Here is a 57,300-nt window from a genome sequence, read left to right on the forward strand (position 1 = left end):
CCTGCGCATCGCTCGTGATCGCTGGTTCGAGAAGAGCATGTTCAAGGACCTGGGGATTCCAACCCCGGCGTTCGCCGACATTCAGTCGCAAGCCGATCTGGACGCCGCCGTGGCTTCCATCGGCCTGCCGGCCGTGCTGAAAACCCGCACCCTGGGTTACGACGGCAAGGGCCAGAAAGTCCTGCGCACCGCTGAAGACGTGGTCGGCACCTTCGCCGAACTGGGCAGTGTTGCCTGCCTGCTGGAAGGCTTCGTGCCGTTCACCGGCGAAGTTTCGCTGATCGCCGTGCGTGCCCGCGATGGCGAAACCAGGTTCTATCCGCTGGTTCACAACACCCACGACAGCGGCATCCTCAAGCTGTCCGTGGTCAGCACCGACCACCCGTTGCAAGCCTTGGCTGAAGACTATTCCAGCCGTGTGCTCAAGCAGCTGAATTATGTCGGCGTGATGGCGTTCGAGTTCTTCGAAGTCGATGGCGGCCTCAAGGCCAACGAGATCGCCCCGCGCGTGCATAACTCCGGGCACTGGACCACCGAAGGTGCCGAGTGCAGCCAGTTCGAAAACCACCTGCGGGCCGTTGCCGGTCTGCCGCTGGGTTCGACGGCCAAGGTCGGTGAGAGCGCGATGCTCAATTTCATCGGTAAAGTGCCGGAGACCGACAAAGTCCTGGCCATCGCCGATTGCCACCTGCATCACTACGGCAAGGCGTTCAAGGTCGGCCGCAAGGTCGGTCACGCCAACCTGCGTTGTGCCGACCGCGAGACCCTGGCTGCACAGATTCTCAAGGTCGAAGCGCTCATCGCCGAATAGTTTCATGTGGCAGCGGCGGAACCATTCAGGGGCCGCCGTTCTCTCATGGCAGGATGCCAAAGTCTGACTAGGCTTTGGCGTATCCAAATCATTCAGAGGGAAATGCCATGGGAATTATTGGAACCATCTTTATCGGCTTGATCGTCGGCCTGCTGGCTCGGTTCCTGAAACCGGGCGATGACAGCATGGGCTGGATCATGACCATCCTGCTCGGTATCGGCGGTTCGCTGGCGGCCACTTACGGCGGTCAGGCCCTGGGCATTTACCAGGCCGGCCAAGGCGCAGGCTTCATCGGTGCGCTGGTCGGCGCAGTGGTGTTGCTGGTGATCTACGGCTTGATCAGAAAGAACTGATTTAAAGCGACAAAGCCCTCTGCGCTGCGCAGGCGCAGAGGGCTAGAATGCTCGGCGACTGTCCTTCCTTTACCGAGCACCTCCATGCGCCGTCTTCTGCTGACTCTTCTTTTACTGGGTACGGGCCTTGCCCACGCCGGCGAACTGCCGGAAACCGACTGGCTCGAACTGATGCCCAAGTCGGACCAGAAAGCCCTCGAGGCCATGCCCGAAATCGACCACAACTCCCCCGAAGCCAATGGCACCTTTACTGAAAAGGGTGGCATGAAGCAGAGCAAGGGTTTGCCGGCGGTGATGTACTCGACCAAAACCGTGCCGTCGATGAACGACAAGAACATCCGCATCGGTGGTTACCCGGTGCCGCTGGAATCTGACGCCAAGGGTCGCAGCACGCTGTTCTTCCTCGTGCCGTACCCGGGCGCCTGCATCCACGTGCCACCACCGCCGCCTAACCAGTTGGTGCTGGTGCGTTATCCGAAGGGGTTGAAGCTGGATGATATCTACACGCCGTTGTGGGTGACCGGCACGTTGAAGATCGAGAAGGTCAACAACGACCTGGCCGATGCGGCGTATGCGCTGGATGCGGCGAAAGTGCGGGTGGTGAAGGAATCGGATTTGTAACCCTTCAACAGCAAAAAAAGATCGCAGCCTTCGGCAGCTCCTTGTATCTCGACTATCGCTCCGTCAGGAGCGATAGTTCTCGACTGATCATCGAGGGAGGGATCTGGAAGACGCGCAGCTCCTTAGGCGTTATGCCTGCAATGTAGATGGTGCTCCAACCCTCCACACTCACTCGTATAGTTCGAACGGTATCTTGGGCCCGTCTTCGGCGAGAGCCCGCATTTGCAAGGTTGGACAGAGTGCAGTGATGATCGCAATTGATCTGATTGGAGGTATTCATGTCCAGTTTCGTTGGCGTCGATGTCGCAAAAAATACTTTTGATATCGCCACTCATCTGCCTAATGGCAAACACAAAACCAAGGCCAAACTCGCTAACGATGCCAAGGGCTTCAAGGAACTTGAGGCTTGGTTGCACAAGCAGGCCGAGCCTTCGGCCCTGATCGTGATGGAAGCCACCAGCGTCTACCACCTGGCGCTCGCCGAGTTTGTTTACAACAAGGGTTATCGGGTCTGTGTGGTCAACCCGGCTACGACCCATGCCTATGCCAACAGCGAACTGCGTCGAGTCAAAACCGATAAAAGCGACGCCAAGCTGATCGCTGACTTCGCCAGAGAAAAACATGAAAAACTGTCGCTCTGGGCCCCGGAACCGCTGAAGTTTCGCCAACTGAAGGCGATGGTTCGCCGCCTCGATGATCTTCAGGAAATGCAGCAAATGGAGCGTAATCGTCTGGACGTGTCCGACGAAAGCGTCAAAGACTCGATCCAGTCGGTACTGCGCCACGTCGAAAAAGAGATCGCTGAGACGCACAAGGTAATCAAGCAACACATCGATGACGACCCCGACATGCGTCAGATGCGCGACTTGATCGTGACCATCGATGGCATCGGCGAAAAAACACTTGAGAGACTACTGGCCGAACTGGGCGACCTGCGCAAATACGACGATCCGCGCAAACTGGTGGCTGCTGCGGGACTCAACCCGAAGCTGCATGACTCGGGCATGCTCAAGGGCCGCACCCCGATCTCGAAAATCGGCTCGGTACGACTGCGCGCCAGCCTCTACATGCCAGGAATCGTGGCGCTGAAACACAACGAAGCAATCATCGCTCTCAAAGACCGCCTGAAGGCCAACGGCAAGGCTCCCAAGCAAATCATCTGTGCCGCGATGCGCAAGCTGCTGCACTTCGTCTATGGCGTGCTCAAGTCGGGTCAACCCTTCGACCCGAAACTTGCGCTTGCTCGGTGAGAGTCAAGACGGTATCTACAGAGATCGGTGTAGGAGCTGCCGAAGGCTGCGATCTTTTGATCTTAAAGCGGTTTGCTGGCGATGCTCACGCCGAGGGTATGGCTGGCGCCCGCTGCCAACGTCACCACATCATCCATCACATTCGCCGTTTCGATGCACAGCATGCGCTGCCAGCCGTCGTCGGCCATGTCGCTGAACGCCGCCGCGCGCTCGATCCACGGATTCCAGATCACCGCCGAACGCGACCCGCTGCTGGTCAGTTCGATGCGCCGTTCCCAGGCCAGGTCGACAATGCTCAGCTTCGCCGGGGTGTTGAGATAGATGCGATCGGTCTCTCCGGTAAAATGCAGGTCGCCGGTCTGGGTTACGGTTTTCCAGTCGTCCAGCGTCTCGATGTAGCTCAAGCCATCCAGCCCTTCAACATGCACGTTGCGCACATCGCTGACCGCGAAATAGCTGTGCAGCGCTTGGCTGATGGTGACTTTTTCAGTGCCCTGGTTGTGGCTGGTCAGGCTGATGTGCAGTTGCTCATCCAGACGAATGCTCAGCTTCAAATCCACCTGATGTGGCCAGCCCGGAAAGCCGCCTTCGGGGTAGGGCAGGACGAATTCCACTTTCAGGCTTTCACCTTCGGTTTCGATGCCGCCCAGTTCCCAATCCGTTGCCCGTACAAAACCGTGGGCGGTCGCCGGTTCGTTGCTGACGCGCATCGCCTGAACGCTTTGCGGGTTGCGCGAAAAATTGCCGAACCACGGCCAGCACACCGGCACACCGGCGCGGATGCTCTTGCCGGTCTTGAACACGGCCTCGTCGTTGAGCCAGATCAGCGGCGGCTGGCCGGCCAGTTGATAACTGAGGATGTGCGCGCCTTGCTGGGCGACCAGCAATTCGGCCTGACCGTGGCGGATACGCCAGCAGTTCAGTTCATCCAGTTTCACGGCTTCAACGTTGGGCGTTGTCATGGAACAGCTCTCAATCAGGAACAGGACTGCAATGGACCGCGAAACGGTCGCCGTGTTTGACGTTCCCCCGGCTTAACGAGCCCTGGGCGGAACCGAACGGGTGCGACCGCTGCCGTCGATGGCGACGAACACGAATACAGCTTCGGTCACTTTACGCCATTCGCTGGACAGTGGATCGTCGCTCCAGACCTCGACCATCATCTGGATCGAGCTGCGGCCGATTTCCAGCGCCTGGGTGTAGAAGGAGAGCTGAGCGCCCACCGCCACCGGCACCAGGAACGCCATGCGATCGATCGCAACGGTGGCCACGCGACCGCCAGCGACCTTGCTGGCCATTGCGGTGCCGGCCAAATCCATCTGCGCGACCAGCCAGCCGCCGAAAATATCGCCGAAGCCGTTGGTTTCACGAGGTAGCGCGGTAATTTGCAGGGCCAGGTCGCCTTGCGGGATTGGATCTTCTTGTTCGAGCTCTATCATGCCGGGGGTGCCTCTGACCCGTGACTCATCGTAGGTGTAGCGGGTGAATAGCCGTCTTGGAAAAACGATTCAGCCCCGAACATACTACGTTCGTCACGTTTTTCGTAAGGCGCCTAAAGGGAAACTCTGCGAAATCGCCTATATAACCCCGGCAGGCGTTTTCGCACAGCAACCCTTTCAAACTGTCGCAAGATTGCGAGTATATCGGTCGGTAGACTCCGAGACGACCGTCCGGTTCTCATTTTGACCGTCAAATACGCACCTCTATGTGCTTTTTCGAACAATTTGCTATCGTGCCGGACCTGCCCAAGCCTCCGCCAGCGTTGTTGGGGTTGCAGATCCGACTATAAGAGAAGCCTTGCCATGACCACAGCGCCTTCGAGCATCGCGCAGCCTAGCCAATCCGCACGTCCGTTGACCCGCAGCGACTACAAGACTTTATCGCTGTCTGCCCTGGGCGGCGCGCTGGAGTTTTACGACTTCATCATTTTCGTGTTCTTCGCCACGGTGGTCGGCAAGCTGTTCTTTCCGGCCGACATGCCCGAGTGGCTGCGCCTGATGCAGACCTTTGGCATCTTCGCCGCCGGCTACCTGGCGCGGCCGCTGGGTGGCATCGTCATGGCGCACTTCGGTGACCTGCTGGGCCGCAAGAAGATGTTCACCCTGAGTATTTTCATGATGGCGGTGCCGACCCTGATCATGGGCCTGCTGCCGACTTATGCGCAGATCGGCATGTGGGCGCCGATCCTGTTGCTGCTGATGCGGGTAATCCAGGGCGCGGCGATTGGCGGTGAAGTGCCGGGGGCGTGGGTATTCGTTTCCGAACACGTACCGCAGCGCCATATCGGCTACGCCTGCGGCACCCTGACCAGCGGTCTGACCGCCGGCATCCTGCTGGGTTCGCTGGTCGCCACGGCGATCAACAGCATTTACACCCCGGTGGAAGTGTCGGATTACGCCTGGCGGATACCGTTCCTGCTGGGCGGTGTGTTTGGTCTGTTCTCGGTTTACCTGCGTCGCTGGTTGCACGAGACCCCGGTGTTCGCCGAACTGCAACTGCGCAAGGCCCTGGCTGAAGAAGTGCCGCTGCGCGCCGTGTTGCGTGACCATCGCGGGGCGATCCTGATTTCCATGCTGCTGACCTGGCTGCTGTCCGCCGCCATCGTGGTGTTGATTCTGATGACCCCGACGGTGTTGCAGACGGTCCACCACTTCTCGCCAACCACCGCCCTGCAGTCCAACAGTGTGGCAATCGTGTTCCTGAGCATTGGTTGCATCATTTCCGGCGCCCTCGCAGATCGCTTCGGCGCGGGCCGGGTGTTCGTGTTTGGCTGTGCCGCGTTGCTGGCCAGTTCCTGGACCTTCTACCACAGCCTGGCCGACCATCCTGACTGGCTGTTTCCGATGTACGCGTTGACTGGCCTGCTGGTGGGCACCATCGGCGCGGTTCCGTATGTCATGGTCAAGGCATTTCCGCCGGTGGTGCGCTTCAGCGGCCTGTCGTTCTCTTACAACGTGGCTTACGCCATTTTCGGTGGCTTGACGCCGATGATCGTCAGTCTGTTGCTCAAGGAAAGCCCGATGGGCCCTGCGTATTACGTCGCGGTTCTGTGCGGGGTCGGGATTCTGGTGGGGGCGTATCTCTGGAAGAAGGGGCGCTAGGCCGCCTTCCTCATCGACTGTACTGGCCTCATCGCGAGCAGGCTCGCTCCCACAGGGATTTGCGGTAAACACCGAACCACTGTGGGAGCGAGCCTGCTCGCGATGGGGGCGATACAAATCATCCTGCAAAAAGCCAAATGCTGGCCTTTCATCCAATTGTCATATTTCAGCCATAGAGTGTTCACACGGCCTGCTGATACTTGGCCCCGACTTAACACACCTAATCTGCTAGGAGTAAGGCATGAAACTGAAGCGTTTGATGGCGGCAATGACTTTTGTCGCTGCTGGCGTTGCGACTGCCAACGCGGTTGCCGCTGTTGACCCTGCTATCCCGAGCTACACCAAGACCACTGGTGTGTCGGGCAACCTGTCCAGCGTCGGCTCCGATACTCTGGCCAACCTCATGACCTTGTGGGCCGAGAACTACAAAAAAGAATACCCGAACGTCAACATCCAGATTCAGGCCGCTGGCTCCGCCACTGCACCACCTGCGCTGACTGAAGGCACCTCCAACCTGGGCCCGATGAGCCGCAAGATGAAGGACACCGAACTGGCGGCCTTCGAGCAGAAGTACGGCTACAAGCCAACCGCTATCCCGGTTGCGGTGGATGCCCTGGCTGTCTTCGTACACAAAGACAACCCGATCCAGCATCTGACCATGGAGCAAGTTGACGCGATCTTCTCGTCCACTCGTCTGTGCGGCGCCAAGGCCGACGTGAAAACCTGGGGCGACCTGGGTGTGACCGGCGACCTGGCCAACAAGCCGGTTCAACTGTTCGGTCGTAACTCGGTATCCGGCACCTACGGCTACTTCAAAGAAGAAGCCCTGTGCAAAGGCGACTACAAGCCAAACGTCAACGAACAACCAGGTTCGGCTTCGGTCGTGCAGTCGATCAGCTCCTCGCTGAACGGCATCGGTTACTCGGGCATCGGCTACAAGACCGCTAGCGTGAAGACCGTGGCCCTGGCCAAGAAAGGCAGCACTGACTTCATCGAAGACAGCGAAGAAAACGCCCTGAACGGCAAATACCCGCTGTCGCGCTTCCTCTACGTTTACGTCAACAAAGCCCCGAACAAGCCTCTGGCCCCGCTGGAAGCCGAGTTCGTGAAACTGGTTCTGTCCAAGCAGGGCCAGGAAGTTGTGGTGAAAGACGGCTACATCCCGTTGCCAGCCAAGGTTGCTGCAAAAGCACTGGCTGACCTGGGTCTGCAGGAAGGCGGCGCTGAAGTCGCAAAAAAGTAAAACCCTAGGTCCGGGGTAAACCCGGACCTGTGTAGGAGCTGTCGAGGGAACCGAGGCTGCGATCTTTTGATCTGGCTTCCAACTGCAAGATCAAAAGATCGCAGCCTCGGTTCCCTCGGCAGCTCCTACACACCCCCCAAATTTTTGGTCCGCTGCCAGTCCCTACAGGCGGCGGATTTGTTGCGTCACTGCATTGTCATCTTTCTGTCATACAGGATCGCTAGGGTGTGCGCATGAATGATCTGGCCAATTCCACCATGACTACAAATCCCCCCAAGCGAATTGACTTCAATACGCCTGAGCTGCAACGCAAGCGCCGCATCCGCGCGCTCAAAGATCGCCTGACCCGCTGGTACGTCCTCGTGGGCGGCCTCGCCGTCCTCGGCGCGATCACGTTGATCTTCTTTTTCCTCGCCTACGTCGTCCTGCCCCTGTTTCAGGGTGCCGACCTGACTGCCAAGGACGCCATCACGCCTGCCTGGATGCAAGACGCCGGCAAGCCGCTGATGATCTCCCTGGAAGAGCAGAACCAGGTCGCCATGCGGGTTTCCGACAAAGGCCAGGCGCTGTTCTTCGACATCGACAGTGGCGCCGAACTCAAGCGCGTCGATCTGCCGGTCCCGGCCGGCGCCAGCGTGACGTCCATCGGTGAAGACCAGCCCGGTCATCCGCTGGTCGCAGTGGGTTTCTCCAACGGCCAGGCGCTGGTGTTCCGTCACACCTATAAAGTCAGCTACCCGGATGGCAAGAAAACCATCTCGCCGGCCGTCGAATATCCGTACGGCGAAACCCCGATCGCACTGAACGAGGCGGGCGGTGCCCTGGAGCACGTCAGCCTCAACGCCACGGATTCGACCCTGATGCTGGTCGGTTCCACCGGTTCGCAACTCAATGTGCTTTCGCTGACCAGCGAAGAAAACATGATGACCGGCGAAATCACCAGCGAGCAGAAGCGCATCGATCTGCCGCAAATGACCGAGCCGGTGAAGAACATCTTCGTCGACCCGCGTCAGCAATGGCTGTACGTGATTAACGGTCGTGCTCAGGCCGATGTATTCAGCCTGCGCGACAAGAGCCTCAACGGTCGCTACAAGTTGCTCGAAAACGGCGACGCCGAGATTACCGCCAGCACCCAACTGGTGGGCGGTATCTCGCTGATCCTCGGCGATTCCAAAGGTGGTCTGGCCCAGTGGTTCATGGCCCGCGACCCGGATGGCGAATTGCGTCTGAAGCAGATCCGCACCTTCCAGATGGGCACCACGCCGATTGTTGAAATCACCGCCGAAGAACGTCGCAAAGGCTTCATCGCCCTCGACGCCTCCGGCAAGCTCGGCGTGTTCCACAGCACCGCCCACCGCACTTTGCTGGTGGATCAGGTGGTCGACGGCCAGGGCATCTTCGGTCTGTCGCCACGGGCCAACCGGGTGATCGTGGAAGCGGGCGGCAAGATTCAACCGCTGCTGCTCGACAACCCGCACCCGGAAGTGTCCTGGAGCGCGCTGTGGAGCAAGGTCTGGTACGAGAACTACGACGAGCCTAAATACGTCTGGCAATCGACCGCCGCCAACACCGACTTCGAACCCAAGCTGAGCTTGTCGCCGTTGACCTTCGGCACCCTGAAAGCCGCGTTCTACGCCATGTTGCTCGCCGCTCCCCTGGCTGTTGCTGCCGCGATCTACACCGCGTACTTCATGGCCCCGGGCATGCGCCGCAAGGTCAAACCGGTGATCGAGCTGATGGAGGCGATGCCGACGGTGATCCTCGGTTTCTTCGCCGGCCTGTTCCTCGCACCGTATGTAGAAGGGCATTTGCCGGGCATCTTCAGCCTGCTGATGCTGCTGCCGATCGGTATCCTCGTGGCAGGTTTCGTCTTCAGTCGCCTGCCTGAGTCGATCCGCCTGAAAGTGCCGGACGGCTGGGAAAGCGCGATTCTGATTCCGGTGATCCTGTTCGTGGGCTGGCTCTCGCTGTACATGAGCCCGTACATGGAAACCTGGTTCTTCGGTGGCGACATGCGCATGTGGATCTCCCACGACCTGGGCATCACCTACGACCAGCGCAACGCACTGGTGGTCGGCCTGGCCATGGGCTTCGCGGTGATCCCGAACATCTACTCCATCGCCGAAGACGCCGTGTTCAGTGTGCCTCGCGGCCTGACCCTCGGTTCCCTGGCCCTCGGCGCCACGCCGTGGCAGACCATGACTCGCGTGGTGATCCTCACCGCCAGCCCGGGCATCTTCTCGGCGCTGATGATCGGCATGGGCCGTGCGGTCGGTGAAACCATGATCGTGCTGATGGCCACCGGTAACACCCCGGTCATGGAAATGAACCTGTTCGAAGGCTTGCGCACCCTGGCCGCCAACGTCGCGGTGGAAATGCCCGAGTCGGAAGTCGGCGGCAGCCACTACCGCGTGCTGTTCCTCTCGGCGCTGGTGCTGCTGTTGTTCACCTTCGTCATGAACACCCTCGCGGAACTGATTCGTCAGCGTCTGCGCAAGAAATACTCGTCGCTTTAAGAAAGGTAGAAGTCTGTGAAACAGAACTCCCTGAATGGATGGTTCAAGAGCGGCGCCCCCGGCGTCTGGATCAGCGGTGGCGCGGTGTCCATCGCCGTCATCATGACCATTGGCCTGCTCGCGGTGATTGCCGTGCGCGGTCTGGGCCACTTCTGGCCGGCGGACTTGATTCACGCCAGCTACGACGTGCCGGGCCAGGCCAACCACCTCGTCATCGGCGAAGTGGTACAGAAAGAAGAAGTGCCGCGTGCGCGCCTGAAAAGCGCTGGCCTGCCGGTGCCGGATCAAGGCCCGGAGTTCATGACCCGCGAGCTGATCAAGGTCGGCAACCGTGACCTGAACGGTAACGACTTCACCTGGATCGTCGGCGAGTGGCTGACCAACCAGAAGACCCCGCCTGAGCTGATGGCGATCGAACGTCGCGAGTGGGGCAACTTCTATGGCTACCTGGTCAACGTCAAGCAGGACGGCAAGGTCATCGCTGAAGGTGAAGCCGCGTGGCCTGAGTTGCAGGCCCGTGTCGCTCGCGTCAACCAGCTCGCGGGACAGCTCAAGACCCTGGAAAAGGTCGACATCGGTGCGATCAACGCCGGTCTGGAACGCATTCGTCTGCACGGTCGCAAATTGGAACTGGCCGGCCAACTCGACGCCACTGCACAAGCGGACATGGAGTCCGAGCGCGCCGAACTGAACGCACGCTATCAGGACATCGAAGCGCGTCTGAACGACCTGCACGCCCAGTTCAATCGCGACAGCCTGACTGCCCGCGACGCCAACGGCAAAGAGGTCGAAATCGGCATCGGCAAAGTGGTTCACGCCTATCAGCCGAACGCCATGGGCACCTTCACCAAGATCGGTTTCTACTTCAGCAAGATGTGGGAATTCCTGAGCGACGACCCGCGTGAAGCGAATACCGAAGGCGGGATCTTCCCGGCGATTTTCGGCACCGTGATGATGACCCTGATCATGGCGATGATCGTGACGCCGTTCGGTGTGCTGGCGGCGGTTTACTTGCGCGAATATGCCAAGCAGAACGCATTGACGCGGATCATCCGCATCGCCGTGAACAACCTGGCGGGCGTTCCTGCCATCGTTTACGGCGTGTTCGGTCTGGGCTTCTTCGTCTATGTACTCGGCGGTTCGGTTGACCGGTTGTTCTTCCCTGAAGCACTGCCGGCGCCGACCTTCGGTACGCCGGGTCTGCTCTGGGCCTCGCTGACCCTGGCGCTGCTGGCGGTGCCGGTGGTGATCGTGGCCACTGAAGAGGGCCTGGCGCGGATTCCTCGCACCGTGCGTGAAGGCTCGTTGGCCCTCGGCGCGACCAAGGCTGAAACCTTGTGGAAGATCGTGCTGCCGATGGCCAGCCCGGCGATGATGACCGGCATGATCCTCGCCGTGGCGCGCGCCGCCGGTGAAGTGGCGCCGCTGATGTTGGTGGGTGTGGTGAAACTGGCGCCGTCGCTGCCGCTGGATGGCAACTACCCGTACCTTCACCTGGACCAGAAGATCATGCACCTGGGCTTCCACATTTATGACGTCGGTTTCCAGAGCCCGAACGTCGAAGCCGCGCGGCCGCTGGTGTACGCCACGGCGCTGCTGCTGGTGCTGGTGATTGCAACGTTGAACCTGTCGGCCGTTTATATCCGTAACCACCTGCGCGAAAAATACAAAGCGCTGGATAGCTGATTTGCAGCAGCACTGATTTCTATGTGGGAGCGAGCCTGCTCGCGATGGCATCACCGCGGTTTCACAGATGCACCGCGTTGCCTGAATCGCCAGCAGGCTGGCTCCCACAAAAACCGAACCGAATTTGTTAGCACAGGGAGCCTCCCATGCAGCACGAAGCACACACCCACGGCATCAACATGTCGGCACTGGGTCGCGACAAACAGAGCCTTAACCTTGCGCAGGAGACCGTGGCCATCGAAGTGCCGGGCCTGAGCCTGTTCTACGGCGACAAGCAAGCGCTGTACGACGTCAGCCTGAACATCCCGAAACAGCGCGTGACGGCTTTCATCGGCCCGTCCGGCTGCGGCAAGTCCACGCTGCTGCGCACCTTCAACCGCATGAACGACCTGGTCGATGGCTGCCGCGTGGAAGGTGCGATCAACCTCTACGGCAACAACATCTACCGCAAGGGCGAAGACGTGGCCGAGCTGCGTCGTCGCGTCGGCATGGTGTTCCAGAAGCCGAACCCGTTCCCGAAAACCATCTACGAAAACGTGGTTTACGGCTTGCGCATCCAGGGCATCAACAAGAAGCGCATCCTCGACGAAGCGGTCGAGTGGGCGTTGAAAGGCGCGGCACTGTGGGACGAAGTCAAAGACCGTCTGCACGAGTCGGCACTGGGTCTGTCCGGTGGTCAGCAACAACGTCTGGTGATTGCTCGCACCATCGCCGTGGAGCCGGAAGTATTGCTGCTCGACGAACCGTGCTCGGCACTCGACCCGATCTCGACGCTGAAAGTCGAAGAGCTGATCTACGAACTGAAATCGAAGTTCACCATCGTCATCGTGACCCACAACATGCAACAGGCCGCTCGGGTGTCCGACTACACGGCGTTCATGTACATGGGCAAACTGGTGGAATTCGGCGACACCGATACCCTGTTCACCAATCCGGCGAAGAAGCAGACCGAAGACTACATCACTGGTCGCTACGGCTAGGAAGCTGTTGTTGCTCACTGAACTGACGCTGCGGTCCACCGCACCTTACCGGACGCTCCAAGGACGCCAACATGATTAGTAAAGAAGGCCTTACCCATCACATCTCCGCGCAGTTCAACGCTGAGCTGGAGGAAGTTCGCAGCCACCTCCTGGCCATGGGCGGGCTGGTAGAGAAGCAGGTCAATGACGCGGTAACTGCGCTGATCGAGGCCGACTCCGGCCTGGCCCAGCAGGTTCGCGAAATCGACGACCAGATCAACCAGATGGAACGCAACATCGATGAAGAATGCCTGCGCATTCTGGCCCGTCGTCAGCCGGCGGCGTCCGACTTGCGCCTGATCATCAGCATCTCCAAGTCGGTGATCGACCTGGAGCGCATCGGTGACGAGTCGACCAAGATCGCTCGCCGCGCCATCCAGTTGTGCGAAGAAGGCGAAGCGCCGCGCGGTTACGTCGAGGTGCGCCACATCGGCGACCAGGTGCGCAACATGGTTCGCGACGCGCTGGACGCGTTTGCCCGCTTCGATGCCGACCTGGCGTTGTCGGTGGCGCAGTACGACAAGATCATCGACCGCGAATACAAGACCGCCCTGCGTGAACTCGCCACCTACATGATGGAAGACCCACGCTCTATCTCAAGGGTCTTGAGCATTATCTGGGTGCTGCGTTCGCTGGAGCGTATCGGCGATCACGCACGCAATATCTCGGAGTTGGTGATTTACCTGGTGCGCGGCACCGACGTGCGTCACCTTGGGCTCAAGCGCATGAAGGAAGAAGTTGAAGGCACAAGTGCCGAAACCGCTAATGTTCCGGGCAAAGTTGACGATAAGTAATATTGCCTGAGAAAAGCGCCCGGCCTTTTGGCCGGGCGTTTTTGTTTGCGGTTTATGAATTTGAAAGCAGCACCCGCGAACGAAAAGTCCCGGCGTGACTGAAGGTTTTTGGCAATGTGCCATCAGTAAGGCGGTATGCTTGCCGGGATTTTTTAAAGGGGTGATGGATGAGTAAGGTCAGTGTGTTGGTCGTGGACGATGCGTCGTTCATTCGTGACCTGGTGAAGAAGTGCCTGCGCAACTACTTCCCGGGGATCCGGATCGAAGACGCGGTCAACGGCAAAAAGGCTCAGTCCTTGTTGGCGCGGGAAGCGTTCGACCTGGTCCTGTGCGACTGGGAAATGCCGGAAATGTCCGGTCTGGAACTGCTGACCTGGTGTCGCGAGCAGGACAACCTCAAGACCATGCCATTTGTGATGGTGACCAGTCGTGGCGACAAAGAGAACGTCGTTCAGGCGATCCAGGCCGGGGTTTCCGGCTACGTCAGCAAGCCGTTCACCAACGAGCAACTGCTGACCAAGGTCAAGCAGGCGCTGAACAAGGTCGGCAAGCTCGACACCTTGATGAACAGCGCCCCGACCAAAATGAACTCGGCCTTCGGCAACGATTCCCTGAGTGCATTGACGGGCGGCAAGGCTCCCGTGGTCGCGCCAGCAGCAGCGCCAGTCGCCGCCCCGGCCAACCCCTTCGCTAAACCTGCCGCTCCTGCACCTGCCCCGGCTGCTGCACCATCCCGTGGCCTGCTCAACAGCCCGCCGGTCAAGGCACCTGCTGCCTCTGCCGCGCCTTCGGGTGGTCGTGGCCAGGGCCAACTGCGCCTGCCGAACGGCATTCAGCAGTGCGTGATCAAGGCCTTGAGCCTCAAGGAAGCGCTGCTGGTGGTGAAACGCACCGACAGCCTGCCGCAAGTACTCGACAGCGCCGTACTCGACCTGGAGCAGGGGGACAACGCTGAAGTCGCCCGACTGAATGGCTACCTGCACGCCATCGTCGCGCACGAGCAGAAGCCCGACAGCGAATGGCTGCAGCTGACGTTCCGCTTTGTCGATCAGGATGCGCAGAAACTGGATTACATCTCCCGTTTGATAGCACGTGGTACGGCGCAGAAGCATTTCATACCTGGCGCTTAAGTCCGGCGTCGTCTGACCCTAAGTCATCGCGAGCAGGCTCGCTCCCACAGGTACGGTGTGAACCCTGTGGGAGCGAGCCTGCTCGCGATGGGGTCATCTAAGTCACCGCACATCCGGTGAGCCGCCCATTTTGAAACATCTGCCGACTACCCGGGTCCATTGCAGCAGCTAGGCTCCTCCCCAGGCCTTACTCGACAGAACCCTTTCGCCCATGCTCGCGCGCTTGCTGTTTTTCTGTGGTCTGCTCATGGCCGCCACCTCGGCTGTGGCCATGACGATCTTCAAGTCCACCGACGCCAATGGCGTGGTCTCCTACAGCGACCGCCCCACGAAGGGTTCCCAGGTGTTCGTTTTTCGCGATCGCATGGACGAGCACCTTGAGCGGCAGGTGTACCTCGATATCAAGAAGCAGAAGGGCATGGACAGCGTGTTCGTGCGCAACGACCTGTATGCGCCGGTAGAGATCGAATTGAGTTTCGCCGGGTTGCAAAACGTCAGCGGTGCGCCGAGTCGACCGATTCGTCGGGTCATGCCGGCACGCAGCAGCATTCGTCTGGCGCTGCTCACGGCGACGCAAGCCGGAAGGTCGCTCGCGTACACCCCAAAGTTTGAATACTCCTTGGGCGACCCCTCAGGGGCCGCCATGGCCTATCGATACCCGTTGCCCTGGCGTGGCGGGCCGTTTCGGCTGAGTCAGGGCGCCAATGGCCAATACAGCCACTTCGGCCCCAAGAGTCGCTACGCCATGGACATCGCCATGCCGGAAGGTACGCCGATCATCGCGGCGCGGGGCGGTGTCGTGGTCAAAACCGAGAACAAGCAGACCGGGCGCGGCACTGATCCTTCGGGCAATTTCGTGCGGGTGCTGCACGATGACGGGACCATGGGCGTGTACCTGCACCTCAAGCGAGGTTCGGTGAGCGTACGGGAGGGGCAGAGAGTGGCGGTGGGCAGTGCGTTGGCACTGTCGGGCAATACCGGCAACAGCAGCGGGCCGCACCTGCATTTCGTGGTGCAGCGCAATACCGGGTTGGGGCTGGTGTCGATTCCGTACCAGTTCAATCAACCGGTGGGGGCGTTGCCCAACTTTGCGTTGGGCAAGCAGTGAGGCCAAAAAGCAAAAGATCGCAGCCTTCGGCAGCTCCTACATGGGATTGCAATACACCTGTAGGAGCTGCCGAAGGCTGCGATCTTTTGGGATCAATGCAGTCACCCGCATTGCATCAATCGAGCATCAACACCTTGGCCAAAATGATCTTCGGCCCTTTCATCTTCTTGATGATGATCCGCAGACCTTCAACTTCCAGCACTTCTTCCTCTTCCGGCACCCGTTTCAGGGTTTCATAAATCAGCCCGGCGAGGGTTTCGGCTTCGACGTGGTCCAGGTCGATACCCAGAAGTCGTTCAACCTTGAACAGCGGTGTATCGCCCCGTACCAGCAGCTTGCCCGGCTGGTACGCGAGGATGCCGCGCTCGGCCTTGCGGTGTTCGTCCTGAATGTCGCCCACCAGCACTTCCAGCACGTCTTCCATGGTCAGGTAGCCGATGATGTTGCCATCGGCTTCTTCGACCAGGGCGAAGTGCGAACCGCCCTTGCGGAACTGCTCCAGCAACTGCGACAACGGCATGTGCCGCGATACGCGCTCCAGCGGACGGGTCAGTTCGGCGAGGTTGAACGACTCGGGGATGTGGTCCAGGGCCGCCAGTTCCAGCAGCAGATCCTTGATGTGCAGCAGGCCGACGAACTCCTGACGATCGCTGTCGTACACCGGATAACGGCTGAACTTGTGGCGACGGAACATCGCCAGGATTTCCTTGAGCGGCGCGTTGAACTCCAGCGTCACCAGGTCTTCCCGGGAGTTGGCCCAGTCGACCACTTCCAGCTCGCCCATTTCCACGGCCGATGCCAAAACGCGCATGCCTTGGTCGCTCGGGTCCTGGCCACGGCTGGAGTGCAGGATCAGTTTCAGTTCTTCACGACTGTAATGGTGCTCGTGATGGGGGCCGGGCTCACCTTGGCCGGCGATCCGCAGGATCGTGTTGGCGCTGGCGTTGAGCAGGTAGATGGCCGGGTACATGGCCCAGTAGAACAGGTACAACGGCACGGCAGTCCAGAGCGATAGCAACTCGGGTTTACGGATGGCCCAGGATTTCGGAGCCAGCTCGCCGACCACGATGTGCAGATACGAAATGATGAAGAACGCCGTGAAGAACGACACGCCTTTGACCACTTCGGCGGACTCTACGCCAACGGCGCTCAGTACCGGCTCGAGGATGTGCGCGAACGCCGGCTCGCCGACCCAGCCAAGGCCAAGGGAGGCGAGCGTGATACCCAACTGGCAGGCCGAGAGGTAGGCATCGAGCTGACTGTGAACGGTGCGCAGGATGTGTCCGCGCCAGCCGTTTTTTTCAGCGATGGCCTCGACCCGGGTCGAGCGCAATTTGACCATGGCGAATTCCGCCGCAACGAAAAATCCGTTGAGCAAAACCAGGATCAGAGCAAAAAGAATCATGCCGAAATCGGCGAAGAGTGTCGCGAGGGTGAAGCCAGGGGATGGGTCCATGATGGAGTTTTGCGGGTTCCGTGTATTCGAAAGGAAAGAAAAAAGTGCGCCTGAAGGGCAGGCACAAGTCAGCCAATGTAGCGGCTGACCGGGCGATTGCCTAGTGGCGCGTGCCGGCCGGTATCAGTCGGCGGCGCTGATGACGCGGGATCTGGTGACCTGAGCCGGCGCAAAATGGCAGGTAAACGTGCTGCCGTGGCCCGGCACACTACTGATTTCCATCCGAGCGCGGTGGCGCAGCAGCACGTGTTTGACGATGGCCAGTCCAAGGCCGGTGCCGCCGGTGTTGGAGTTGCGGCTGGAATCGACACGGTAGAAACGTTCGGTGAGGCGCGGCAGGTGTTTGCTGTCGATACCGATCCCGGAATCCTGCACGCTCAGGTGTGCGCCTTGCTCATCGCCCCACCAGCGAATGCGGATATTGCCTTCGGCCGGGGTGTATTTCACCGCGTTGAACACCAGGTTGGAAAACGCACTGCGCAACTCGGCTTCGCTGCCCTTGAGCAAAATCGTCGGATCGGCGTCCAGCGTGATGGTCTGATTGCGCTGACCGGACAGTTGCTGCGCGTCGCTCTTGATCGATTGCAGCAAGCCGTCGATGGCCACCGGCTGGTTGTCCGACGGGTAATCGGTGGCCTCCAGTTTGGCCAGCAGCAGCAAGTCGTTGAGCAGGGTCTGCATGCGTCCGCCCTGTTGCTGCATCTGCTGCAAGGCACGGGTCCAGCGCGGGTTCACTTCCTCGACGTTATCGAGCAGGGTTTCCAGGTAGCCGCAGATCACTGTCAGCGGCGTGCGCAGTTCATGGGAGACGTTGGCGATGAAATCTTTGCGCATCTGCTCCAGCTGATGGATGCGCGTCACATCGCGCACCAGCATCAAGTGTTCGTTGTTGCCATAGCGGGTGATGTACAGCTGAATGCGCAGGCGGTCGTTGATCGGTGACGGGATTTCCAGCGGCTCGGCGTAGCTGTCTTGCTCGAAGTACTCCTTGAAACGCGGATGGCGCACGAGGTTGGTCACCGGTTGGCCGCTGTCCTGAGGCGTCTTGAGGCCCAGCAGGGTTTCGGCGGCGCGGTTCCACCATTCGAGATTGCCGTCGCTGTCGAGCATGATCACCGCGTCTTTCAGCGCGGCAGTCGATTCCTGGACCCGGTCGATCACTGCTTGCAGGCGCCCGCGCACACGTTGATCGCGGCGTTGCAGGTGGTAGATGCTGTCGAACACTTCGCCCCACAGGCCGTAGCCATCGGGCGGTGCTTCATCGGGTTTTTGCAGGCGCAGCCACTCGTGCAGACGCAGCAGTTGCTTGAGGGTCCAGGCCAGGTAAAGGCCCAGGCCCGCGGCGAGGCTCCAGCCGTAATAGCCGGTGATCAGGCCGATCACCAGGCAGGCGGTGACCAGCAAAAGCATGTGGCGGATCAGGGTGCCATGCCAGTTTTGGTTCACTTGAACGCGCGTCCTTGTCAGCTTGTCGGGCGGGAAAGGTCCGGGTCAGGCCTTGGTGGAGAACCGGTAGCCAGTGCCGCGCACGGTTTGTACCAGATTTTCGTAAGCATCGCCGAGGGCTTTGCGCAGGCGGCGGATGTGCACGTCGACGGTGCGCTCTTCGACATAAACGTTGCCGCCCCAGACCTGATCCAGCAACTGGCCGCGGGTGTAGGCACGTTCCTGGTGGGTCATGAAGAATTGCAGCAAACGGTATTCGGTCGGGCCCATCTCGGCGGGTTTGCCGTCGATGGTCACGCGGTGGCTGATCGGGTCCAGCAGCAGGCCGCCGACTTCGATCGGCGTCTCGCCATCGGTAGGGCCGGCACGGCGCAGCACGGCCTTCAGGCGCGCGACCAGCTCACGTGGGGAAAAAGGTTTGGTGATGTAGTCATCGGCGCCGACTTCCAGGCCCTGGATCTTGTTGTCCTCTTCGCCCTTGGCGGTGAGCATGATGATCGGGATGTCCCCGGTCAGCTCATCGCGCTTGAGGCGTCGGGCCAGCTCGATGCCGGACGTGCCGGGCAGCATCCAGTCGAGCAGGATCAGGTCCGGCTTGCGGTCGACGATGATGGCGTGGGCCTGCTGCGAGTTCTCAGCCTCCATGCAGTCATAGCCGGCCATTTCCAACGCAACGGCGATCATTTCGCGAATGGGCGCTTCGTCGTCGACGATCAGAATGCTCCTGCCAACCATGCCTTTAATCCTCTTGTCATTTAACTGTCTTGCGCCGCATTAGATAACGGAATTATTGCAGTCGTGTGACAGTATTTTAGTCGCCCGGCGATTGTCATGATCCTGAACTAAGCTCTAAGTCCGAATCCTGACAACCACAAAAGGAAGGTTTCCATGAAGCAATACTCGCAATCCTTCAAGGCTCTGATGCTGACCGCAGCCCTGGCGTTGCCATCAATGGCCTTCGCGGCTGAGCCTGTGATGATGAAAGAAGGTGTGATGGCGGACCACAAGGGCATGACCCTGTACACCTTCGACAAAGACACGGGTGGCAAGTCTGTGTGCACCGGCCAGTGCGCGGATAACTGGCCGCCGTTCAAGGCGGAAGCGGGCGCCAAGGCCGAAGGTGACTGGACAATCGTCAAGCGTGACGATGGCACGATGCAGTGGGCCTACAAGGGCAAACCGCTGTACTACTTCGTGAAGGACGCGAAACCGGGAGACAAGGCCGGTGACAAAATGAAGGACGTCTGGCACGTCATCACCAATTCCGGGCCGAAAATGTAAACCTGCAGCTGGCGAAGCCTGCGTCCGGCTGCGCAGCAGTCGTAAATCCTGAGTCCACGGTTCATCTGATACACCGCGTGAGCAGACTTTACGACTGCTGCGCAGCCGGACGCAGGCTGCGCCAGCTGCTACATAAAAGTGTGGCAATCAACGCAGCGCGTAATCCAGCACGATCCCGACGAAAATCGCCAACCCGGCCCAGTGGTTGTGCAGAAACGCCTTGAAGCAACGCATCCGGTCCTTGCCGCGGGTGTACCAGAACTCCCACGCAAAACAGCCCGCCGCCGCCAGCAATCCGAGGTGGAACCAGCCGCCGAGCTCGAATTTCGACCCGGCCAGCAGCAGGCAACCCAGCGCCAGCCCCTGCAGAATCAGGATGATCACCCGATCTGCCTCGCCAAACAGAATCGCCGTGGATTTCACGCCGATCTTCAGGTCGTCGTCACGATCAGTCATGGCGTAATACGTGTCGTAACCCACCGTCCACAGCAGGTTGGCGATCCACAGCAACCACGCCGCCGCTGGCAGCTCACCGGTTTCGGCCGTGAACGCCATCGGCATCCCCCAGGCGAACGCCGCGCCCAGCACCACTTGCGGGTAATAGGTGTAGCGCTTCATGAACGGGTAGCTGAAGGCGAGCGCCAGGCCGCCGAACGATAGCCAGACTGTCGCCGCGTTGGTGCACAGCACCAGCAGGAAACTCACGCCCATCAGCAGCGCGAAAAACACCAGGGCTTCTCTGGAGCTGATCTTGCCGCTCACCAGTGGTCGCTGTTCGGTGCGTTTCACATGGCCGTCGACCTTGCGGTCCGCCCAGTCGTTGATCACGCAGCCGCCAGCGCGGGTCAGCACCACGCCGAGGACGAAAATCACGATGTTGGCCAATGACGGCGAGCCTTTCCCCGCGATCCACAGCGCCCACAGCGTCGGCCACAGCAGCAGATAAATGCCGATCGGCTTGTCCATGCGGGTCAGCTGAATGAAATCCCAGGCCCGTGGGTTCAAGCGGTTCAGGGACTTGAGCAGGCTCTGGTACATCAGCAATTCTCCGGATGGGCGCGGGCGGCGAGCCACAAGGTCGGCAGGAAAATCTCGGCCACCAGCACGCTCAAGGCGCCGCGGTCGAAACGCGAGCGGCGGCCCCACAGCTCAGGTGCCCGGGCCTCGGCCGGCAGCCACTCCTGAGGATAGTGGCAAACCTCGATGGCCCGGCGCTGAAACGCCTGATCGCAGAACAGCAATTCGCCCAGGGAGCGGCTGCCCAATTCGTCCATGTGCAACCCGTCGCCCTGCAACGCGCTACGCGCCGCCACGCTGCGGGCAAACACCCAGGCTTCACCGTGGCCGCGCAGGTACACCTCGCGCACCCAGCCTTCGCTGCCGTCAGCCAGATCCAGCGCAGCGCATTCGTCGGCGCGCAGCGCTTGCCAGCCTTCGAACAACGGCGTGACGCTGAAACCGTCATTCGACAAACGGGTCAGCCGTCGGGTCAGCGAACCTTCATCGAACAGCCAGTCGAGAGTAGAGGCGTCGGGGAGGGGAGCGAGCTGGTTTTGGGAGAGCCAGAATGGGGGTTTTGAGTGCGGCACAGTGAGTCATTATTGGCAGCAAATGAGGCGGCGAGCTTACCATGTCAGTCGGCGATTTTGATTGATCCGGCCCGCCGTCACGCCGAACAGGCTTGCATCTGCCGGGCCCGATCAGTACAAAACGCCCTGAGCCGGACGGCAGCGCTCCAACCATCGACCGTTCGCGCCGGCAATAAGCCTGAACCCTGAGGATGTACCTGAATGAAAAAGTGGCAATGTGTGGTCTGCGGCCTGATCTATAACGAAGCCGACGGCTGGCCGGATGACGGCATTGCGCCGGGCACCCTGTGGCAAGACGTACCGGAAGATTGGCTGTGCCCCGACTGCGGCGTCGGCAAGATGGATTTCGAAATGATCGAAATCAACTAAGACATTTAGAGGAGTAAGGAATGAACGCACCTGTCGTGATCGTCGGCACCGGGCTGGCTGGCTACAACCTGGCCCGGGAGTTTCGCAAACTCGATGGCGAAACCCCGCTGCTGCTGATTACCGCCGATGACGGGCGTTCCTACTCCAAGCCGATGCTTTCCACCGGTTTTGGCAAGAACAAGGATGCCGACGGCCTGAGCATGGCCGAGCCGGGCGCCATGGCCGAGCAATTGAAGGCCGAAGTGCGCACCCACACGCGCATCAGCGGCATCGACCCGGGCCACAAGCGGCTATGGATCGGCGAAGAGTCGGTAATTTACCGTGACCTGATCCTGGCGTGGGGCGCAGAAACCGTGCGCGTACCCATCGAAGGTGACGCGTCGGACGCCGTGTTCCCGATCAACGATCTGGAAGACTACGCCCGCTTTCGCGCAGCGGCGGCCGGCAAGCGTCGGGTGTTGCTGCTCGGTGCCGGCCTGATCGGCTGCGAGTTTGCCAACGACCTGATGCTCGGCGGTTACGAGGTGCAACTGGTTGCACCGTGCGAGCAGGTGATGCCGACGCTGCTGCACCCGGCGGCGGCGGCTGCGGTCCAGGCCGGGCTGGAAAGCCTGGGCGCACGTTTCCACCTCGGGCCGGTGCTAAACGGCCTGCAACGAGTGGCTGACGGGCTGGAAGCGCATTTGTCCGACGGCCAGGTCATTGCTTGTGATGTGGTGGTTTCCGCCATCGGCCTGCGTCCGCGCATCGACCTGGCGGCTGCGGCCGGTGTGCAGGTCAATCGCGGCGTGGTCGTTGACCGTCAGCTGAAAACCTCTCACGCCAACATCTATGCCTTGGGCGATTGCGCCGAGGTCGATGGGCTGAATCTTTTGTACGTCATGCCCCTCATGAGCTGTGCGAGAGCGCTGGCCCAGACCCTCGCCGGAAACCCGACCGCCGTGAGCTACGGCCCGATGCCGATCACCGTGAAAACCCCGGTCTGCCCGTTGGTGGTTTCGCCGCCGCCACGGGGCAGCGAAGGCGTCTGGACGGTCGAAGGGCAGGGCGCCGACCTTAAGGTTTTATGCCGTGATGCCAGCGGAAAACTACTCGGTTATGCCCTGACAGGCGCAGCGGTGATGGAAAAACTGGCCCTGAACAAAGAACTTCCGGCGCTGCTGGCGTAAATACCGGTCGTTCTGTCGGAATCACCCCTCTTTTGTCCCTACAAACGTCGCGCCGAGACTGGCGCGGCTCTTCCGTGCGTGCCATTCTCACTCCCGTCTGCCGCAGAGTAGAGCACCTGCGGCGCTTTGGGCGCTGTTCCAACGAGAACAGCACGGACATAACAACAAAAAACCGTCAAAGGGGCTTCACTAATATGCGTAAACCAGAACTCGCCGCAGCAATTGCTGAAAAAGCAGATCTCACCAAAGAGCAGGCCAACCGCGTTCTCAACGCCGTTCTCGAAGAAATCACCGGCGCTCTGCACCGCAAGGACAGCGTTACGCTGGTGGGCTTCGGCACCTTCCTGCAACGCCACCGCGGAGCCCGCACCGGCAAAAACCCGCAAACCGGTGAGCCCGTCAAAATCAAGGCCAGCAACACCGTTGCGTTCAAGCCAGGCAAATCGTTGAAAGACAGCGTTAATCCGTAATACGCACCGACTGCCCGCCTAGCGGGTGAGCGGGATAAAAAATGGGCACGCCAACTGGGTTGGGTGCCCATTTTTTTGTGGGTGGCGGATCAGCTGGCGCGGCTTTGTTGACTGGCGAGAATCGCCGCCATTTCCGGCTTATCCAAATGATCCAGCGCTCGTTCCACCAACAAATGTACCCCGTCGGCCATGCGGCTGAGCGCCAGGGCTACGGAGCGGCGTGAGCCGTCCACATCGTCGGCGAGGTCGGCGGCGATGGCGCTGATGGACAGCAGATCTTCCGAGGCGTTGGCGAGGAGGGCTTCGGTGTTGATGTCGGGGCAGACGCTGAAGAGCTGGCCGTTGCGTTTTGGTGGTTTTGGTTCGGCTGGCGGGAAGTGATGGTTGAGCGCGCGTTCGGCGGCTTCGTTGAGTTTGTTTGAGTCGGGGCTTTCGTATGGGGAGATCGGGTCGGCGTCGGGTGGATTCGGGGTGATCTTGAACATGATCTTCAATTCCTTGAGGGTGATGCTGACAACACTTCGCCGACTAAACGAAGGGGGTGGCAGCTGTACGCAGGTTAGTCGGACCGGGGAATTGAAGAAGCCGGCGCACCCGAAGGTGCCCTGTGCACAGCCACCATCAAATGCAGGGTAGGAAATGCCTGCTTGACGGACGCTCGTGCAACTTCAATTCCAGCGGGCGACTAAACCCGATCACTGACGATCAGTGACACGGATCAAGTTACCGACCGGCCCAAAGGCGCACAAGCCGGCGGATTCTGGCGTAGCCGTAGGCAACGACGCAAGGTGTTGTAGCTTGCAGGAAGTAACCTTGAGCCGTTTTAAACAAGCGCTGTAGGGCAATGTTTAACCATCGAAAATTCGACATTTCTTACCAACTCCCATAGGGAATTCCGAACTTTTCTCTGTAAGCCTTGGATGTCTCAGACAAGGGCCCATGTTTGTCGCGGGGTTTTCCTTCGTAGAGGGACCTTTTCTGTTAATGGTTCCTTCGACTCGCGCAATTTCGACCGATTTCAGGCAAGGGCCGCCCAGCCAGACTTTGGGTCTCCCGAGCTGATTCAGGAATGACGATATAGGCCTCGTAAGCGCGTCGGCCTGTATCCCATGACCCTTGAGTACCTGGGCGATGATTTGCGGCACCGTCTGGTGCTGGAAAATCCGTTGATCGTGGCTGAACTGCAAATAGTTCAGCGCCGGCACGAGGGTCAGGCGATAGCGGCGATAGTGCCTTCAAAGGCCAGCACTTTGAAGTCGTTGCGAACCGTTGGGATCACGAGGGTGAAGTGAGCGGCATTAGCCGGGTGCGAGCATGCGCTTATCCTTTTGCTTTTTTAGCTCGTCCTTAAGCTGAGAGAGGAAACAGATCGCGCTGCCCAAGGCATGCCTGGCCCGGACAAACGAAATTTGCCGGTCACGCTAACAAGGCACCTAGAAGATTGTTGTAGGAAGAATCCTGATACAGCGTCAGAAATTTCCACGTTTCGTGGATGTTGCATTAACGGAAAATAGAGGCAGAAGAATCAATGGCTGAAATGTCAGTTTGATTGCCATTGATGATAATTAACGTAATTAAGCACAACTTGACGGCCATTGCGCCGACAAATCAATTCATTGTGCATATCGCTACGATAAGGACACTGCTGAAAACAAAGTAATAGCAATTTGATGGCACTTTTTGCATTGGCCATTGTTATTCATCGTTTCGTTCATAGATTGCTGCAACATTTCGGAAGGCTCCTACATTCATTATTTTTTTATTTTTGGCATGCTTCACATCCGCCTCAGGGAGCGGATCGGCAATGAATGCGGAGAAAATCATGAGGATTGAAAGGGATGGCTCTATTTCAAGGGTTCCAGGCCGGTGGGCCGAACGATTAAATATTAAAACGACCTCAGGGATTCCCCTGCAACATATAGGGAAATCTCCTACAGGAAATAAACACGCTTCGTCTTATTGTTTAATCAGATGCTTGCTAGTGGCCACCATCGTGAGTACGATGCGCCCACTTTGAAAGAGCACGATCTCAATTGGATGAGACTCTTCGCAGCTCTTTGATACTGTCCCGCGCCGTTGCAATTTCAATTGGCGTATGACCGTAATCCAAACTAAAGGCCATGGATGTCCTACTCAAGCAAACTTTCTGCTCATTACCTCGAACTCGCAAAAGCCTCTGTTTCCAAAGAGAATTTCGCGGGCGAGGATGTTCGCTTTTCGAGCGAATATGAGGCACTGGAAAGCGAGTTGGCGAAAGCCTCGTCCATGCACGAAAGCGGTCAGATCGACTGGCTGAAAATCCGCGAAAACAGCGAAAACCTGCTGCGTACCCAATCCAAGGATTTGCGCGTTGGCGCTTGGCTGACCTGGGCTCTGTACCAGCGCGAATCCTTTCAAGGGTTGCTCGCTGGCCTCGGTTTGCTGCACTACCTGTGCGAAAGCCACTGGGCCGAAGTCCACCCGAACAAGGCCCGCACCCGCTCCGCTGCCATCAGTTGGTTGGTACCGCGTCTTGAGCAGGTGTTGACCGAAAATATTGCGATCAAAGAGCAGTTGCCGATGTTCCGCCGTCTGGTGGAACACCTTGAAGGTCTCGATGCCGCGTGCACCGAGCACCTGGGCGACGACGCGCCGTTGCTGCTGCCGATCTCCCGTCGCTTGAAAAACATGGTGCAACGCGCCGCCGACAACCAGCCGGAACCCGGCGTGGTCGGTGCTGCCGTTGCTCAGGTCAAGCAAGCCGCCACGCAGCTGTTCACGCCCGGCGCGCCGATTGACAACGAAAAAGAAGCCCACAAGGCCCTGCGCGCCCAGCAGGAAAACGCCCGTCCGTTGTGCGCCTGGTGGCTCAAACAGAAAGCCACCGACTTGCGCGCCCTGCGCCTCAATCGCACATTACTGTGGTTGCCCATCGACGCTGTCCCCGAACGCAACGCCGAACAAATCACCGTTCTGCGCGGCTTGCCGGCCGACAAGCTCAAGGCCTATCAGGACCGTTACGACCAGGCCAAATACGCTGACCTGCTGGTGGAACTGGAGGCGAGCCTGGCGAAGGCGCCGTTCTGGTTCGATGGCCAGCGAATGGTCTGGGAATGCCTTCAGGGATTGAACGCCGACATGGCAATGCGCGAAGTGGAAATCCACTTCGCGCTTTTGATTCAGCGCCTGCCCGGCATCATCGAATTGCGTTTCCACGACGGCGCCCCGTTCGCCGACCCGGCTACTCGTGCCTGGATCAGCGCCAACGTCATGCCGCACCTGCAAAGCGCGAGTGCGCCGCGCAAGGTCGAAGTCGCCGACACCCAACCAGCCTGGGAATTGGCCCTGGAAGAAGTCCTGCCGATTCTGCGCAAGGACGGCCTCAAGGCCGCCGTGCAAATCCTCAAGCAAGGCCTGCAAAGCGCCCACGGCGGGCGCGTGCGGTTCTTCTGGCAGTTCGCCCTCGCGCGGCTGTGCTTCATGGCCAAGAAATACGAACTGGCCAAGACCCAACTCGAAACCCTCGACCAAACATTACAGGACTCAGGCCTGCACGCCTGGGAGCCCGATCTTGCGCTGGAAGTGCTGCATTTGCTGCATAGCTGCTGCGAGTTGCTGCCGCAGAACCATGCCGTACGTGAACGCAAGGAAGAGATTTATCGCAGGCTGTGCCACCTCGACCTCGAAGTGGTACTCGAATAGGCCCCAGGGCCACAACCGCAAGGAGAAAAGCCATGGCCAAAGAAGGCTCGGTAGCCCCCAAGGAACGCATCAACGTCACCTTCAAACCTGCCACCGGTGGTGCGCAGGAAGAGATTGAACTGCCGTTGAAACTACTGGCAATCGGTGACTACACCCACCGCAAGGACGAACGCAAAGTCGAAGATCGCAAGCCGATCAGCATCGACAAAATGACCTTCGATGAAGTGCTGGCCAAGCAAGAGCTGCAGCTGACACTGAGCGTACCGAACCGTCTTCAGGAAGAAAGCGACACTGAAGAACTGGCCGTGAAACTGCGCGTCAACTCGATGAAGGACTTCAACCCGGCCAGCCTGGTCGAGCAAGTGCCGGAGCTTAAAAAACTGATGGAACTGCGCGACGCGCTGGTGGCCCTCAAAGGTCCGCTGGGTAACGCGCCTGCGTTCCGCAAAGCCATCGAAGGCGTTCTCGCCGACGACGAATCCCGCGGTCGCGTACTGGGTGAGCTGGGCCTGAACGCCGCCGCCCAGGACGCCTGAGTCTCCATCAGCCAAGGAAGCCAACATGAGCACGAGTGCAGCGCAGCAAAAGAGTAACGAGAACGGCGAATACAGCATTCTCGACAGCATCATCGCCGAAACCCGCCTGACCCCGGACGACGAAGCCTACGACATCGCCAAGCGCGGCGTGTCGGCCTTCATCGAAGAGCTGCTCAAGCCGCAGAACAACGGTGAGCCGGTCAAGAAAGCCATGGTTGACCGCATGATCGCCGAGATCGATGCCAAGCTCAGCCGTCAGATGGACGAAATCCTCCACCACCCGGACTTCCAGTCCCTGGAATCGTCGTGGCGTGGCCTGCAGTTGCTGGTCGATCGCACCAACTTCCGCGAAAACATCAAGATCGAAATCCTCAACGTCTCCAAAGAAGACCTGCTGGACGATTTCGAAGATTCGCCGGAAGTGATGCAGGCTGGCCTGTACAAACACATCTACACCGCTGAATACGGTCAGTTCGGTGGTCAGCCGGTGGGCGCGATCATCGCTAACTACTTCATGTCCCCAAGCTCGCCGGACGTGAAACTGATGCAGTACGTGTCCAGCGTTGCCTGCATGTCCCACGCGCCGTTCATTGCGGCTGCCGGCCCGAAATTCTTCGGCCTGGAAAGCTTCACCGGCCTGCCGGACCTGAAGGACCTGAAAGATCACTTCGAAGGCCCGCAATTCGCCAAATGGCAGAGCTTCCGCCAGTCGGAAGACTCCCGTTACGTTGGCCTGACCGTGCCGCGTTTCCTGCTGCGTAACCCGTACGACCCGGAAGAAAACCCGGTCAAATCGTTCGTGTACAAAGAAACCGTCGCCAACAGCCACGAGCACTACCTGTGGGGCAACACCGCCTACGCGTTCGGCACCAAGCTGACCGACAGCTTCGCCAAATTCCGCTGGTGCCCGAACATCATCGGCCCGCAGAGCGGTGGCGCGGTTGAAGACCTGCCGTTGCACCACTTCGAAAGCATGGGCGAAATCGAAACCAAGATTCCTACGGAAGTACTGGTTAGCGACCGTCGTGAATACGAACTGGCCGAGGAAGGCTTCATCTCCCTGACCATGCGCAAAGGTTCCGACAACGCGGCGTTCTTCTCCGCAAGCTCGGTGCAGAAGCCGAAGTTCTTCGGCATCAGCGCAGAAGGCAAGGCGGCAGAGCTGAACTACAAGCTCGGCACCCAACTGCCGTACATGATGATCGTCAACCGCCTGGCTCACTACTTGAAAGTGCTGCAGCGCGAGCAACTCGGTTCGTGGAAAGAACGTACCGACCTCGAGCTGGAACTGAACAAGTGGATCCGCCAGTACGTGGCCGACCAGGAAAACCCGAGTGCCGAAGTCCGTGGCCGTCGTCCTCTGCGCGCTGCCCAGATCATCGTCAGCGATGTCGAAGGCGAGCCTGGCTGGTACCGCGTCAGCCTGAACGTGCGCCCGCACTTCAAGTACATGGGTGCCGATTTCACCCTGTCGCTGGTTGGCAAGCTGGACAAAGAGTAAGCGGAGCCAACTCATGACTGGATACGGCAGCCTTTTCGAACGCCTGGGTGGCGACGCGGACAAACGCGTCGGCTGGAGCCGCGAGGTTTCCGCCATGGCGTCCGTGGCTGCCCATCTGGCCAAGATGCTCAGCACCCGTGCGGGCAGCGTGCAAACGCTGTCCGATTACGGGCTACCCGATCTCAATGACATGCGCCTGAGCCTGCACGACTCCCTGAGTCAGGCCCGTCTGGCCATCGAAAATTTCATCGAAGCCTACGAGCCACGCTTGAGCAATGTGCGTGTCATTTCCCTGCCGCGTGAACACGATCAGCTTCGCCTGTCCTTCAGCATCGAAGGCCTGCTGGAAGTTGATGGTTTCAAGCGCCAGGTCAGTTTCGCCGCGCGCCTGGATGGCAGCGGTCAAGTCAAGGTCAACTAAGGAGATTCGTATGTCCGGCAAACCCGCAGCCCGCGTATCCGACCCCACCGCTTGCCCGCTCCCCGGCCACGGCACTAACCCGATCGTCGCCGGTTCCGGCGACGTCTTCTTCGACGGCCTCGCGGCCGCCCGCCAAGGCGATGCCTCGGCGTGTGGTGGTGCGTTGGTTGGCGGCCTTGCAACGACTGTTTTGATTAACGGTAAACCGGCTGCGACGGTGGATTCCGTCGGGACTCATGGCAACAAGGTTACGGCCGGGTCCGGGACGGTGATTATCGGGAATTCGCATTCGCCGGTGCCGTTTGTGGCGCCTGTCCCCATGCCAGGGTACTTCAACGTTTTTTTTGTTTTGCGGGACGATGAAGGTAACCCGATTGCAAATTATGGTTATCGAATAGAGACAGCAGACGGCGAAATTCACGAAGGCGTGACTGACGCAACGGGCCATACCAAGTGCGTTACGACAGGGAAGTCATCTCAAATGCTCAAGATTTCGTTAGTTACGCCTGGAGGTGTGGCTCATGCCTAATCAAGCGTTATTGGCCCAAGCTCCATCAACACCCTCTCATAGTAATGAAGGGCAAGTTGTAACGGTAAAGTTAGCGAAGCTAGCCACTTATGAAATCAATATTCGGTCTTTTCACCCGGGTAAAAATTTCGGGTTGTGGGGCATGTTTTTTGAAGGTGATGCGAGAAGCTACTCTTTAAAGCCAAGTGGTCTGTCGGGTGTGGCAGGTACTGAAGTTACCTCGCGTATCTGGCATAGGTTCTTTATAAACTCGGCTATAAACGAAGTTCTTTTTACCCAAACTGAATCTAATGATTCCGGTATGGCGAATGGTGAACATGTACGTTATGACGGAGAACTAAAGCCTAGAGGAGGCGGTCCGCCCTCCGCTAAAACGGAGAAAGGCGCTGTCACTACGATAGTTATTGAAGGTAAGTATGCAGGGGAGAACCATGCTTTTTTTGGGTCAAAAACTGCAAAAGCTCTAACTGGCAAGACTTTTGTTCCGAGTCTCGATGTCAGCTATAAGATCACGCTGACGATCGACCGCGTTTCTAAATACATTGATATTGCTACTCACATTAAAGGTGATGGGTTCCCAAACTGCGAGGCGTTCATTTCTGACGCCTCTGGCAAGGCAGTATTTCTCGGTGTTCATGTTCGAAAAGGCGGTGCTGCTTGGTCCTTGCCCGGTGAGGGCACGTACCCGATGATTGAATCGGCGATTCGCCTGGAGATGGACGATAGCGGCAATTTCAGCGGTAACTTAGGTAATGAACTGCGCAGAAAAAAGTTGAAAAAAGACCGTTTAGACATGCGGCCAATAACGGAGTGGAACGACTTTTTCTTGAAGTTGAATCCGAATGACGAGCGATGGAAATACGTATACTTCGAGTCATTGCCGGATGCCCAAAACGAGCCGACTGTAAAATGAACTATTCAAGCTATTTTAAGTGGGCAGTCTGGATGCCCGCAATTTTGTTGCCGCTGTTATTTATTGTGGACAGTCTATTGCCTCCTGTAACACCCTTCGGAGGGTGGAAGCAGTTTTTCCATATGTTCATATTGGCTTTTGGCGTGGGTGCCTATTTCATATTTGCATTTTGGGCATCGCGAGTCATTGATCGAAAAACCGAACGTGAAGTGGTCCGGCTCGTGTGTTGGGCTCCGGTTATTTTTATACCCTTCTATGCCGCGCCGTGGTTTTTGTACGGCGTGATTTATTTAGTCACTGGTCACTTGGCTGGTCTTAGGCTGATGGTTGAATGGGTGGCATATATACCTTATTTGTTGGTTGCGGGGTATTTCTGTTCGATTGTCACCCTAGTTGTTTATCAAGTTGTCAAAAGGTTTTTCCGCCAAAACCTGTAGTCAGAGATCAGCAGTAGCAGTCGGCTCACGAATTTAGCGAATTCACACGAACTCAAAATCAGGCAGCTAGAAATGTCCTTTAACCACTACTACCAAAGCGAACTCACCGCACTTCGCCAGTTAGGTCGTCGATTCGCCGAGCGTAGCCCGGCGTTGGCGCCTTTCCTTGGCCAGGCCGGGCGGGATCCGGACGTGGAGCGGTTGCTGGAAGGTTTTGCGTTCCTGACCGGGCGTCTGCGCCAAAAACTCGATGACGAACTGCCGGAGCTCAGCCATTCCCTGATGCACCTGCTGTGGCCGAACTACATGCGTCCACTGCCAGCGTTCAGCGTTCAGCATTTTGCAGTTCGACCCGTTGAAGCGTTCGGGTCCTGCGTTGAGGGTCGAGCGCGACACGCCGATCGAGAGCGTGCCGATCGATGACGTGCGTTGCCGCTTCCGCACTTGCTACCCGACCGAAGTCTTGCCGCTGGATCTGGCCGCGCTGAATTACTCGGTGAAGGGCGACGGTTCGCTGTTGAGCCTGCGTCTGGAGATGAGCGCTGACGGTCACCTCGGCGAGCTGGAGTTGAGTCGTCTGCGTTTGCATTTCGCCGGTGAGCGCTACATCAGCCAGATGCTTTACCTGAGCCTGCTGCGCAATCTGGAAGGCATCGAGCTGATCCCGCTGGACGGCGCTGGCAAGCCTATCAACGGTGTCAACGGCACGCCGATGGCGTTCAAAATGCCGGGCGACCGTGTGCAGCCGGTGGGTTTTGCCGAAGAAGAAGCGTTGATCCCGTATCCGCTGAACACCTTCCGCGGCTATCGCTACTTGCAGGAATACTTCGCTTTCCAGGACAAATTCCTCTTCGTTGATATTAACGGTCTGGACCTGCTGAAAGCATTGCCGGAAGACACGCTCAAGCAAATGCGCGGCCTCGAATTGCGCTTCGACATTCGCAAGAGCGGCATCATGCGTATGCGTCCGACCTTGGACAACGTGAAGCTCTACTGCACGCCCATCGTCAACCTGTTCAAGCACGATGCGTTGCCGATCCGCCTCGACGGCAAGCAGGACGAATACCTGTTGCTGCCGGCCGAATTCGATCTGCAAAACTGCGGTGTGTTCTCGGTGGAAACCGTGACCGGCTGGAAGCCCGGCGGCCTCGGTTATCAGGAGTACGTGCCGTTCGAATCGTTCGAACACGACCCGAGTTTCGACGTGCCCAACAGCCGTCCGCATTACAGCATCCGCCAGCGTTCGTCCCTGTTGCACGACGGCCTCGACACCTACCTGAGCTTCGGCATTCGCCACACCGAAGCCCATGAAACCCTGTCGATCGAGCTGACGTGCACCAACCAGAACCTGCCGCGCAAGCTCAAGCTCGGCGACATCTGCATGGCCTGCGAAGACACGCCGGAGTTCCTGAGTTTCCGCAACATCACCCCGGCCACTTCCAGTTTCGCGCCGCCGCTGAACCGCGACTTCCTGTGGAAGCTGATCAGCAACATGTCGCTTAACTATTTGTCCCTGGCCGACGTCAATGCGTTGAAGGTGATTCTCGAAACCTACGACCTGCCGCGCTACTACGACCAACACGCGGAAAAAGTCAGCAAGCGCCTGCTGGGCGGGCTCAAGTCGATCAAGCATCAACACGTCGATCGTCTGCACCGAGGGTTGCCGGTTCGCGGGTTGCGCACCGAGCTGACCATCGACCCGGAAGGGTATATCGGCGAGGGCGACCTGTTCGTTTTCGCTTCGGTTCTTAATGAGTTTTTCGCGCTTTACGCCAGTCTCAATTCGTACCACGAGCTGCGGGTAAAAAGTACACAAGGAGAGGTGTACCAATGGACACCACGTATGGGCCTGCAGCCCCTGCTTTAAGCGGGCTGACCCGGGTAATACGCGAGTACTCGCTGTTTCAGGCCGTGCTGCTGGTGGTTGACCGGCTGCGCGAGGCCCACCCGCACCTGAGCGAAGACGACCTGTACGACCAGCTGGAATTCCAGGCCAACCCGAGCCTGGGTTTCCCGGGCAGCGACGTCGATCGCGTGGAGTTTTTCCACGAGCACGGGCAAATGCGCGCGCGCCTGCGTTTCAACCTGATCGGCCTGGTCGGTTCTGGTTCGCCGCTGCCGGCGTTCTACGGTGAACAGGCGCTGGGCGACAGCGAAGACGGCAACCCGACCCGCAACTTTCTTGACCTGTTTCACCATCGCCTGCAACGGCTAATGCTGCCGATCTGGCGCAAATACCGCTACCGCGCGAGCTTCCAGAGCGGCGCCCTCGACCCGTTTTCCTCGCAGCTGTTTGCCTTGATCGGCCTCGGCGGCGAAGAGATCCGCAAGGCCCAGGAACTGAACTGGAAACGCCTGCTGCCGTACCTCGGCTTGCTCAGTTTGCGGGCGCACTCGGCGGCGTTGATCGAAGCGGTGCTGCGTTACTACTTCAAGCACGCCGAACTGACCATCGAGCAGTGCATCGAGCGCCGTGTCGAGATCCTCGACGAGCAACGCAATCGTCTGGGCCGCGCCAACAGCCTGCTCGGCGAAGACCTGGTGCTGGGCGAACACGTGCGCGACCGCAGCGGCAAATTCCGCATTCATATCCGTGAGCTCGACTGGCAACGCTTTCACGAATTCCTGCCGATCGGTTTCGGCTACCAGCCGTTGTGCGCGCTGGTGCGGTTCACCCTGCGTGATCCGCTCGACTACGACATTCGCCTGGTGTTGCGCCAGGAAGAAATCCGTGAACTGCGCATCGGTGAGCAGAACGCCTGTCGCCTGGGATGGACCAGTTGGCTCGGCCGCGAAAAAGCGGACGGCGTAGTGACCCTGGGCAGCAAAATTCATTAAGGACGTGAACCAATGATCAACGTAGACCTGCAACAACTGATCCAGGCGCTGGACGCCGAAACCCGCCGTGACCTGGAAAGTTCTGCCGAGCGCTGCGTCGCCCGTGGCGGCAGCAAGATCCTCGTCGAAGACTTGCTGCTGGGCCTGCTGGAGCGCCCTCAAGGCTTGCTCGCACGCGCGCTGCAGGACGCCGAAGTGGATGCCGGTGAACTGAGCGCTGCGTTGCAATCGCGGGTCGAGCACAGCGCTTCGCGCAACCCGGTGTTCGCGCCGGAACTGGTGCAGTGGCTGCAAGATGCGTTGCTGGTGGCCAACCTTGAACTGGGGCAGAGCCAGGTCGAGCAAGCCGCGTTGATCCTCGCGCTGCTTCGCAACCCGATGCGCTACGCCGGTAGCCGCTACCAGTCGTTGCTCGCCAAGCTGAACATCGAGCGTCTGAAAGAATTCGCCCTGTCCCAGAAAGAGCAACCGGCCACCGGCAAACCGGCCGTGCCGGGCGAATCGCTGCTGGAGCGATTCACCCACAACCTGACCCAACAGGCCCGTGACGGCAAACTCGACCCGGTGCTGTGCCGCGATGGCGCGATCCGGCAGATGGTCGACATCCTCGCCCGTCGCCGCAAGAACAACCCGATCGTGGTCGGTGAAGCCGGCGTCGGTAAAACCGCGATCGTCGAAGGTTTGGCTTCGCGCATCGCGGCTGGTGAAGTGCCGCAAGTCTTGAAAGGCGTCGAGCTGCTGTCGCTGGACATGGGCCTGTTGCAGGCCGGCGCCAGCGTCAAAGGTGAGTTCGAACGTCGTCTCAAAGGCGTGATCGACGAAGTCAAAGCGTCGCCGAAACCGATCATCCTGTTCATCGACGAAGCCCACACGCTGATCGGCGCGGGCGGCAATGCCGGCGGTTCCGACGCGGCCAACCTGCTCAAGCCAGCCTTGGCTCGCGGTGAGTTGCGTACCATCGCCGCCACCACGTGGGCGGAGTACAAGAAGTACTTCGAAAAAGACCCGGCCCTGGCCCGTCGTTTCCAACCGGTGCAACTGCACGAACCGACCGTCAGCGAAGCGGTGACCATCCTCCGTGGCCTCGCTCAGGTGTACGAGAAGAGCCACGGCATCTACCTGCGCGATGACGCGGTGGTGGCTGCGGCCGAATTGTCCGCCCGTTATCTCGCCGGTCGTCAGCTGCCGGACAAGGCGGTCGACGTGCTCGACACCGCGTGCGCCCGCGTACGCATCAGCCTCGCCGCCGCGCCCGAAAGTCTTGAGCGCCTGCGTGGCGAACTGGCCGAAGGTGGCCGTCAGCGTCAGGCCCTGCGCCGTGATGCTGAAGCCGGTTTACTGATCGATCACGAAGCTCTGGACGCTTTGGAAGATCGCCTGGCTGCTGCCGAAGACGAAATGGTCGCCCTCGAAACGCTGTGGACCGAGCAGAAAGAACTGGCCGAGCGCCTGCTGGATCTGCGGCAGCAACTGGCCAAGGCTCGCGAAGCCGCCGCTGTCGAACCGACCGTGACGGTTGAAGAAGACGCCGAAGGCACGGTGATCGAAACCCGCGAAGTGCCAGTGAACGACGTCGCATCACTTGAAGCTGCGCTCAACGAAACTCATAAGGCCCTGACCGATGCCCAAGTCAAAGAACGCTTGGTGAGCTTCGAAGTCTGCCCGCGTCTGGTCGCCGAAGTGATCAGCGCCTGGACCGGCGTGCCGCTGGCGCAACTGGCCCGCGAGCACAACGCCAAGGTCGCCAGCTTCGCCACCGACCTGCGCACCCGCATTCGTGGTCAGGAACAGGCCGTTCACGCCCTGGACCGCTCGATGCGCGCCACCGCTGCCGGCCTGAACAAACCCGATGCGCCGGTCGGCGTGTTCCTGCTGGTCGGCCCGAGCGGCGTCGGCAAGACCGAAACCGCGCTGGCCCTGGCTGACTTGCTCTACGGCGGTGATCGTTTCATCACCACCATCAACATGTCCGAGTTCCAGGAGAAACACACCGTCTCGCGCCTGATCGGTGCGCCGCCGGGCTACGTCGGTTACGGCGAGGGCGGCATGCTCACCGAAGCCGTGCGCCAGAAACCGTACTCGGTCGTACTGCTCGATGAAGTCGAGAAGGCCGACCCGGACGTGCTGAACCTGTTCTACCAAATCTTCGACAAAGGCGTGGCCAACGACGGCGAAGGGCGCGAGATCGACTTCCGCAACACGCTGATCCTGATGACCTCGAACCTGGGCAGCGACCGCATCAGCGAACTCTGCGAAAACGGCGCGCGGCCCACCGCCGAAGCGCTCGAAGAAACCATTCGCCCGGTGCTCAGCAAACACTTCAAGCCAGCATTGCTGGCGCGGATGCGCGTGGTGCCTTACTACCCGGTTGGCGGCCCGGTGCTGCGCGAGCTGATCGAAATCAAACTCGGCCGTTTGGGCGAGCGCCTGAATCGTCGTCAACTGGACTTCACCTACTCGCAAGACCTCGTCGATCACCTGGCCGATCGCTGCACCCAAAGCGATAGCGGCGCGCGGTTGATCGATCACTTGCTTGACCTGCACGTCTTGCCGCTGGTGGCCGACCGCTTGCTCGATGCGATGGCCACCGGTGAAAGCCTCAAGCGTGTCCACGCGACGCTCGACGGCCACGCCAGCGTGACGTGCGAGTTCGCCTGAGGTGGGTGTGATGTTCACTCAAGTGCCGCAGCCGTTGGTGTATGCCGAAGCCTTGCTGGCGCAATTCGCCAGCCTGTCGCGCGCGGCGGATGGCGCTGCGCTGCTGGGTGACTTCGTGCGCGGGGTGGCGGAGCTCAGCGGGTGCGAGTTGACGCAGTTGTACCTGCTGGACGCGACGCACACGTGCCTGGGGATGAACGCCGAATGCCTGAACGGCATTCTGCAACCGCGGGAAGCGGCGAGCCTGCCGGCGGACTACAACGGTGAACAACTGCTGCAATTCGCCCTGTGCCAGAACCGCGTGGTGAGCCTTGGCGAGTTGAGCGGCAGCCTGCACGAAACCAGCTTCTTGCCACCACAGGCGACGCCTTGGCAGTCGTTGCTGTGCGTGCCGCTGGTCAATCAGCAGAAGGCTGTCGAGGGTTTGTTGCTGTGCGCCAGTCGCCGGCACATCGACCTGCAAGGCTTTGCCGATTCCCTCGGTCAGTTGGGCTCGTTCGTGCTTGGCCAGCTGCATTTACTGCAGCGTTTGCGTCAGCCGACCGGTGATGCGCGACCGCTCAAGGCCAGCGTCCCGAGTGCCAGCGGTTATGGCCTGATCGGCAAAAGCAAGGCCATGCGCGAGACCTATTCGCTGATCAGCAAAGTCCTGCACAGCCCGTACACCGTGCTGCTTCGGGGTGAAACCGGCACCGGCAAGGAAGTGGTCGCACGCGCCATTCACGACTGCGGCCCGCGCCGCTCCCAGGCGTTCATCGTGCAGAACTGCGCGGCGTTCCCCGAGAACCTGCTGGAAAGTGAGCTGTTCGGCTACCGCAAAGGCGCGTTCACCGGTGCCGATCGCGACCGTGCCGGACTGTTCGACGCGGCCAACGGCGGCACCTTGTTGCTCGATGAAATTGGCGACATGCCGTTGTCCCTGCAAGCCAAGCTGTTGCGGGTGTTGCAGGAGGGTGAGATCCGCCCGCTGGGGTCCAACGACACCCACAAGATCGACGTGCGCATCATCGCCGCGACTCACCGGGATTTATCGGTGCTGGTCAGCGAAGGCAAATTCCGCGAGGACTTGTACTACCGCCTCGCGCAATTCCCGATAGAACTGCCGGCCCTGCGTCAGCGCGAAGGCGACATTCTCGATCTGGCCCGGCACTTCGCCGACAAGGCCTGTTCGTTTTTGCAACGGGATGCGGTGCGCTGGTCCGATGCCGCGCTGGATCATCTGTCCGGTTACGCCTTCCCCGGCAACGTGCGCGAACTCAAAGGCCTGGTCGAACGCGCCGTTTTGCTGTGCGAGGGCGGCGAATTGCTGGCCGAGCATTTCTCCCTGCGCATGGAAGCCATGCCGGAAGACAGCAGCCTGAACCTGCGCGAACGCCTGGAGCAGGTCGAACGCAGCCTGCTGCTCGATTGCCTGCGCAAAAACGACGGCAACCAGACCCTCGCGGCCCGCGAACTCGGCCTGCCGCGCCGCACACTGCTGTACCGCCTCGGGCGCCTGAATATCAATTTGGGTGACTTCGATGGTTAGGCAGCAGACCGTCGATTTCACCTCATTCGCTTTTGATAGCGCCGCCCGAACGGGTCGGCGCTTTGTGCTTTGTCTACTTCTGGAGACCCTCTGATGTCTGTTCGTCACTGGCAAGCCGTCCTGCTGACCCTCGTCGTTCTATGCGGCCTTGGCGGCTGTAGCGGCAATTACAAATTCAACGACAACACCTATCGCCCATTGGGTGATCCGCAGGCGGTCAATCGCGGCAAGTGACCGCAAGGAGTATCACCATGGAACTGGTTTTCGAAATGCTGAACACCAAGCAGTTCGTGCCCACGGAGTTGTGCCAGAAGACCTTCAAACAGGCCGGTGGCGTGATTGGCCGGGGCGAGGATTGCGACTGGATCATTCCGGACCGCAAGCGTCACCTGTCCAACCACCACGCATTGATCAGCTACCGCGACGGTACGTTTTTCCTGACCGATACCAGCAGCAACGGTATTCAGGACAGCGAAAGCGGCGCGCGCCTGCGCAAGGGCGAAGCCGTGCGCATCGAACACGGCAGTGTTTACGTGCTGGGTGATTTCGAGATCCGTGCGCGGCTGGTGCGCGACCCGGCGACCTTCGACACTGAAGTCGGTCGCCCGCAGGCCGCAGGCAGCATCATTCCGGACGATGCGTTCCTTGATCTGGACCCACTGAACGCCCTCGATCAGCAAGAGCGCGTGTACTCGGAAATCGACGAACTGATCGCCCCGAGCACCACGATTGAGGACACCCGTCAGCGCGCCGACTATGCGCGCATCGACATGGAAAGCCTGATGGTCCCGGAGCTGATTAACGCCCCGGCAGAACCCGTTCCTGCCCCGGCACCGAAAGCCATCGAGCGTCAGAGCGAAGGTTTCTGGGAGCACTTCGGCGCGGCACTGGGCGTGGACCTCAACGGTCTCGACCACGACGCCCGCGAAGCCCTGGCGCTGAACGCTGCGCGCCTGCTCAAGCAAAGCATCGGCGGCTTGCAGCAGAGCCTGCGCACCCGCAGCGAACTGAAAAACGAACTGCGTCTGGCCCAGACCACCGTGCAAGGCACCCACAAAAATCCGCTGAAATTCGCCGTCGATGCCAGTGAAACACTGGGCATTTTGTTGCAGCCGAACAAGCCGGGCCAATTGCCGGCCGATCAGTCGATCTCCCGTGCGTTCCGTGATTTGCAGGCGCATCAAGTCGCACTGTTGACCGCCAGCCGCGCCGCCGTTCGCGGCACGCTGGAGCACTTCTCGCCACAACAATTGACCCTGCGTTTCGAGCGTGACAACAAGCCGTTGCTGGCCACATCCGGCAGTCGCTGGAGAGCGTACGGCCGTTATCACCAGGCCTTGCGCCAGGATGATGACTGGAGTGAACGCCTGCTGGCCCGCGACTTTGCTCAGGCCTACGAAGAACAGATTCGCCTGATTTCCACCCTTCACACCGACCACCAAGGATGATGCGCATGTCTCGCTGCTCGACCGCTTTTTTCAAGACGCTGACGGCGCTCATGGCCCTGGTGCTGCTGGCCGGCTGCTCGTCGCTGTCGCCGTATTCCAAAGTGACCAAGGTCAACCTGAAGCTCACCGGCAGCGATCAGCTGAACCCGGACCTCAACGGGCGCCCGTCGCCGATTGTCGTGCGCCTGTTCGAGCTCAAGCACCCGGTGACGTTCGAGAACGCCGACTTCTTCAGCCTGTACGAGCGTGCCAAGGAATCCCTGGCCCCGGACCTGGTGGCCAGCGAAGAACTCGAACTGCGCCCGGGTGAAACCCTCTCGCTCAAGCTCAGCGTGGAAGAGGGCAGCCGTTACGTCGGGATCCTCGCGGCCTACCGCGACCTGCCGGAAACCAAATGGCGCTACACGGTGCAAATCACTCCGGTGGAGGTCACCGAGGCGGATCTGACCCTCGATCAGGCCGGAATCCGCAACAGCAACGAAACGCTCGCCAAGGCGGATGACTGATCATGAATGCCCATAAAGTCATTTGGCAGGAAGGCATGTTGCTGCGTCCGCAGCACTTCCAGCACAACGATCGTTACTACGACCACCAGATGAAGACCCGCACTCAGTTGCTGGGCAGCTACACCTGGGGTTTCCTGAACCTGGACATCGATTTGCAGTTCCTCAACATGGGCAAACTGGTGATCAGCCAGGCCTCGGGGATTCTGCCGGACGGCAGCCTGTTCGAACTCGGCGGCAACACCGAACCGCTGGCGCTCGACGTGCCGCCGAACACCGGCAACACGCCGATCTACCTGGCGCTGCCATTGGTCACCGGTAACCACATCGAGTCGCGCCGTCCGGAGCAATCCGATGTGCTGGCGCGCTACACCGCGTACGAAGCGGAAGTCGCCGACTCCAACGCCGGTGATGATTCCGCCAGCCAGGTCAGCTGCGGTCGGCCGGACTTCAAACTGTTGCTCGGCGAGCAGCAGAGCGACCGGGCCTACGTGAAGCTGAAAATCTGCGACGTGCTCGACACCACACCCGACGGCGTGATCAGCCTCGATCCGGATTTCGTGCCGACCTACATTCAGGCGCATTCCTCCAGCTACCTGCTGTCGTGCCTGAAAGAAGTGATCAGCATGCTCGGCCACCGGGGCGACACCATCGCCGAGCGGATCCGTTCCAACGGCAAGGTCGGTGGCGCGGAAGTCGGCGACTTCATGATGCTGCAACTGATCAACCGCACCGAACTGCTGCTGCGTCACTACCTTGGTCTGGAACAGGTTCACCCGGAAGAGTTGTACCGCACGCTGCTGACCATGCTCGGCGATCTGGCGACGTTTTCCAGCGACAGCAAACGCCCGCGCCTGGACAGCCGTTACCAGCACAGCGACCAAGGCGCGAGCTTTCGCAAACTGATGGAAGCGATTCGTCAGGTGCTGTCGATGGTGCTCGAACAGCACGCCATCGAACTGGTCCTGCAAGCGCGTCAGTACGGGATCATCGTCTCGCCGTTGCACGACCACAAACTGCTGGGCTCGGCGTCGTTCGTGCTCGCGGCCAGTGCCAACTGCGATTCCGAAGAACTGCGCCATCGCCTGCCGGCGCACCTCAAGGTCGGCCCGGTGGAGCGCATTCGCCAACTGGTCAACCTGCATCTGCCGGGCATCAAGGTCAAACCGTTGCCGGTGGCCCCGCGGCAGATCGCGTTCCACTCCAACAAAACCTATTTCATTCTCGAACTCAGTTCCGAAGACCTGGCACAACTCGAGCGCTCCGGCGGCTTCGCGTTCCATGTGTCCGGCGAATTCGCCGAGCTTGAACTGAAATTCTGGGCCATCAGGAACTGACCGACATGATCAAGGACATGGAACATAACCAGGACGACAAAACCGTCCTGCTCGACCGCCAGGGCCACGGCCCGGCGCAAAGTCCGCTGACCGACTTCGCTGCACCGCCACGTTTCGAGCAGCTGGAAGAGCGGATGATCTACGCCGCACGTTTGCGCCCGGCGGAATCCTTCAACATCAGCCTCAATTCGCTGGTCGCAGCCGCCTCCGATCTGTTGTCGGAAGTGGTGCGACTCAAGCACAGCGACACCCGCGAAGACATGTACGCGCTCAACGAGCGACTGACCGCCGGGCTGAAACTGTTTGAAGTACGCGCGCTGCACAACGGTGCCGAAAGCAGCCAGGTGATGGCTGCGCGTTACGTGCTCTGCACCGTGGTCGACGAAGCGGTCGTGACCACGCCGTGGGGCAACGAAAGCGAGTGGTCGCAGATGAGCCTGCTCAGCAGCTTCCACAACGAAACCTTCGGTGGCGAGAAGTTCTTCCAGCTGCTGGATCGCCTGTCGAAAAACCCGGTCAAGCACCTGCCGATGCTGGAGCTGATGTACCTGTGCCTGTCCCTCGGGTTCGAAGGCAAGTACCGCGTGCAAGCTCGCGGCATGCTCGAACTCGAAGGCATCCGCGACGCCTTGTATCGGCAGATCCGTCAGTTGCGCGGCGACGTGCCACGTGAGCTGTCGCCGCACTGGGAAGGCTTGAACGATCAGCGCCGCAGCCTGGTGCGCATCGTGCCGGCGTGGATGGTGGTGCTGTTCACTGTGGTGTGCCTGGTGGTGATGTATTCGGGCTTCGCCTGGGTGCTGGGCGAGCAACGCGAAACCGTTCTGCAACCTTATCAGCAGCTAGATCCGGCCGCCGTTTAGCCGCAGCCGTAAACAGGGACGTGTGATGAAAAAGTTTTCCAAGAAAGTCGGCGCCTTCGTGCGTCAGACCTGGGTCTGGACCTTGCTGCTGGTGCTGTTCGTCGCGCTGCTGGTGTGGTTCGTCGGGCCGCTGCTGGCGGTCAATGACTACAAGTTCTGGGAAGGCTCGACCTCCCGCCTGCTGACCATCAGTGTGTTGTTCCTGATCTGGGGCCTGACCATGGTCTTCGTCAGCTGGCGCGCCGGTGTGCGCAAGAAAGCGGTCGAAGACACCGAGGACGGCCAGGACCGTATCCGCCGTGAAGAGTTGATCGACGAAGAGCAGAAGGAGTTGAAGGAGCGTTTCAAGGACGCCCTGAAAACCCTGAAGACGTCGAGCCTGTATCGCGGTCGCAGCGAGCGCTGGCGCAGTGATTTGCCGTGGTACTTGCTGATCGGCCCGCAGGGCAGCGGCAAGACCAGCCTGCTGGATTTCTCGGGCCTTGAGTTTCCGATCAACAAGATCGACCGCAAACTGACCCGCGACACCCTCGGCACCCGTCATTGCGACTGGTACTTCGCCGATCACGGCGTGCTGATCGACACCGCCGGGCGTTACCTGACCCAGCCGGATGCCGAAGTGGATGGCAGCGCCTGGAGCACCTTGCTCGACCTGCTGCGCAAGCGTCGCCGCAACCGTCCGTTGAACGGCGTGCTGGTGACTGTCCCGGTTGAATTGCTGCTGGGCAACACCGAGCAGGACCTCGACACGTTGGCTCGCCAGGTGCGTGCGCGTCTTCAAGATGTGCATCAGAAACTGCACGTCGATGTGCCGATTTATCTGGTGTTGAGCAAGGCGGACAAGCTGCTCGGTTTTGACGAGTTCTTCGACCAACTGACCCGCGAAGAAAGCGATCAGGTACTCGGCACCAGCTTCCGCAAAGAGCAGAGCGGCACCGACGTCGCCGTGCTGCGCGCCGAGTTCGAAGAGCTGCTGCGTCGTCTCAACAGCCAGGTCATCATGCGCATGCACCAGGAGCGCGACACCCAGCGCCGTGGCCGCATCCTCGACTTCCCGCATCAACTGGGGCAGATCGGCGAGCGCCTGTGCCTGTTCGTCGACATGGCGTTCACCGGTAATCGCTACCAGCGTGTCAGCCAGTTGCGTGGTTTCTACCTGACCAGCGCACCGCACCTGACCCAGGAGATGGATCAGACCACCGCCGGGATTGGCGCCAGTCTGGGCATGAGCGCCGGTGTGCTGCCGACCTTGCGCAGTGGCCGTTCGCGGTTCATTCACCATTTGCTCAGCCGGGTGATTTTCCCCGAGGCCGATCTGGCCGGTCTGGACAAGCGCGAACGCAGCCGCATTCATTGGGGCCAACGTGCGTTGTACGTCGGTGCTTTGGCGGCACTGGCGCTGTTTGGCATGCTGTGGGCGGGCGGTTTCTCCGCTAACTACGAGCGCCTGGAAAACCTGCGCAACCTGGCAACCACCTGGACGCAACAGCGCTCGGCCCTGACCGCGCGCGACGATTCCATGGCGGTGCTCAAGACTCTCGACACCCGTTACGCGGCGACTCAGGTTTTCCCGAAAAAAGGTGACGTGGGTTACCACGAGCGTGGCGGCCTGTACCAAGGCGAGGACGTCAACCCGGTGGTCAAGGCTGCCTACGAGCGTGAGCTCGAAGCGCAGTTATTACCAAAGGTCGCGACCCTGCTGGAAGGTCAGATCCGCACCAACATGAAGGACCGCGAGCGCCTGCTCAACAGTCTGCGTGCGTACCTGATGTTGAACATGAAAGATCGCCGCGACGCTGCGTGGCTCAAGGATTGGGTCGCCACCGACTGGTCCCTGCGCTACGCTGGCAACACCTCGGTACAGAACGGTTTGAACACGCACTTCGAGCGTTTGCTGAAGCAGCCGTTTATCTACCCGCTGAACGATCAACTGGTGGCTCAAGCCCGTCAGGTATTGCGCAGCGAGTCGCTGGCCAACGTGGTTTACCGGATGCTGCGCGAGCAGGCCCGCAATCTGCCGGAGTACCGTTTCAGCCAACACCTGGGCCCACAAGGTGCGTTGTTTGTCGGCACCGATTACGTGATCCCGGGGTTCTACACCCAACAGGGTTATCAGCAGTATTTCTCGGTCCAGGGCAGTGCACTGGTCACCGACATCCTGCGTGACAACTGGGTGCTGGGCGAAGGCGCGGGCATCAGCGGCATGGACTTGCGTCGCCTGATGGTCGAACTGGAGCAACTGTACTTCCGCGACTACGCCAACTTCTGGAGTGAAGCGGTCGGCCAGGTTGCGCTGCCACCGATCAACGACGCGGGCGAGGGCGCCGAGCAACTGGCGGGCCTGACTTCGGCGAATTCGCCAGTGCTGCAACTGCTGGTGGAAGTGCGCGAGAACACCCGATTCCCGGCAGAAGCCGAACCGGTTGATCAAGCGGCTGATGCCGCTGCAGCGCTGGCAGACCAGAAAGGCAAGTTGGGCAAGTTGGGCAAACTGGCGTCTGCCGCAGCGGACCAGGCCTCGGACATGGCTGCAATCAAAAACCTGCCGGACACCGCGAAGAAATCCCTGCAACGTCGCTTTGAACCGCTGCACCGTCTACTGGATGACAACAACGGCCCGGCCGCTGATTTGACCCCGGCCCTGACGGCGCTCAACGACCTGCAAATGCAACTGGCGAGCCTGGCCCGTGCCAGCGCGCCGGAACAGGCTGCGTTCGAAATGGCCAAGACGCGCATGAGCGGCCAGCGTGATGCGCTGAGCAACCTGCGCAATGCCTCGAACCGTCTGCCGCGTCCTGTCAGCGTGTGGTTCAACGTGCTGGCCGAAGACACCTGGCGTCTGGTGCTCAACGATTCCTACCAGTACCTGAACCAGCGTTATCAGAGCGAGCTGTACAGCTTCTACGGCAAGGCGATCAACAAGCGTTACCCGTTCAGCGCCCACAGCACCAGCGACGTGGCGATCAGCGATTTCCGCGAGTTCTTCAAGGCCCAGGGCATCGCCGATCGCTTCTTCGAAAACTACATGCGTCCGTTCGTGAGTGGCGATCCAGGCAACTACCGCCTGCGCAGCATCGACGGTCACAGCATGCCGATCTCCAAGGTCTACCTCGACCAGATGGCCGCGGCACAAGTGATCCGCCAGAGCTTCTTCTCGATCAACCCGGCCGAGCCGCAAGTGCAGTTCAAACTGGAGCCGTACACCCTCGACCCGGCGGTCAGCCGTTCCGAGTTCAAGTTTGGCGACAAGACCATTGAGTACCGCCACGGCCCGATCGTGCCGGTGTCGTTCAAATGGCCGACCGATGCTGAAGACGGTCGCACCAGCCTGGTCCTCGACAAAATGGCCGGCCGGCCAATCGGTATCGAGAAGAACACCGGCCCATGGTCGCTGTTCCGCCTGTTCGACCTGATGCAGACCGAGTACCTGAGCGGTCGTGATGTGCTGGTGCTCAAGGCTGACGTGGGTGGCCTGCGCGCCAACTACTTGCTGTCGAGCCAGCGCACACCGAACCCGTTCGACATGGGCGTGCTGCGTACCTTCCGTATGCCGGTGCAGCTCTGATGCTGGTTGCCAGTCCCTGGCGCAGCGCTGCGCGTACCGACGCCGGCAAGGTTCGGGCGCGCAACGAAGATGCTTTTCTCGACTGTCCACAGCAGGGGCTGTGGGTGGTCGCGGACGGCATGGGCGGTCATCAGGGCGGTGACATCGCCAGCCAGTTGATCGTCGCCAGCCTGGCGGAATTGCCGGAGCAGAACGATTTCGACGAGCGACTCAAAGGCGTGCGCCAGTGCCTGCACTGGCTCAACCGTCGCTTGGGTCAGGAGTTGACCGTCACCGCCGGGCGCCACGACAGCATCATGGGCAGCACCGTGGTGGCGCTGCTGGTGGAGGGCAATCGCGCGGCCTGCATCTGGGCCGGCGACAGCCGTTGCTACCTGTGGCGCGGCCAGCGTTTGTATCAGCTGTCCAAGGACCATTCGCTGCAACAGCAACTCATCGACGAGCAACACATGAGCATCGAGGACGCCCGTGCGCATCCTTCCGCGCATGCGCTGACCCGTGCGGTCGGCGCGGCTGATGTGTTGACGTTGGATGTGCTCGAACTCGAGGTGTATCCCGGCGATGCGTTTCTGTTGTGCAGCGATGGCTTGTACCAAGGGCTGAGCACTGATGCCTTGGGCAACGCCCTGAGCCTGACCGCGCCGCACATTGCGCTGGAGCGTCTGTTCGACGGCGCTCTGCGTGGCTCGGCGCGGGACAACCTGACCGCCGTGGTGATCCGAACATGACCCAACTCATGCCGCCACTCGACGACCTGCTGGTGAGCGAAGAGCAAGCCAGTAACCTGACTTACTTTGCGTTCGCCCCGTCTCTAAACGGAAAGCCGCACAAGGCAGAACCCGCGCTGGCGCCGACCAAGGCCAGCGTCGGTGAGATGCCGGACGTTCTGGCAGGCCGTTACCGCATCGAGCGTCTGCTCGGTGCCGGTGGCATGGGCGCGGTTTACCGCGCACGGGACTTGCTGAGCGAACAGTTCGGCGATCCCGACCCTTACATCGCGCTGAAAATCCTCAGCGAAGAATTTGCCGAATCGCCGGACGCCAGCGCCTTGCTCTACAGCGAGTTCGCCCTGACCCGACGCCTGCGCCACGACAACGTGCTGCGCCCGCACACCTTTGAAGTGGACACCGATTGCCAGCGCGCCTTCATCACCATGGAACTCATGCGTGGGCTGACCCTGGACAAATTACTCTGCGAGCGGCCCCTGGGTTTGCCGTGGAAAGAGCTGCGCGACATCGCGCTACCGCTGCTCGACGCGCTGGCCTACGCCCACGCTCGCGGCGTGCTGCACGGCGACATGAAGCCGAGCAACGTGATGCTCAGCGAAGAAGGCGTGCGCCTGTTCGACTTCGGCCTCGGTCAGGCCGAGGAGGGTATCTTGCCCGGCCTGCCACACCTGAGCCGTGACCGTTTCAACGCCTGGACTCCGGGTTACGCCGCACCGGAACTGCTCGAAGGCCAACCGCTGTCGGCCAGCGCCGACGTGTACGGCGTGGCGTGCGTGCTCTACGAGTTGGCGGGCGGCAAACATCCGTTCCGCCGCTTGTCGTCGATCGAGGCCCGCGACGGCCACCTTGACCGCGAGCTGCACGCACCCCGAAACCTACCGAAACACTGCTGGCCAGCCCTGCGAACGGCGCTGGCTTTCGATGCGGCGGATCGAACGATCACCGCTGCACAACTGTGTGACGCCATGTGCGCCACTTCGTCTTTGCTGCAACGCCTGCGACTTCGGGCGTAACGGATGACTACCGAACAGGGAGCAAGCAATGTTCAACCTCGCTAACGAAACGCACTTCAGCCTGACCGTCGACGGTTCTCAAGGCGATCAGGTCGGCGACCTGCAAGTGCTGTCGTTCACCGGCACCGAAGGCATCAACCAGCCGTATCGCTTCGACCTCGAACTGGTCAGCGAAAACCCGGACCTGGATCTGGAAAAGCTCCTGCACAAGCAGGCATTCCTGGCGTTCGATCCCCAAGGCAGCGGCATCCACGGCCAGATCTACCGCGTCGCCCAAGGTGACGCCGGCAAGCGCCTGACCCGCTACAAAGTCTCCTTGGTGCCGCAGCTGCAATACCTGCATCACCGCACCAACCAGCGCATCTACCAGCAGATGTCGGCGCCGAAAATCATCGCGCTGATCCTCGATGAGCATGGCATCAAGGGCAACGCCTACAGTTTCCAGCTCAGCCAGCCATGCCCGGACCGCGACTACTGCGTGCAGTACGAGGAAACCGACCTGCACTTCGTCCAGCGCCTGTGCGAAGAGGAAGGCATTCACTACCACTTCCAGCACAGCGAAAAGGCCCACTTGCTGGTGTTCGGCGACGACCAGACCGTGTTCCCGAAACTCGGGCAGCCAACGGCTTATGTGCAAGGCAGCGGCATGGTCGCTGACGAACCGGTGATCAAAAGCTTCAAGCTGCGCCTCGAAACCCGCACTGGTCGCGTCACCCGCCGCGACTACGACTTCGAAAAGCCGCGCCTGCAACTCGAAGCGGCCTACAAGCCTGATGCTCAGAGCGAAGAGCCGGACCTCGAAGACTATGACTACCCCGGCCGCTTCCTCGACCGCGCACGCGGCAAATTCCTCAGCCAGCGCACCCTCGAACGTCACCGCGCCGACTACCAGCAAGCCGAAGGCCATGGCGACCAGACCACCCTCGTCAGCGGTCACTTCCTGGAAATGTCCGACCACCCGCGCACCGAGTGGAACGACCTCTGGCTGCTCACCGAAATCGTCCACGAAGGCAAACAGCCGCAGGTGCTCGAAGAGTCGGTGACCAGCGACACCACCGACAACAAAGACGACTTTCACCAGGGTTACCGCAACCGCTTCCTCGCCACCCCGTGGGCCGTGTTCTACCGCCCCGTGCTGGAGCACCCGAAACCGCGCGTACTCGGCAGCCAGACCGCCATGGTCACCGGCCCCAAAGGTGAGGAAATCCACTGCGACCCATACGGCCGCATCAAAGTGCAATTCCGCTGGGACCGCGAAGGCCTGGCCGACGACAAAACCAGCTGCTGGCTGCGCGTCTCCAGCAGTTGGGCCGGCGACCGCTACGGTGCCATCGTCATCCCGCGCATTGGCATGGAAGTGCTGGTGACCTTCCTCGAAGGCGACCCCGACCAGCCGCTGGTCACCGGTTGCCTGTACCACAAGGAAAACCAGGTTCCCTACGACCTGCCGGCGAACAAGACCCGCAGCGTGTTCAAAAGCCTCAGCTCGCCGGGCGGCGGCGGGTTCAATGAACTGCGGATTGAAGACAAGAACGGGGCCGAGCAAATCTTCATCCACGCCCAGCGGGACTGGGATGAAAACATCGAGCACGATCAGAAGATCCGCGTCGGCAACGAACGCCACGACACGGTGGTGAAGAACACTTACACCGAGCTGAAGGCCGAAGAGCATCGCACCACGATTGCCGACCGCAAGGTGGAAACGCGGGCGGATGATCACCTGACGATTGGGCAGAGCCAGCATGTGAAGCTAGGCACGGCGCAGCTGACCAGCGCCGGGAAAGAGATTCACCTGAAGGCTGGCGCCAAGATCGTCATCGAGGCCGGCTCGGAACTGACCATCAAGGGCGGTGGCAGCTTCATCAAGCTCGATGCCGGTGGCGTGACCGTGGTTGGACCGGTGGTGAAGATCAATGCGGGCGGTTCGGCGGGCTCGGGGACCGGGATTGGCATCAAGCCGCCGGTACTGCCGGGGGCGGCGGATAAAGACAAGGCAGGGAGTTTGATGGATCAGGCCTTGACCAATCCATTGAAGGAAACACCTCCCGGACAACTGCGCCTGCGCATTGCGCCGTTGCCGAACATGCCCGGCTATGCCGATGAGCCCTATCAGCTCTACGCGGATGGCGCGCCGATCAGCAAAGGCTTCAGTGATGAACAGGGCAACGTGGTGTTTCAGCACATTCCCGGGACCCGCAACTATGTGGTGGAAACCATCAACGGCCATCGTTTCAGCATGGACATGAGTGAAGAGTCTACCGACCAGACGCGCCACCGCACTGAACGGCTGGGGCGCGAAGGCTACCGTGATTTTCCTGAGGGCGCGGCGTCGCTGGAAGCCGCGAACATCGGCGACGTATTCCGCCAACTGTGGGCGGATCAAAGCGAGCCGAAGGCGTAAAAGGAGTTACTTGAATGACCTACCTCGATCAAAAACTATCGCTTTCGGTTGCCGAGAGCAGCGCGACCCTGAGTGCCGACTGGTTCGCGCACAAAAACAATCCGCTGAGCCCGCCACGCCCGGCGGGCAACATCGTCACCCCGCTGGTGTGTGGCGAAGAAGCCTTCGGCAAAGTGTATGAATGCATACAGAAGGCCAAGCGCAGCATCGATCTCATCAGTTGGGGGTTCGACCCGGGCCTGCGCCTCAATCGCGGCTCGGCCGACAGCCTCAGCCTGGGCGAATTGCTCAAGAAAAAGGCTGATCAGGGCGTGGAAGTGCGCGTGCTGATCTGGAATAACCGACTGGCCCAGCTCGGGGAAAACTCGGTCATCGGTGAGGGCTGGAACGGTTCTGGCGGAACGTCGATGGGCTCGGGCATGACCCAGGGCCAGCCTGCGGACATCAGCGGACGAGACGCCAAACGCCAGAAGCTCCTGCAAAAGCAGCAGGAAGAGCAAGCAAAGCTGGCCAAGCTTTCGCCAAGCGACGAAAGTGGCAGACGCGCCGCGCGTGACAAGTTGATCAAGATCCAGATTGACCTGGATGCGCTGAACAGTGGCTACACCAAGGGCAGCGATTCGGGCGGAACAGTGCAAGACCCGAACGAACAGATCAAGACGCGTGACTGGCACCGTTGGGTGCACAGCAGTGAGGCACGCAACATCGAATTTCGCACGCGTGACTTCAACTGGGCGGGTGAGCTGACCTACGACGACGAAAACGGCTTGCGGGTCCATTACGGGCGTCTTGCCATTCTGTGGCGGTTGATGAAAAGCGAGTCCCCGGATGTGCCTTTTATTCAGATGCTCGCACTCGGCCTGTTTCCCAGCCATCACCAGAAAACCCTGGTGATCGACTACATGGACCCGCAAACGGCCGAAGGCTTCGTCATGGGGCACAACCTGCAACGCAACTATTGGGATACCACCGAGCATGCCTTCGACGACCAGGCCGGTCAGCGCGACCAAGGCTTCGGCCCCTGGCAGGACCTCTCCTTGCATGTGCGCGGCCCGGTGCTGTTCGACCTCAACCACAACTTTTGCAATGCCTGGGACAAGGGCACCAACTGGATAAAACGTGCCTTCAGCGGCTCCTTGATCGACCAGCGAAAAGTGGTCAAGCCATTGAGCCTCATCTGCAATGGTGGCGAGCCTGCGCAAATCTGCAGAACCCAGCCAGAAGAAGGGCCGGAAACCACCATTCTCGAAGTGTATGAAAAGGCACTGGGCAACGTGCACCAGTACGCCTACATCGAGAACCAGTATTTCCGCTACAAACCCTTGGCCGAACGCCTGAAAAAAACCGCGGCCGACTACACCGCCGCGGGCAAGCTTCAAGACCTGTACCTGTTTGTGGTGACCAACAACCCGGAAAGCGGGCACTTCTCAAGCACCACTCACGAGACACTGGATACCCTCGGCCAGGGAGAGCTGATGCCCTTGGCTCACCGCGATCTCAAATACGACCAACGCCAACTCGCCCTCCGCGAACGTGAATTGACGGCCCACCCCAGCTCACCTCAGCGCGATCGGGACCTGGCAGACGTGAAAGCGCAAATGGCCAAGGAGAACATCGACTCCAGCCGCGCCGACGACCTGATCGAAACGGACCCCAACAAGCACTACAACCAGGCCGCGGCTCGAGAACTGGAACCTGAACTGATCCCGCCGAAGGGGCTCAAAATCATCGTTGCCACCCTGGTCAGCTGCAAGGACAGTGGCGCTCCGGTGGCCGCGAAAACCAGTGCAGAGCGGCAAACGGATAAGGCCATCGAAGAACACCTCGGCCCTGAACAAGGCACGGCGCAGTACAAGTCGATTTATGTGCACAGCAAATTGCTGTTGGTTGATGACCTGTTCTTTACTCTGGGCTCGGCCAATATCAACTTACGCAGCTTGCAGACTGACTCTGAATTGAACATCGCCATGCCTAGTCCGAAAACGACGCGGACTTGGAGAGAGCGGTTGTGGGCGATGCATTCGGGGGGGGCTGTTAGCGCGGAAGGCAGTACTCCGAGCGATAATATTAAGGATGACTTTGATAACTGGGAGCGCGCGGTAAAAAAGAATTGGAGGAATCAGAAACAAAACCTGCCTCTTGAGGGGCACCTTGTTAGATTTTGGGATTTGGTGACGCCTTATGCAAAAGCGGTTGATTAACTCAATATTCGCATTTTTATTATTTTTTACTGGAGGTGCAGCCATGGCTGATGAATTCAAATGTATCCATGAGTTAGATACTGCACCGCCTCTGGATCAACAAGCGGATCAATGGTTTAAACAAGCTCGATCGATCAGTAAAGAGCGGCTGCCAGATTGGGCCGAAGTGGCGCGTCTATACCAGCGTGCTGTAGAGAAAAATCACTGGAAGGCAATGCATAATCTTGCAGAGTTGTATTTGCGAGGTGATGGCCTTGAAAAGGATACAAATAAAGCAATTGATCTATATATGTTAATGGTCAAGTTGGAGGTTCCTCTTGGTTATTACGATATGAGTGTAATGACTCAGCGAGGAGTGGGGGTGGTCCAGTCGGATAAAAATGCGATGATGTTCCTATTAAAGGCAGGAGATCTAGGCAGCCCTCTAGCCCAACTTAGACTGGGGAGCATATACATATATGATCTAAAGAAATACAAGCTAGGTGAGTCTTATTTACGCTGCGCTGCGCATCAGGACGATGCAGAAGCAAATTATGAGCTGGGTGGCTACTACGAGGTGGTGGATAGGAACTACCCCGTGGCAATGCATTACTATCAACGCGCTGCTTCCTTGGGGGAGCGTAAAGGCGCAATGGAAATTAAGGATACATTTCGCGAAGGTAAGTTTTCTTATAAGAAGGATGAGAGGCTAGCCAAGGCGTATTACGAAGTGTCGAGCCAATTATCAAAAAATCCAGAACTTCGTCTTCCTAATCTAGCCAAAGATATTCCTCTTCCTCCAAATCCGGTTCAGGGTTACCACGGTGATAAGGATATCAATTGGAAACCTACTGGGCGTGATGACGATTATTAAAGGTTTGCTGGCTACGGGCTTATTAAGTGCTAGTGGGCTTGTTGTGGCCGACGAATTCAAGTGTGTCCATGAACAAGATGTTGCCCCGCCTTTGAATCAACAGGCGGAGCAGTGGTTTCAACAGGGACGCTCTATCAGTAAAGAGCGTCTACCGAAATGGACGGAAGTCGCTCAGTTCTATCAGCAGGCGGTAGAGAAAAATCACTGGAAGGCCATGCACAATCTTGCCGAGCTTTATTTGCGCGGTGACGGGGTTGCCAAGGATACAAATAAAGCTATTGACCTGTACATGGAGATGGTGAAGTTAAAGGCCCCGTTGGGCTATTACGATATGAGTGTTATGACTCGACGTGGCGTTGGAGTAGTGCAGTCTGATAAAGATTTTATGCTCTTTTTGATCAAGGCAGCAGATTTTGGTAATCCTCAGGCGCAAACCCAGATTGGGTACATTTATATATATGATAAAAACAGAGATTCTGTAGGGCTTAGGTACCTTAGGTGTGCAGATGCACAGGACTATTCAGATGTAACTTACAAAATAGCTTCATATAACAAGAATATTGACGCTAATTATCCTGTTGCCGTGCACTATTATCAGCGTGCGGCAGCATTAGGTTTGCGCAAAGCAGCATTAGTCATAGAAAGTACTTTTATGGATGGCGATTTCGGCTATGTAAAAAATGAGAAGTTGGCGAAAGCTTATAGCAATATTTCTAGTCAGCTATTCAAAGATCCAAATCTGCAGTTTCCTGGCTTAGCGAAAGATTATCCACTGCCGCCACACCCTGTTCAGGGCTATCACGGCGATAAAGACATCAACTGGAAACCCACGGGACGTGATGACGACTACTAATCCTGCGACGAAATGAGAGACTCTGCGTCAGAGAAAAGCATCCTGCTCAACCTCGCGGTGCACAGGTTTTCGACTCAAGCATGTCCATGAAGGACTCGACGAATGAAGGAGCACTGTAATGCGTAAAGCCTTGGGGATTTTGGCGGCTGTGTTGTTAGCCCTTTCGATATTCAGTGCAGTGCTGGGGCTGGGTGGTATTGCTGCCGGATCGACTGGCAGCGGAAGCATTTCCGGTGGCCTTGATGTCGCCTTCACCGTGGCGTGGGTGCTGTTTGTGTTGAGTCTGTTAAGTGGTGTCGTCGCTATTTTCTGCCCAAAAGACAGTCGGCCGTAGAACGGGGGAAGGGATGGGTTTTTAGGCTGAACCCATCCCCCAGTTCGCTATTTCGCGTTGGCGCGATGCTCCGCCGGATTCGGCGAATCAATGTGATCCAGTGCTCGCTCCACCAACAACCTAACCCCATCCGACATTCTGCTGAGCGCCAACGCTACGGAGCGCAGAGTGCCGTCAACATCGTCAGCCAGGTTCGCGGCGATGGCGCTGATGGACAGCAGGTCTTCCGAGGCGTTGGCCAGAAGGGCTTCGGTGTCGATGTCGGGGGAGACGGTGAAGAGGTTGCCTTTACGAGGCTTGGGTTTATCGCTGGGCGGCGGGGCGAAATGGTGGTCGAGGGCGCGTTCGGCGGCTTCGTGGAGTTTCTTTGAATCGAAGGAATCGTAGGGGGAGGTGGCTTCGTTTTCGGGCGAGTTAGCTGATGGATGGGGCATAGGTATAAATCCTCGGAGTTAATAAATTCTCTCCTGGTTACGGACTTGCACATCCGTGCCACCGATTTTGCGGCGACGACCAAAGGTTATCGGTGAAAGTGAAGGGTGCCTAGTTCACCGACAGCCCGGCGTGTTGAAGGAAATGTCCGAGAGGTTTGAGGGGATCGGGATCAAAAGATCGCAGCCTTCGGCAGCTCCTACAGGATTGTGTTTCTTCAGGTGTAGGGCGGGTGTTTGAATGTGGCGTAGCCCGTCACGGGATGGCGTGACTTGGTAGTCATTGGCGTCAAAAAGACGGGCATCTTCTTCTAACGCTGCGCAATGGTGGCGTTCTCGCTTGAAGCCGCTACACTGCGCCGGCCGTTCATTTTTCTCTTGAGGCTGTGCGCATGAAATTTCGTTTTCTTCTGTGGATGCTGGGTTTGTTGATGGGTAAGGCCAGTCGGACTAATCCTGCGTTTCAGCAGCAGTTGGGTGACAAGGAATTGGTGTTTCAGCTACAGACCCTGGACGGGAAAGTGGCGCGGCATTTTTTTGTGAAAGACCAGCGCATTACCAGCAAGTCGGGCGTGTATGCCGAGCCGGCGTTTGCGATTGCCTTTAAGGATGCGGCGTATGGTTTTGCCACGATGCAGGCGAAGAACAAGCAGTTGGCGTTTATGACGGGGATTCAGGATAAGTCGATTCAGATCAAGGGCAACCCGGCGCTGGTGATCTGGTTTCAGGGGTTGACCAAGTATTTGAAGCCGCGCAAGGCGAAGGCTAAGGCCTGAGAATTGGCCTCACGTCGGTGGTGAAGGGCTTTTTGTGGCGAGGGGGCTTGCCCCCGTTGAGCTGCGAAGCGGTCCTAAAGTCTGAGACCTCGGTTGTATCTGACACACTGCGTTGGCTGGTTTGCGACTGCTGCGCAGTCGAACGGGGTGGTGCGGCATTCCGACAAGTCCCCTCGCCACAGGAGTTGTGGTGATTCAGTTGGATCGGGGTGGATTCATCGCGAGCAGGCTCGCTCCCACAAGGGATCATCTAAACCCTGTGGGAGCGAGCCTGCTCGCGAAGCTTTTAGGCCTGGCTGAATTGCGAAGCGAGTTCGCGCAGCAGCACTTCAGCCTCAAGCACTTTGCTGACGACGTCGTTGGCTTTCTCCCGCGTCAGGCCGACGCGTTCCAGCAACGCATCCGGGATGTCTTCATCCGGCCCGGACCCAATCCCGCGACTACGCAGCAGGCGCACGGACAGGCACACAAGGTTCGGGTATTCGGCATACGCGCCGTCGTAGCTCGGGTCGTGCTGGAAGCGCAACGCGGTGGCCAGTTCGTCCGGCATGTCCCAGTAGCGCATCAGCCACGAGCCGATCTGTTCGCGGCTGATGCCCAGCAGGTGCTGCTCGACAAAGCTGTGGCACAGGTGCGGGTTGACCTCCAGGTGGCGGCAGATCAGCGAGAAGTGCGGCGGGAACACGTGGGCCAGCAGCAAGTAGCCGAAGTTGTGCAGCAGGCCGGCAAGGTAGGTCAGGCCGGCTTCCGGGCGCTGGGCGCGCGGCATGGCGCGGGTCAGGCCTTCGATGACGGCGGCGGTGTAGATCGATTGCTGCCAGTACGGCGTGGTGTGTTGCGGATGGTCTTTGGGCAGGCTCAGGGTTTTGCCCAGGGCCAGGCCCAGCGCCAGGTTGATCACCAGGTCGAAACCCAGCACCCGGACGATCGCGTCTTCCACCGAACGAATCTTGCCCGGCGACGCGTAGTACGGCGATGCGGCCCAGCTCACGACTTGCGCGGCCAGGGCCGGGTCGGTTTCGACGACGCCGGTGATGTCGTCGATGGTGGCGTTGGGGTCGACGCGCAGCTTGATGATTTTCTGCGCGGTCTCGGCCAACGGCGGAATTTCGATGGTTGCTTCCAGGCGTTGCTGGATGCGCCGCGCGGTGAACGCTTGAACGGCCTGGGTGATTTCCTCGCGGTCATCGTCGGGGCGGTCGAGGTTCGGGCGGATGCGGGTCAGGGCTTCGCCGAAGTTGGCGGCGCTGGCCTTGGTCAGCATGGTTTTGAAGGCTTCGCTGGTGATTTCCAGCAATACGCCCGGCTCGCCCGAGTTGATCAGCAACTTCGGTTCGCGCAGCAGGCTTTCTTCGTACAGGCACGGTGAGCTGGTCAGCGCCGGCAGGCCGGGCAGCAGGCTCAGGTTGTGTTTGCCGAGCATTTTGACCAGGCGTTCGGTCGGCACGGCCGTGAGGCGGCGGCCGGTGAGTTCAGCGAGGCGATTGAGGTCGAGTAATTGGCTCTGCGGAAACAGCACCATCAGCGCGCCCACGGCGTC

At 59.5% G+C, this 57,300-nt stretch carries 50 protein-coding genes and 3 pseudogenes (2 of these 53 only partly in view); 41 read left to right on the forward strand and 12 right to left on the reverse strand.

Annotation, left to right across the window (positions count from 1 at the left end):
- The 4 genes from ACYZUD_RS24320 to ACYZUD_RS24335 all read left to right on the forward strand — a co-directional run.
- Window positions 1-811: the 3' portion of a 5-(carboxyamino)imidazole ribonucleotide synthase gene (locus tag ACYZUD_RS24320; RefSeq protein WP_462020510.1), read on the forward strand. The gene continues 272 nt to the left of window position 1, outside the view; 811 of the gene's 1,083 nt are visible here — the last part of the coding sequence; its start codon lies beyond the left edge, outside the window; its stop codon occupies window positions 809-811.
- Window positions 812-918: 107 nt separating this feature from the next.
- The gene (locus tag ACYZUD_RS24325; protein ID WP_090177848.1) at window positions 919-1,164 is read left to right on the forward strand and encodes a GlsB/YeaQ/YmgE family stress response membrane protein; all 246 of its coding nucleotides are present in this window, start codon (window positions 919-921) and stop codon (window positions 1,162-1,164) included.
- Window positions 1,165-1,248: 84 nt separating this feature from the next.
- The gene (locus tag ACYZUD_RS24330; RefSeq protein ID WP_462020511.1) at window positions 1,249-1,785 is read left to right on the forward strand and encodes a DUF3299 domain-containing protein; all 537 of its coding nucleotides are present in this window, start codon (window positions 1,249-1,251) and stop codon (window positions 1,783-1,785) included.
- 278 nt (window positions 1,786-2,063) lie between these two features.
- Complete coding sequence (locus ACYZUD_RS24335; RefSeq protein ID WP_462019512.1) at window positions 2,064-3,035, forward strand: IS110 family RNA-guided transposase; 972 nt, start codon at window positions 2,064-2,066, stop codon at window positions 3,033-3,035.
- A gap of 62 nt (window positions 3,036-3,097) precedes the next feature.
- Here ACYZUD_RS24335 and ACYZUD_RS24340 read toward each other — a convergent pair whose 3' ends face one another.
- Window positions 3,098-3,997: a D-hexose-6-phosphate mutarotase gene (locus ACYZUD_RS24340; RefSeq protein WP_462020512.1), complete on the reverse strand. Its 900-nt coding sequence runs from the start codon at window positions 3,995-3,997 to the stop codon at window positions 3,098-3,100.
- A 72-nt stretch (window positions 3,998-4,069) separates the two neighbouring features.
- Window positions 4,070-4,474, reverse strand: coding sequence for an acyl-CoA thioesterase (locus tag ACYZUD_RS24345; protein ID WP_007896491.1), 405 nt, complete (start codon window positions 4,472-4,474; stop codon window positions 4,070-4,072).
- Between the two features lie 363 nt (window positions 4,475-4,837).
- Between ACYZUD_RS24345 and ACYZUD_RS24350 the strand changes: the two genes are divergently transcribed.
- From ACYZUD_RS24350 to ACYZUD_RS24385, 8 genes are all read left to right on the forward strand, one after another.
- On the forward strand, window positions 4,838-6,136 hold the full coding sequence (locus ACYZUD_RS24350; RefSeq protein ID WP_462020513.1) for an MFS transporter: 1,299 nt from the start codon (window positions 4,838-4,840) through the stop codon (window positions 6,134-6,136).
- Between the two features lie 241 nt (window positions 6,137-6,377).
- Window positions 6,378-7,379 carry a phosphate ABC transporter substrate-binding protein PstS gene (locus ACYZUD_RS24355; protein WP_462020514.1) on the forward strand — a complete coding sequence of 334 codons (1,002 nt, stop codon included), beginning with the start codon at window positions 6,378-6,380 and terminating at the stop codon, window positions 7,377-7,379.
- 482 nt (window positions 7,380-7,861) lie between these two features.
- Entirely contained in the window at window positions 7,862-9,895 is a 2,034-nt protein-coding gene (locus ACYZUD_RS24360; RefSeq protein ID WP_462025105.1) for an ABC transporter permease subunit, read from the forward strand.
- A 15-nt stretch (window positions 9,896-9,910) separates the two neighbouring features.
- Window positions 9,911-11,581 carry a phosphate ABC transporter permease PstA gene (gene pstA / locus ACYZUD_RS24365; RefSeq protein ID WP_462020515.1) on the forward strand — a complete coding sequence of 557 codons (1,671 nt, stop codon included), beginning with the start codon at window positions 9,911-9,913 and terminating at the stop codon, window positions 11,579-11,581.
- 146 nt (window positions 11,582-11,727) lie between these two features.
- Entirely contained in the window at window positions 11,728-12,561 is an 834-nt protein-coding gene (gene pstB, locus ACYZUD_RS24370) for a phosphate ABC transporter ATP-binding protein PstB (protein WP_462020516.1), read from the forward strand.
- A gap of 71 nt (window positions 12,562-12,632) precedes the next feature.
- Window positions 12,633-13,394, forward strand: coding sequence for a phosphate signaling complex protein PhoU (gene phoU, locus ACYZUD_RS24375; RefSeq protein WP_462020517.1), 762 nt, complete (start codon window positions 12,633-12,635; stop codon window positions 13,392-13,394).
- A 167-nt stretch (window positions 13,395-13,561) separates the two neighbouring features.
- Complete coding sequence (locus tag ACYZUD_RS24380; protein WP_462020518.1) at window positions 13,562-14,524, forward strand: response regulator; 963 nt, start codon at window positions 13,562-13,564, stop codon at window positions 14,522-14,524.
- 211 nt (window positions 14,525-14,735) lie between these two features.
- Window positions 14,736-15,632 carry a peptidoglycan DD-metalloendopeptidase family protein gene (locus tag ACYZUD_RS24385; RefSeq protein ID WP_462020519.1) on the forward strand — a complete coding sequence of 299 codons (897 nt, stop codon included), beginning with the start codon at window positions 14,736-14,738 and terminating at the stop codon, window positions 15,630-15,632.
- A gap of 115 nt (window positions 15,633-15,747) precedes the next feature.
- Here ACYZUD_RS24385 and ACYZUD_RS24390 read toward each other — a convergent pair whose 3' ends face one another.
- The 3 genes from ACYZUD_RS24390 to phoB form a co-directional block, all read right to left on the reverse strand.
- Window positions 15,748-17,088, reverse strand: coding sequence for a hemolysin family protein (locus ACYZUD_RS24390; protein ID WP_462020520.1), 1,341 nt, complete (start codon window positions 17,086-17,088; stop codon window positions 15,748-15,750).
- 123 nt (window positions 17,089-17,211) lie between these two features.
- Window positions 17,212-18,498: a phosphate regulon sensor histidine kinase PhoR gene (gene phoR / locus ACYZUD_RS24395; protein ID WP_462025106.1), complete on the reverse strand. Its 1,287-nt coding sequence runs from the start codon at window positions 18,496-18,498 to the stop codon at window positions 17,212-17,214.
- 81 nt (window positions 18,499-18,579) lie between these two features.
- A complete protein-coding gene (phoB, locus tag ACYZUD_RS24400) occupies window positions 18,580-19,269 on the reverse strand; it encodes a phosphate regulon transcriptional regulator PhoB (RefSeq protein ID WP_046045002.1) in 690 nt (229 codons plus the stop codon).
- 153 nt (window positions 19,270-19,422) lie between these two features.
- On the opposite strand from phoB, the gene ACYZUD_RS24405 reads away from it, so the two are divergent.
- The gene (locus ACYZUD_RS24405; RefSeq protein ID WP_462020521.1) at window positions 19,423-19,815 is read left to right on the forward strand and encodes a COG4315 family predicted lipoprotein; all 393 of its coding nucleotides are present in this window, start codon (window positions 19,423-19,425) and stop codon (window positions 19,813-19,815) included.
- A gap of 147 nt (window positions 19,816-19,962) precedes the next feature.
- On the opposite strand, the gene ubiA is transcribed toward ACYZUD_RS24405, so the two are convergent.
- Entirely contained in the window at window positions 19,963-20,853 is an 891-nt protein-coding gene (gene ubiA, locus ACYZUD_RS24410) for a 4-hydroxybenzoate octaprenyltransferase (protein WP_462020522.1), read from the reverse strand.
- Window positions 20,853-21,404: a chorismate--pyruvate lyase family protein gene (locus ACYZUD_RS24415; RefSeq protein WP_462020523.1), complete on the reverse strand. Its 552-nt coding sequence runs from the start codon at window positions 21,402-21,404 to the stop codon at window positions 20,853-20,855. Before ACYZUD_RS24415 ends, ubiA begins: the two co-directional genes overlap by 1 nt.
- A gap of 201 nt (window positions 21,405-21,605) precedes the next feature.
- Between ACYZUD_RS24415 and ACYZUD_RS24420 the strand changes: the two genes are divergently transcribed.
- From ACYZUD_RS24420 to ACYZUD_RS24430, 3 genes are all read left to right on the forward strand, one after another.
- Window positions 21,606-21,773, forward strand: coding sequence for a rubredoxin (locus ACYZUD_RS24420; RefSeq protein WP_007954349.1), 168 nt, complete (start codon window positions 21,606-21,608; stop codon window positions 21,771-21,773).
- Between the two features lie 20 nt (window positions 21,774-21,793).
- Entirely contained in the window at window positions 21,794-22,942 is a 1,149-nt protein-coding gene (locus tag ACYZUD_RS24425; RefSeq protein ID WP_462020524.1) for an NAD(P)/FAD-dependent oxidoreductase, read from the forward strand.
- Window positions 22,943-23,136: 194 nt separating this feature from the next.
- The gene (locus ACYZUD_RS24430) at window positions 23,137-23,412 is read left to right on the forward strand and encodes an HU family DNA-binding protein (protein ID WP_003213368.1); all 276 of its coding nucleotides are present in this window, start codon (window positions 23,137-23,139) and stop codon (window positions 23,410-23,412) included.
- Window positions 23,413-23,501: 89 nt separating this feature from the next.
- On the opposite strand, the gene ACYZUD_RS24435 is transcribed toward ACYZUD_RS24430, so the two are convergent.
- From ACYZUD_RS24435 to ACYZUD_RS24445, 3 genes and pseudogenes are all read right to left on the reverse strand, one after another.
- Window positions 23,502-23,897 carry a DUF6124 family protein gene (locus tag ACYZUD_RS24435; RefSeq protein ID WP_462020525.1) on the reverse strand — a complete coding sequence of 132 codons (396 nt, stop codon included), beginning with the start codon at window positions 23,895-23,897 and terminating at the stop codon, window positions 23,502-23,504.
- 388 nt (window positions 23,898-24,285) lie between these two features.
- Window positions 24,286-24,467, reverse strand: a pseudogene (locus ACYZUD_RS24440) (DUF2931 family protein); the annotation flags it as partial.
- A 30-nt stretch (window positions 24,468-24,497) separates the two neighbouring features.
- Window positions 24,498-24,691, reverse strand: a pseudogene (locus ACYZUD_RS24445) (contractile injection system protein, VgrG/Pvc8 family); the annotation flags it as partial.
- Between the two features lie 845 nt (window positions 24,692-25,536).
- On the opposite strand from ACYZUD_RS24445, the gene tssA reads away from it, so the two are divergent.
- The 24 genes and pseudogenes from tssA to ACYZUD_RS24565 all read left to right on the forward strand — a co-directional run bounded on the left by tssA (window position 25,537) and on the right by ACYZUD_RS24565 (window position 54,553).
- Window positions 25,537-27,093 (forward strand): type VI secretion system protein TssA, encoded by a 1,557-nt coding sequence (gene tssA / locus ACYZUD_RS24450; RefSeq protein WP_462020526.1) that lies wholly within the window; start codon window positions 25,537-25,539, stop codon window positions 27,091-27,093.
- Between the two features lie 32 nt (window positions 27,094-27,125).
- On the forward strand, window positions 27,126-27,629 hold the full coding sequence (gene tssB, locus ACYZUD_RS24455; protein ID WP_223415127.1) for a type VI secretion system contractile sheath small subunit: 504 nt from the start codon (window positions 27,126-27,128) through the stop codon (window positions 27,627-27,629).
- Between the two features lie 25 nt (window positions 27,630-27,654).
- Window positions 27,655-29,130: a type VI secretion system contractile sheath large subunit gene (gene tssC / locus ACYZUD_RS24460; RefSeq protein WP_017341541.1), complete on the forward strand. Its 1,476-nt coding sequence runs from the start codon at window positions 27,655-27,657 to the stop codon at window positions 29,128-29,130.
- A 13-nt stretch (window positions 29,131-29,143) separates the two neighbouring features.
- The gene (tssE, locus tag ACYZUD_RS24465) at window positions 29,144-29,551 is read left to right on the forward strand and encodes a type VI secretion system baseplate subunit TssE (protein WP_123720189.1); all 408 of its coding nucleotides are present in this window, start codon (window positions 29,144-29,146) and stop codon (window positions 29,549-29,551) included.
- 10 nt (window positions 29,552-29,561) lie between these two features.
- Window positions 29,562-30,080 (forward strand): PAAR domain-containing protein, encoded by a 519-nt coding sequence (locus ACYZUD_RS24470; protein WP_462020527.1) that lies wholly within the window; start codon window positions 29,562-29,564, stop codon window positions 30,078-30,080.
- Entirely contained in the window at window positions 30,073-30,993 is a 921-nt protein-coding gene (locus tag ACYZUD_RS24475) for a hypothetical protein (RefSeq protein WP_462020528.1), read from the forward strand. Before ACYZUD_RS24470 ends, ACYZUD_RS24475 begins: the two co-directional genes overlap by 8 nt.
- Window positions 30,990-31,430, forward strand: a complete 441-nt coding sequence (locus ACYZUD_RS24480; RefSeq protein WP_462020529.1) for a hypothetical protein — start codon at window positions 30,990-30,992, stop codon at window positions 31,428-31,430. The genes ACYZUD_RS24475 and ACYZUD_RS24480 overlap by 4 nt, the downstream gene beginning before the upstream one ends.
- A gap of 72 nt (window positions 31,431-31,502) precedes the next feature.
- Window positions 31,503-33,297, forward strand: a pseudogene (tssF, locus tag ACYZUD_RS24485) (type VI secretion system baseplate subunit TssF).
- Window positions 33,261-34,268, forward strand: coding sequence for a type VI secretion system baseplate subunit TssG (gene tssG / locus ACYZUD_RS24490; RefSeq protein ID WP_462020530.1), 1,008 nt, complete (start codon window positions 33,261-33,263; stop codon window positions 34,266-34,268). Before tssF ends, tssG begins: the two are co-directional and overlap by 37 nt.
- A gap of 12 nt (window positions 34,269-34,280) precedes the next feature.
- Entirely contained in the window at window positions 34,281-36,926 is a 2,646-nt protein-coding gene (gene tssH, locus ACYZUD_RS24495; protein WP_462020531.1) for a type VI secretion system ATPase TssH, read from the forward strand.
- A 10-nt stretch (window positions 36,927-36,936) separates the two neighbouring features.
- Window positions 36,937-38,454, forward strand: coding sequence for a sigma-54 interaction domain-containing protein (locus tag ACYZUD_RS24500; protein ID WP_462020532.1), 1,518 nt, complete (start codon window positions 36,937-36,939; stop codon window positions 38,452-38,454).
- 93 nt (window positions 38,455-38,547) lie between these two features.
- Window positions 38,548-38,688, forward strand: a complete 141-nt coding sequence (locus tag ACYZUD_RS24505; RefSeq protein WP_008030659.1) for a hypothetical protein — start codon at window positions 38,548-38,550, stop codon at window positions 38,686-38,688.
- Window positions 38,689-38,705: 17 nt separating this feature from the next.
- The gene (gene tagH / locus ACYZUD_RS24510; protein WP_462020533.1) at window positions 38,706-39,902 is read left to right on the forward strand and encodes a type VI secretion system-associated FHA domain protein TagH; all 1,197 of its coding nucleotides are present in this window, start codon (window positions 38,706-38,708) and stop codon (window positions 39,900-39,902) included.
- Between the two features lie 5 nt (window positions 39,903-39,907).
- Window positions 39,908-40,408 carry a type VI secretion system lipoprotein TssJ gene (gene tssJ, locus ACYZUD_RS24515; RefSeq protein ID WP_462020534.1) on the forward strand — a complete coding sequence of 167 codons (501 nt, stop codon included), beginning with the start codon at window positions 39,908-39,910 and terminating at the stop codon, window positions 40,406-40,408.
- A gap of 2 nt (window positions 40,409-40,410) precedes the next feature.
- Entirely contained in the window at window positions 40,411-41,742 is a 1,332-nt protein-coding gene (gene tssK / locus ACYZUD_RS24520; protein WP_462020535.1) for a type VI secretion system baseplate subunit TssK, read from the forward strand.
- Between the two features lie 5 nt (window positions 41,743-41,747).
- The gene (gene icmH, locus ACYZUD_RS24525; RefSeq protein ID WP_462020536.1) at window positions 41,748-42,605 is read left to right on the forward strand and encodes a type IVB secretion system protein IcmH/DotU; all 858 of its coding nucleotides are present in this window, start codon (window positions 41,748-41,750) and stop codon (window positions 42,603-42,605) included.
- 25 nt (window positions 42,606-42,630) lie between these two features.
- Entirely contained in the window at window positions 42,631-46,170 is a 3,540-nt protein-coding gene (gene tssM, locus ACYZUD_RS24530) for a type VI secretion system membrane subunit TssM (RefSeq protein ID WP_462020537.1), read from the forward strand.
- Window positions 46,170-46,898 carry a PP2C family protein-serine/threonine phosphatase gene (locus ACYZUD_RS24535; protein ID WP_462020538.1) on the forward strand — a complete coding sequence of 243 codons (729 nt, stop codon included), beginning with the start codon at window positions 46,170-46,172 and terminating at the stop codon, window positions 46,896-46,898. Before tssM ends, ACYZUD_RS24535 begins: the two co-directional genes overlap by 1 nt.
- Window positions 46,895-47,911: a serine/threonine-protein kinase gene (locus tag ACYZUD_RS24540; RefSeq protein WP_462020539.1), complete on the forward strand. Its 1,017-nt coding sequence runs from the start codon at window positions 46,895-46,897 to the stop codon at window positions 47,909-47,911. Before ACYZUD_RS24535 ends, ACYZUD_RS24540 begins: the two co-directional genes overlap by 4 nt.
- A gap of 28 nt (window positions 47,912-47,939) precedes the next feature.
- Window positions 47,940-50,312 carry a type VI secretion system Vgr family protein gene (locus ACYZUD_RS24545; protein WP_462020540.1) on the forward strand — a complete coding sequence of 791 codons (2,373 nt, stop codon included), beginning with the start codon at window positions 47,940-47,942 and terminating at the stop codon, window positions 50,310-50,312.
- Window positions 50,313-50,326: 14 nt separating this feature from the next.
- A complete protein-coding gene (locus ACYZUD_RS24550) occupies window positions 50,327-52,513 on the forward strand; it encodes a phospholipase D-like domain-containing protein (protein WP_462020541.1) in 2,187 nt (728 codons plus the stop codon).
- A gap of 43 nt (window positions 52,514-52,556) precedes the next feature.
- On the forward strand, window positions 52,557-53,366 hold the full coding sequence (locus ACYZUD_RS24555) for a tetratricopeptide repeat protein (RefSeq protein WP_462020542.1): 810 nt from the start codon (window positions 52,557-52,559) through the stop codon (window positions 53,364-53,366).
- Entirely contained in the window at window positions 53,353-54,219 is an 867-nt protein-coding gene (locus tag ACYZUD_RS24560; protein WP_462025107.1) for a tetratricopeptide repeat protein, read from the forward strand. Before ACYZUD_RS24555 ends, ACYZUD_RS24560 begins: the two co-directional genes overlap by 14 nt.
- A 118-nt stretch (window positions 54,220-54,337) precedes the next feature.
- Entirely contained in the window at window positions 54,338-54,553 is a 216-nt protein-coding gene (locus ACYZUD_RS24565) for a hypothetical protein (RefSeq protein ID WP_462020543.1), read from the forward strand.
- A 47-nt stretch (window positions 54,554-54,600) separates the two neighbouring features.
- Here ACYZUD_RS24565 and ACYZUD_RS24570 read toward each other — a convergent pair whose 3' ends face one another.
- The gene (locus ACYZUD_RS24570) at window positions 54,601-54,987 is read right to left on the reverse strand and encodes a DUF6124 family protein (RefSeq protein WP_462020544.1); all 387 of its coding nucleotides are present in this window, start codon (window positions 54,985-54,987) and stop codon (window positions 54,601-54,603) included.
- A 389-nt stretch (window positions 54,988-55,376) separates the two neighbouring features.
- Here ACYZUD_RS24570 and ACYZUD_RS24575 point away from each other — a divergent pair, with 389 nt between their 5' ends.
- Window positions 55,377-55,760 carry a hypothetical protein gene (locus ACYZUD_RS24575; RefSeq protein ID WP_038980709.1) on the forward strand — a complete coding sequence of 128 codons (384 nt, stop codon included), beginning with the start codon at window positions 55,377-55,379 and terminating at the stop codon, window positions 55,758-55,760.
- A gap of 286 nt (window positions 55,761-56,046) precedes the next feature.
- On the opposite strand, the gene ACYZUD_RS24580 is transcribed toward ACYZUD_RS24575, so the two are convergent.
- Window positions 56,047-57,300, reverse strand: the 3' portion of a protein-coding gene (locus tag ACYZUD_RS24580) for an aminoacyl-tRNA deacylase and HDOD domain-containing protein (protein WP_462020545.1). 147 nt of this gene lie beyond the right edge of the window; the window shows 1,254 of its 1,401 coding nt (coding positions 148-1,401); its start codon lies off the right edge, out of view; its stop codon occupies window positions 56,047-56,049.

This window comes from Pseudomonas sp. XS1P51, from assembly GCF_054897845.1.

Bases quoted from the DNA above. Each gene is read 5' to 3' on its own strand.
- ACYZUD_RS24325 (WP_090177848.1), top strand. From the start codon at position 919: ATGGGAATTATTGGAACCATCTTTATCGGCTTGATCGTCGGCCTGCTG.
- ACYZUD_RS24330 (WP_462020511.1), top strand. From the start codon at position 1,249: ATGCGCCGTCTTCTGCTGACTCTTCTTTTACTGGGTACGGGCCTTGCC.
- ACYZUD_RS24335 (WP_462019512.1), top strand. From the start codon at position 2,064: ATGTCCAGTTTCGTTGGCGTCGATGTCGCAAAAAATACTTTTGATATC.
- ACYZUD_RS24340 (WP_462020512.1), bottom strand. From the start codon at position 3,997: ATGACAACGCCCAACGTTGAAGCCGTGAAACTGGATGAACTGAACTGC.
- ACYZUD_RS24345 (WP_007896491.1), bottom strand. From the start codon at position 4,474: ATGATAGAGCTCGAACAAGAAGATCCAATCCCGCAAGGCGACCTGGCC.
- ACYZUD_RS24350 (WP_462020513.1), top strand. From the start codon at position 4,838: ATGACCACAGCGCCTTCGAGCATCGCGCAGCCTAGCCAATCCGCACGT.
- ACYZUD_RS24355 (WP_462020514.1), top strand. From the start codon at position 6,378: ATGAAACTGAAGCGTTTGATGGCGGCAATGACTTTTGTCGCTGCTGGC.
- ACYZUD_RS24360 (WP_462025105.1), top strand. From the start codon at position 7,862: ATGCAAGACGCCGGCAAGCCGCTGATGATCTCCCTGGAAGAGCAGAAC.
- pstB (WP_462020516.1), top strand. From the start codon at position 11,728: ATGCAGCACGAAGCACACACCCACGGCATCAACATGTCGGCACTGGGT.
- phoU (WP_462020517.1), top strand. From the start codon at position 12,633: ATGATTAGTAAAGAAGGCCTTACCCATCACATCTCCGCGCAGTTCAAC.
- ACYZUD_RS24380 (WP_462020518.1), top strand. From the start codon at position 13,562: ATGAGTAAGGTCAGTGTGTTGGTCGTGGACGATGCGTCGTTCATTCGT.
- ACYZUD_RS24385 (WP_462020519.1), top strand. From the start codon at position 14,736: ATGCTCGCGCGCTTGCTGTTTTTCTGTGGTCTGCTCATGGCCGCCACC.
- ACYZUD_RS24390 (WP_462020520.1), bottom strand. From the start codon at position 17,088: ATGGACCCATCCCCTGGCTTCACCCTCGCGACACTCTTCGCCGATTTC.
- phoR (WP_462025106.1), bottom strand. From the start codon at position 18,498: ATGCTTTTGCTGGTCACCGCCTGCCTGGTGATCGGCCTGATCACCGGC.
- phoB (WP_046045002.1), bottom strand. From the start codon at position 19,269: ATGGTTGGCAGGAGCATTCTGATCGTCGACGACGAAGCGCCCATTCGC.
- ACYZUD_RS24405 (WP_462020521.1), top strand. From the start codon at position 19,423: ATGAAGCAATACTCGCAATCCTTCAAGGCTCTGATGCTGACCGCAGCC.
- ubiA (WP_462020522.1), bottom strand. From the start codon at position 20,853: ATGTACCAGAGCCTGCTCAAGTCCCTGAACCGCTTGAACCCACGGGCC.
- ACYZUD_RS24420 (WP_007954349.1), top strand. From the start codon at position 21,606: ATGAAAAAGTGGCAATGTGTGGTCTGCGGCCTGATCTATAACGAAGCC.
- ACYZUD_RS24425 (WP_462020524.1), top strand. From the start codon at position 21,794: ATGAACGCACCTGTCGTGATCGTCGGCACCGGGCTGGCTGGCTACAAC.
- ACYZUD_RS24430 (WP_003213368.1), top strand. From the start codon at position 23,137: ATGCGTAAACCAGAACTCGCCGCAGCAATTGCTGAAAAAGCAGATCTC.
- ACYZUD_RS24435 (WP_462020525.1), bottom strand. From the start codon at position 23,897: ATGTTCAAGATCACCCCGAATCCACCCGACGCCGACCCGATCTCCCCA.
- tssA (WP_462020526.1), top strand. From the start codon at position 25,537: ATGTCCTACTCAAGCAAACTTTCTGCTCATTACCTCGAACTCGCAAAA.
- tssB (WP_223415127.1), top strand. From the start codon at position 27,126: ATGGCCAAAGAAGGCTCGGTAGCCCCCAAGGAACGCATCAACGTCACC.
- tssC (WP_017341541.1), top strand. From the start codon at position 27,655: ATGAGCACGAGTGCAGCGCAGCAAAAGAGTAACGAGAACGGCGAATAC.
- tssE (WP_123720189.1), top strand. From the start codon at position 29,144: ATGACTGGATACGGCAGCCTTTTCGAACGCCTGGGTGGCGACGCGGAC.
- ACYZUD_RS24470 (WP_462020527.1), top strand. From the start codon at position 29,562: ATGTCCGGCAAACCCGCAGCCCGCGTATCCGACCCCACCGCTTGCCCG.
- ACYZUD_RS24475 (WP_462020528.1), top strand. From the start codon at position 30,073: ATGCCTAATCAAGCGTTATTGGCCCAAGCTCCATCAACACCCTCTCAT.
- ACYZUD_RS24480 (WP_462020529.1), top strand. From the start codon at position 30,990: ATGAACTATTCAAGCTATTTTAAGTGGGCAGTCTGGATGCCCGCAATT.
- tssG (WP_462020530.1), top strand. From the start codon at position 33,261: ATGGACACCACGTATGGGCCTGCAGCCCCTGCTTTAAGCGGGCTGACC.
- tssH (WP_462020531.1), top strand. From the start codon at position 34,281: ATGATCAACGTAGACCTGCAACAACTGATCCAGGCGCTGGACGCCGAA.
- ACYZUD_RS24500 (WP_462020532.1), top strand. From the start codon at position 36,937: ATGTTCACTCAAGTGCCGCAGCCGTTGGTGTATGCCGAAGCCTTGCTG.
- ACYZUD_RS24505 (WP_008030659.1), top strand. From the start codon at position 38,548: ATGTCTGTTCGTCACTGGCAAGCCGTCCTGCTGACCCTCGTCGTTCTA.
- tagH (WP_462020533.1), top strand. From the start codon at position 38,706: ATGGAACTGGTTTTCGAAATGCTGAACACCAAGCAGTTCGTGCCCACG.
- tssJ (WP_462020534.1), top strand. From the start codon at position 39,908: ATGTCTCGCTGCTCGACCGCTTTTTTCAAGACGCTGACGGCGCTCATG.
- tssK (WP_462020535.1), top strand. From the start codon at position 40,411: ATGAATGCCCATAAAGTCATTTGGCAGGAAGGCATGTTGCTGCGTCCG.
- icmH (WP_462020536.1), top strand. From the start codon at position 41,748: ATGATCAAGGACATGGAACATAACCAGGACGACAAAACCGTCCTGCTC.
- tssM (WP_462020537.1), top strand. From the start codon at position 42,631: ATGAAAAAGTTTTCCAAGAAAGTCGGCGCCTTCGTGCGTCAGACCTGG.
- ACYZUD_RS24535 (WP_462020538.1), top strand. From the start codon at position 46,170: ATGCTGGTTGCCAGTCCCTGGCGCAGCGCTGCGCGTACCGACGCCGGC.
- ACYZUD_RS24540 (WP_462020539.1), top strand. From the start codon at position 46,895: ATGACCCAACTCATGCCGCCACTCGACGACCTGCTGGTGAGCGAAGAG.
- ACYZUD_RS24545 (WP_462020540.1), top strand. From the start codon at position 47,940: ATGTTCAACCTCGCTAACGAAACGCACTTCAGCCTGACCGTCGACGGT.
- ACYZUD_RS24550 (WP_462020541.1), top strand. From the start codon at position 50,327: ATGACCTACCTCGATCAAAAACTATCGCTTTCGGTTGCCGAGAGCAGC.
- ACYZUD_RS24555 (WP_462020542.1), top strand. From the start codon at position 52,557: ATGGCTGATGAATTCAAATGTATCCATGAGTTAGATACTGCACCGCCT.
- ACYZUD_RS24560 (WP_462025107.1), top strand. From the start codon at position 53,353: ATGACGATTATTAAAGGTTTGCTGGCTACGGGCTTATTAAGTGCTAGT.
- ACYZUD_RS24565 (WP_462020543.1), top strand. From the start codon at position 54,338: ATGCGTAAAGCCTTGGGGATTTTGGCGGCTGTGTTGTTAGCCCTTTCG.
- ACYZUD_RS24570 (WP_462020544.1), bottom strand. From the start codon at position 54,987: ATGCCCCATCCATCAGCTAACTCGCCCGAAAACGAAGCCACCTCCCCC.
- ACYZUD_RS24575 (WP_038980709.1), top strand. From the start codon at position 55,377: ATGAAATTTCGTTTTCTTCTGTGGATGCTGGGTTTGTTGATGGGTAAG.